General features: G+C 68.6%; 46 protein-coding genes. 25 read left to right on the forward strand and 21 right to left on the reverse strand.

Annotation, left to right across the window (positions count from 1 at the left end):
• Positions 1-118: 118 nt before the first annotated feature.
• The 8 genes from AC3WUT_RS27800 to AC3WUT_RS27835 all read right to left on the reverse strand — a co-directional run bounded on the left by AC3WUT_RS27800 (position 119) and on the right by AC3WUT_RS27835 (position 10,033).
• A complete protein-coding gene (locus AC3WUT_RS27800) occupies positions 119-3,196 on the reverse strand; it encodes an MdtB/MuxB family multidrug efflux RND transporter permease subunit (protein ID WP_492350305.1) in 3,078 nt (1,025 codons plus the stop codon).
• 53 nt (positions 3,197-3,249) lie between these two features.
• A complete protein-coding gene (locus AC3WUT_RS27805; protein ID WP_492350306.1) occupies positions 3,250-4,902 on the reverse strand; it encodes an MdtA/MuxA family multidrug efflux RND transporter periplasmic adaptor subunit in 1,653 nt (550 codons plus the stop codon).
• Positions 4,903-5,005: 103 nt separating this feature from the next.
• Positions 5,006-5,479, reverse strand: coding sequence for a MarR family winged helix-turn-helix transcriptional regulator (locus AC3WUT_RS27810; RefSeq protein ID WP_492350307.1), 474 nt, complete (start codon positions 5,477-5,479; stop codon positions 5,006-5,008).
• 175 nt (positions 5,480-5,654) lie between these two features.
• Positions 5,655-5,849, reverse strand: coding sequence for a DUF2905 domain-containing protein (locus tag AC3WUT_RS27815; protein WP_019575982.1), 195 nt, complete (start codon positions 5,847-5,849; stop codon positions 5,655-5,657).
• Entirely contained in the window at positions 5,846-6,670 is an 825-nt protein-coding gene (locus AC3WUT_RS27820; protein ID WP_492350308.1) for a sterol desaturase family protein, read from the reverse strand. Before AC3WUT_RS27820 ends, AC3WUT_RS27815 begins: the two co-directional genes overlap by 4 nt.
• A 110-nt stretch (positions 6,671-6,780) precedes the next feature.
• Entirely contained in the window at positions 6,781-8,202 is a 1,422-nt protein-coding gene (locus tag AC3WUT_RS27825) for an ATP-binding protein (protein ID WP_492350309.1), read from the reverse strand.
• 4 nt (positions 8,203-8,206) lie between these two features.
• Positions 8,207-8,863, reverse strand: coding sequence for a response regulator (locus tag AC3WUT_RS27830; RefSeq protein WP_492350310.1), 657 nt, complete (start codon positions 8,861-8,863; stop codon positions 8,207-8,209).
• Between the two features lie 45 nt (positions 8,864-8,908).
• Entirely contained in the window at positions 8,909-10,033 is a 1,125-nt protein-coding gene (locus AC3WUT_RS27835; protein ID WP_492350311.1) for a class I SAM-dependent methyltransferase, read from the reverse strand.
• A 109-nt stretch (positions 10,034-10,142) separates the two neighbouring features.
• On the opposite strand from AC3WUT_RS27835, the gene AC3WUT_RS27840 reads away from it, so the two are divergent.
• From AC3WUT_RS27840 to AC3WUT_RS27875, 8 genes are all read left to right on the forward strand, one after another.
• Entirely contained in the window at positions 10,143-10,925 is a 783-nt protein-coding gene (locus AC3WUT_RS27840) for an SDR family oxidoreductase (RefSeq protein ID WP_492350312.1), read from the forward strand.
• 26 nt (positions 10,926-10,951) lie between these two features.
• On the forward strand, positions 10,952-11,326 hold the full coding sequence (locus tag AC3WUT_RS27845; protein WP_492350313.1) for a dihydroneopterin aldolase: 375 nt from the start codon (positions 10,952-10,954) through the stop codon (positions 11,324-11,326).
• Positions 11,327-11,666: 340 nt separating this feature from the next.
• Positions 11,667-13,406 carry an LTA synthase family protein gene (locus AC3WUT_RS27850; RefSeq protein WP_492350314.1) on the forward strand — a complete coding sequence of 580 codons (1,740 nt, stop codon included), beginning with the start codon at positions 11,667-11,669 and terminating at the stop codon, positions 13,404-13,406.
• A 39-nt stretch (positions 13,407-13,445) separates the two neighbouring features.
• A complete protein-coding gene (gene ttcA, locus AC3WUT_RS27855; protein ID WP_492350315.1) occupies positions 13,446-14,378 on the forward strand; it encodes a tRNA 2-thiocytidine(32) synthetase TtcA in 933 nt (310 codons plus the stop codon).
• Positions 14,379-14,418: 40 nt separating this feature from the next.
• A complete protein-coding gene (locus tag AC3WUT_RS27860) occupies positions 14,419-15,069 on the forward strand; it encodes a DUF4136 domain-containing protein (RefSeq protein WP_492350316.1) in 651 nt (216 codons plus the stop codon).
• 53 nt (positions 15,070-15,122) lie between these two features.
• Positions 15,123-15,761, forward strand: coding sequence for a histidine phosphatase family protein (locus AC3WUT_RS27865; protein WP_492350317.1), 639 nt, complete (start codon positions 15,123-15,125; stop codon positions 15,759-15,761).
• Positions 15,745-16,908, forward strand: a complete 1,164-nt coding sequence (locus AC3WUT_RS27870; RefSeq protein ID WP_492350318.1) for a DSD1 family PLP-dependent enzyme — start codon at positions 15,745-15,747, stop codon at positions 16,906-16,908. The genes AC3WUT_RS27865 and AC3WUT_RS27870 overlap by 17 nt, the downstream gene beginning before the upstream one ends.
• A gap of 56 nt (positions 16,909-16,964) precedes the next feature.
• On the forward strand, positions 16,965-18,671 hold the full coding sequence (locus tag AC3WUT_RS27875; RefSeq protein ID WP_492350319.1) for a lysoplasmalogenase family protein: 1,707 nt from the start codon (positions 16,965-16,967) through the stop codon (positions 18,669-18,671).
• Here AC3WUT_RS27875 and ruvB read toward each other — a convergent pair whose 3' ends face one another.
• On the reverse strand, positions 18,672-19,736 hold the full coding sequence (gene ruvB / locus AC3WUT_RS27880; protein ID WP_492350320.1) for a Holliday junction branch migration DNA helicase RuvB: 1,065 nt from the start codon (positions 19,734-19,736) through the stop codon (positions 18,672-18,674). It lies immediately after the preceding gene.
• Between the two features lie 247 nt (positions 19,737-19,983).
• Here ruvB and AC3WUT_RS27885 point away from each other — a divergent pair, with 247 nt between their 5' ends.
• Positions 19,984-21,132, forward strand: a complete 1,149-nt coding sequence (locus AC3WUT_RS27885) for a carbonic anhydrase (protein ID WP_492350321.1) — start codon at positions 19,984-19,986, stop codon at positions 21,130-21,132.
• A 154-nt stretch (positions 21,133-21,286) separates the two neighbouring features.
• Here AC3WUT_RS27885 and AC3WUT_RS27890 read toward each other — a convergent pair whose 3' ends face one another.
• Together AC3WUT_RS27890 and AC3WUT_RS27895 are read right to left on the reverse strand one after the other, a co-directional pair.
• Positions 21,287-22,894, reverse strand: a complete 1,608-nt coding sequence (locus tag AC3WUT_RS27890; RefSeq protein WP_492350322.1) for a diguanylate cyclase domain-containing protein — start codon at positions 22,892-22,894, stop codon at positions 21,287-21,289.
• A gap of 135 nt (positions 22,895-23,029) precedes the next feature.
• On the reverse strand, positions 23,030-23,884 hold the full coding sequence (locus AC3WUT_RS27895) for a LysR substrate-binding domain-containing protein (protein WP_492350323.1): 855 nt from the start codon (positions 23,882-23,884) through the stop codon (positions 23,030-23,032).
• A gap of 175 nt (positions 23,885-24,059) precedes the next feature.
• Between AC3WUT_RS27895 and AC3WUT_RS27900 the strand changes: the two genes are divergently transcribed.
• The 5 genes from AC3WUT_RS27900 to phnX all read left to right on the forward strand — a co-directional run bounded on the left by AC3WUT_RS27900 (position 24,060) and on the right by phnX (position 30,097).
• Positions 24,060-25,100: a putative 2-aminoethylphosphonate ABC transporter substrate-binding protein gene (locus tag AC3WUT_RS27900; RefSeq protein ID WP_492350324.1), complete on the forward strand. Its 1,041-nt coding sequence runs from the start codon at positions 24,060-24,062 to the stop codon at positions 25,098-25,100.
• Positions 25,101-25,132: 32 nt separating this feature from the next.
• Positions 25,133-26,218, forward strand: a complete 1,086-nt coding sequence (locus tag AC3WUT_RS27905) for an ABC transporter ATP-binding protein (RefSeq protein WP_492350325.1) — start codon at positions 25,133-25,135, stop codon at positions 26,216-26,218.
• Complete coding sequence (locus tag AC3WUT_RS27910) at positions 26,215-27,948, forward strand: putative 2-aminoethylphosphonate ABC transporter permease subunit (protein ID WP_492350326.1); 1,734 nt, start codon at positions 26,215-26,217, stop codon at positions 27,946-27,948. The genes AC3WUT_RS27905 and AC3WUT_RS27910 overlap by 4 nt, the downstream gene beginning before the upstream one ends.
• A 177-nt stretch (positions 27,949-28,125) precedes the next feature.
• Positions 28,126-29,250 carry a TIGR03364 family FAD-dependent oxidoreductase gene (locus AC3WUT_RS27915; protein WP_492350327.1) on the forward strand — a complete coding sequence of 375 codons (1,125 nt, stop codon included), beginning with the start codon at positions 28,126-28,128 and terminating at the stop codon, positions 29,248-29,250.
• Positions 29,251-29,269: 19 nt separating this feature from the next.
• Positions 29,270-30,097, forward strand: a complete 828-nt coding sequence (gene phnX, locus AC3WUT_RS27920) for a phosphonoacetaldehyde hydrolase (protein WP_492350328.1) — start codon at positions 29,270-29,272, stop codon at positions 30,095-30,097.
• 61 nt (positions 30,098-30,158) lie between these two features.
• Here the strand turns inward: phnX and AC3WUT_RS27925 are convergent, their stop codons facing one another.
• From AC3WUT_RS27925 to AC3WUT_RS27935, 3 genes are read right to left on the reverse strand one after another with little or no spacing between them, the layout of a single operon-like run.
• The gene (locus AC3WUT_RS27925) at positions 30,159-31,061 is read right to left on the reverse strand and encodes an ABC transporter substrate-binding protein (RefSeq protein WP_492350329.1); all 903 of its coding nucleotides are present in this window, start codon (positions 31,059-31,061) and stop codon (positions 30,159-30,161) included.
• Between the two features lie 4 nt (positions 31,062-31,065).
• Positions 31,066-31,695: a c-type cytochrome gene (locus tag AC3WUT_RS27930; protein WP_492350330.1), complete on the reverse strand. Its 630-nt coding sequence runs from the start codon at positions 31,693-31,695 to the stop codon at positions 31,066-31,068.
• 15 nt (positions 31,696-31,710) lie between these two features.
• Positions 31,711-33,084, reverse strand: a complete 1,374-nt coding sequence (locus AC3WUT_RS27935; RefSeq protein WP_492350331.1) for a cytochrome C — start codon at positions 33,082-33,084, stop codon at positions 31,711-31,713.
• Between the two features lie 294 nt (positions 33,085-33,378).
• Here AC3WUT_RS27935 and AC3WUT_RS27940 point away from each other — a divergent pair, with 294 nt between their 5' ends.
• The 4 genes from AC3WUT_RS27940 (at position 33,379) to AC3WUT_RS27955 (ending at position 37,640) form a co-directional block, all read left to right on the forward strand.
• Positions 33,379-33,840, forward strand: coding sequence for a (2Fe-2S)-binding protein (locus tag AC3WUT_RS27940; protein ID WP_492350332.1), 462 nt, complete (start codon positions 33,379-33,381; stop codon positions 33,838-33,840).
• Positions 33,841-33,848: 8 nt separating this feature from the next.
• Entirely contained in the window at positions 33,849-36,110 is a 2,262-nt protein-coding gene (locus AC3WUT_RS27945) for a xanthine dehydrogenase family protein molybdopterin-binding subunit (RefSeq protein ID WP_492350333.1), read from the forward strand.
• Positions 36,111-36,155: 45 nt separating this feature from the next.
• Positions 36,156-36,587, forward strand: coding sequence for a MarR family transcriptional regulator (locus tag AC3WUT_RS27950; RefSeq protein WP_492350334.1), 432 nt, complete (start codon positions 36,156-36,158; stop codon positions 36,585-36,587).
• Positions 36,588-36,860: 273 nt separating this feature from the next.
• The gene (locus AC3WUT_RS27955) at positions 36,861-37,640 is read left to right on the forward strand and encodes a Crp/Fnr family transcriptional regulator (RefSeq protein WP_492350335.1); all 780 of its coding nucleotides are present in this window, start codon (positions 36,861-36,863) and stop codon (positions 37,638-37,640) included.
• A 435-nt stretch (positions 37,641-38,075) separates the two neighbouring features.
• On the opposite strand, the gene ruvA is transcribed toward AC3WUT_RS27955, so the two are convergent.
• Entirely contained in the window at positions 38,076-38,651 is a 576-nt protein-coding gene (ruvA, locus tag AC3WUT_RS27960) for a Holliday junction branch migration protein RuvA (RefSeq protein ID WP_492350336.1), read from the reverse strand.
• 49 nt (positions 38,652-38,700) lie between these two features.
• Here ruvA and AC3WUT_RS27965 point away from each other — a divergent pair, with 49 nt between their 5' ends.
• The 3 genes from AC3WUT_RS27965 (at position 38,701) to AC3WUT_RS27975 (ending at position 41,961) form a co-directional block, all read left to right on the forward strand.
• On the forward strand, positions 38,701-39,663 hold the full coding sequence (locus tag AC3WUT_RS27965) for a PhoH family protein (protein WP_492350337.1): 963 nt from the start codon (positions 38,701-38,703) through the stop codon (positions 39,661-39,663).
• A gap of 43 nt (positions 39,664-39,706) precedes the next feature.
• Complete coding sequence (ybeY, locus tag AC3WUT_RS27970) at positions 39,707-40,159, forward strand: rRNA maturation RNase YbeY (RefSeq protein ID WP_492350338.1); 453 nt, start codon at positions 39,707-39,709, stop codon at positions 40,157-40,159.
• Between the two features lie 116 nt (positions 40,160-40,275).
• Positions 40,276-41,961 carry a SulP family inorganic anion transporter gene (locus tag AC3WUT_RS27975; RefSeq protein WP_492350339.1) on the forward strand — a complete coding sequence of 562 codons (1,686 nt, stop codon included), beginning with the start codon at positions 40,276-40,278 and terminating at the stop codon, positions 41,959-41,961.
• Position 41,962: 1 nt separating this feature from the next.
• Here the strand turns inward: AC3WUT_RS27975 and dtd are convergent, their stop codons facing one another.
• The gene (gene dtd, locus AC3WUT_RS27980) at positions 41,963-42,418 is read right to left on the reverse strand and encodes a D-aminoacyl-tRNA deacylase (protein ID WP_492350340.1); all 456 of its coding nucleotides are present in this window, start codon (positions 42,416-42,418) and stop codon (positions 41,963-41,965) included.
• A 164-nt stretch (positions 42,419-42,582) separates the two neighbouring features.
• Here dtd and AC3WUT_RS27985 point away from each other — a divergent pair, with 164 nt between their 5' ends.
• Together AC3WUT_RS27985 and AC3WUT_RS27990 are read left to right on the forward strand one after the other, a co-directional pair.
• Positions 42,583-43,143, forward strand: a complete 561-nt coding sequence (locus AC3WUT_RS27985; protein WP_492350341.1) for a FecR family protein — start codon at positions 42,583-42,585, stop codon at positions 43,141-43,143.
• Complete coding sequence (locus tag AC3WUT_RS27990) at positions 43,140-43,763, forward strand: OmpA family protein (protein WP_492350342.1); 624 nt, start codon at positions 43,140-43,142, stop codon at positions 43,761-43,763. Before AC3WUT_RS27985 ends, AC3WUT_RS27990 begins: the two co-directional genes overlap by 4 nt.
• A gap of 12 nt (positions 43,764-43,775) precedes the next feature.
• Here AC3WUT_RS27990 and AC3WUT_RS27995 read toward each other — a convergent pair whose 3' ends face one another.
• Genes AC3WUT_RS27995 through AC3WUT_RS28005 form a run of 3 tightly spaced genes read right to left on the reverse strand, consistent with a single transcriptional unit; the run spans position 43,776 to position 46,446 of the window.
• The gene (locus tag AC3WUT_RS27995; RefSeq protein ID WP_492350343.1) at positions 43,776-44,633 is read right to left on the reverse strand and encodes an amidohydrolase family protein; all 858 of its coding nucleotides are present in this window, start codon (positions 44,631-44,633) and stop codon (positions 43,776-43,778) included.
• A 5-nt stretch (positions 44,634-44,638) separates the two neighbouring features.
• Positions 44,639-45,643: a tripartite tricarboxylate transporter substrate binding protein gene (locus AC3WUT_RS28000; protein ID WP_492350344.1), complete on the reverse strand. Its 1,005-nt coding sequence runs from the start codon at positions 45,641-45,643 to the stop codon at positions 44,639-44,641.
• A gap of 32 nt (positions 45,644-45,675) precedes the next feature.
• On the reverse strand, positions 45,676-46,446 hold the full coding sequence (locus tag AC3WUT_RS28005) for a GntR family transcriptional regulator (RefSeq protein WP_492350345.1): 771 nt from the start codon (positions 46,444-46,446) through the stop codon (positions 45,676-45,678).
• 158 nt (positions 46,447-46,604) lie between these two features.
• On the opposite strand from AC3WUT_RS28005, the gene AC3WUT_RS28010 reads away from it, so the two are divergent.
• Together AC3WUT_RS28010 and AC3WUT_RS28015 are read left to right on the forward strand one after the other, a co-directional pair.
• Positions 46,605-47,999, forward strand: a complete 1,395-nt coding sequence (locus AC3WUT_RS28010) for a CoA transferase (RefSeq protein WP_492350346.1) — start codon at positions 46,605-46,607, stop codon at positions 47,997-47,999.
• 23 nt (positions 48,000-48,022) lie between these two features.
• Positions 48,023-49,249 carry a citrate synthase gene (locus tag AC3WUT_RS28015; protein ID WP_492350347.1) on the forward strand — a complete coding sequence of 409 codons (1,227 nt, stop codon included), beginning with the start codon at positions 48,023-48,025 and terminating at the stop codon, positions 49,247-49,249.
• 46 nt (positions 49,250-49,295) lie between these two features.
• Here the strand turns inward: AC3WUT_RS28015 and AC3WUT_RS28020 are convergent, their stop codons facing one another.
• Positions 49,296-50,060: an SDR family NAD(P)-dependent oxidoreductase gene (locus tag AC3WUT_RS28020; RefSeq protein ID WP_492350348.1), complete on the reverse strand. Its 765-nt coding sequence runs from the start codon at positions 50,058-50,060 to the stop codon at positions 49,296-49,298.
• Positions 50,057-51,472, reverse strand: coding sequence for an ATP-dependent RNA helicase DbpA (gene dbpA, locus AC3WUT_RS28025; RefSeq protein ID WP_492350349.1), 1,416 nt, complete (start codon positions 51,470-51,472; stop codon positions 50,057-50,059). Before dbpA ends, AC3WUT_RS28020 begins: the two co-directional genes overlap by 4 nt.
• Positions 51,473-51,661 lie beyond the last annotated feature (189 nt).

A 51,661-nucleotide genomic window follows, 5' to 3' on the forward strand; every position in this document is an offset into this window, starting at 1 on the left:
TTGCTTACTTTCTTTGGCGAGACAAAGAAAGTGAGGCGCCCGCCGGGGCGCAATCCCGGCCTCCGCCCTGAAACAAGGCATGCAGCTAGAAAAGCGCCACGGCGATCACGAACGCCGTTCATGCTCGTGCCTCCCGCCACCGCCGAGCCAGCCCAGCAAAGCTCAAATAGATCACCGGCGTGGTGAACAAGGTCAGCATCTGACTGACGATCAGCCCCCCCACCATGGTGACCCCGAGCGGATGCCGCAACTCACTCCCCGTCCCGGTGCCCAGCATCAGCGGCAGGGCGCCCAATAAAGCCGCCAGCGTGGTCATCAGGATGGGCCGGAAGCGCAGCAGGCAGGCCTGGTAGATGGCATCGCGCGGGGCCAGGCCCTGCTCTCGCTCGGCCTCCAGCGCAAAGTCGATCATCATGATCGCGTTCTTCTTCACGATGCCGATCAGGAGCACGATGCCGATGATGGCGATGATGCCCAGGTCCAACCGGGCCGCCAGCAGGGCCAGCAACGCCCCCACCCCGGCCGAAGGCAGGGTGGAGAGGATGGTCACCGGGTGGATGTAGCTTTCATACAGCACGCCCAGCACGATGTACATCGTCACCACCGCGGCCAGGATCAGCAGCAGGGTGTTGGTCAGCGACGCCTGGAAGGCCAGGGCCGCGCCCTGGAAGCCGCTCTCCACGCTGGCCGGCAGGTCCATGGCCGCCTGCTCGGCCTTGATGGCCTCCACCGCCTCACCCAGCGAGGCCCCGGGCCCGGCGTTGAAAGAAATCGTCACCGAGGGGATCTGCCCCGCGTGGTTGACCGCCAGCGACACCGGGCGCTCGGTGACCCGGGCCACCGTGCTGAGTGGCACCACCCCGCCCGCGCTGGTGGGCACGTACAGGCGCGACAGGGCCTGCGGGCCCAGTTTGTCAGCGGGCTTGACCTCCAGCACCACCCGGTATTGCGTGGTCTGGGTGAAGATGGTCGAGATCAGGCGCTGGCCGTAGGCGTCGTACAGCACGGCGTCGATGCCGGCCACCGTGACGCCCAGGCGCCCCGCCGCATCGCGGTCAATGTCGACCCAGGCCTGCAGGCCTTGATCCTGCAGATCGGTGGCCACGTCGGCCAGCTCGGGGCGCTTCTTGAGTCGCTCCACCAGGTCACGGGCCACACGGCCGAGCTCATCGATGTTGGGCGAGGACAGCATGAACTGGTATTGCGTGCGCGCCACCCGGTCTTCGATGGTCAGGTCTTGCACCGGTTGCATGTACAGCGCGATGCCGGGCACGGCCTTGAGATTGGCCGTCAGGCGCCGGATCACCTCGCTGGCCGTCACGTCGCGCGCTTCACGCGGCTTCAGGTTGATCAGCATGCGGCCGGCATTGAGCGTGGCATTGGCGCCGTCCACCCCGATGAAGGACGACAGGCTGGCCACCGCCGGGTCTTGCAGCACCTGCTCGGCCAGGGCCTGCTGGCGCTCGGCCATGGCGGCGAACGAGGTGTCCTGCGAGGCCTCGGTGATGCCCTGGATGACCCCGGTGTCCTGCACCGGGAAAAAGCCCTTGGGCACCCAGAGGTAAAGCAAGGCCGTCAGCCCCAGCGTGGCCGCAAAGACCAGCAGGGTCAGGGCCTGACGATCCAGCACCCAGCCCAGCATGCGGCCATAGCCGGCAATCATGCGGTCGAAGAAGCGGCCCGTGGCCTGGTACAGGCGGCCGTGGCTTTCTTCGGGCGTGTGGCGCAGCACCCGTGCGCACAGCATGGGCGTGAGCGTGAGCGAGACCACGGCCGAGATCAGGATGGACACCGCCAGCGTGATGGCGAATTCGTGAAACAGGCGCCCCACCACATCGGCCATGAACAACAGCGGGATCAGCACCGCGATCAGCGAAATGGTCAGCGAGATGATGGTGAAGCCGATCTGCTTGCTGCCCTTGAGGGCCGCCTCCAGCGGGCTGTCGCCCTCTTCCACATAGCGCGCGATGTTCTCGATCATCACGATGGCATCGTCCACCACAAAGCCGGTGGCGATGGTGAGCGCCATCAGCGTGAGGTTGTTGATCGAGAAGCCGGCCAGGTACATCACCCCAAAGGTGCCGACCAGCGACAGCGGTACCGCCACCGCCGGGATCAACGTGGCCGAGACACTGCGCAGGAAGATGAAGATCACCATCACCACCAGGGCCACGGCCAGGGCCAGTTCGAACTGCACGTCCTCCACCGAGGCGCGGATGGTGGTGGTGCGGTCGGTCAGCACCTGCACCTCGACCGACGCGGGCAACGTGGCCTTGAGCTGGGGCAGCAGGGCCTTGATGCGGTCCACCGTCTCGATCACGTTGGCCCCAGGCTGGCGCTGCACATTGAGAATCACGCCGGGCTGCAGATCGGCCCAGGCCGCCAGCCGCAGGTTCTCGGCGTCGTCCACCACGGCAGCCATGTCCTTGAGGCGGATCGGGTTGCCATTCTTGTAGGCCAGGATCAACTGGGCGTACTCGCGCGCCGACTTGAGCTGGTCGTTGGCGTCCACGGTCGAGGCGCGGGAGTAGCCGTCGAAGCTGCCCTTGGCCTGGTTGACGTTGGCCGCCGTGATGGCGGTGCGCACGTCCTCCAGCGTGAGGCCGGCCGCAGCCAGCACCGCCGGGTCGGCCTGGATGCGCACAGCCGGGCGGCGCCCGCCTGCGATGCCCACCATGCCCACACCGGCCACCTGAGAGATCTTTTGCGCCACACGAGACTCGACCAAATCGTGCACCCGGATCACCGGCAGCGTGGGCGAGGTGATGGCCAGGGTCAGGATGGGGGCGTCGGCCGGGTTCACCTTGCTGTAGGTGGGCGGCATGGGCAGGTCACTGGGCAGCAGGTTGCTGCCGGCATTGATGGCGGCTTGCACCTGCTGCTCGGCCACGTCGAGCGTCACATCGAGCGTGAAGCGCAGGGTGATCACCGAGGCCCCCCCCGAACTGGTGGACGACATCTGCGACAAGCCCGGCATCTGGCCGAACTGTCGCTCCAGCGGCGCCGTGATGGACGAGGTGACCACGTCGGGGCTCGCGCCCGGGTACAGGGTGGTGACCTGGATGGTGGGGTAATCGACCTCAGGCAGGGCCGACAGGGGCAGCAGCCGGTAGGCCAGCAGGCCCACCAGCAACAAGGCCACCATCAGCAAGGAGGTGGCCACCGGCCGCAAGATGAAAAGGCGCGACAGGTTCATGCGGAGGTGCTCCACCGCAAAGCAGGCTTCGGTAGCACAGCGTGGCGCATGGCTCAGCCCCCGCTTTCGCGCTGCTGGCGACGCTCACGCAGCTTTTGCAAATAGGCGCGACGCTCCTCGGGCGGCATGGCCTTGAGCTTCTCCACCAGCTCGGGCGGCAGGGCGTCCATCCAGCGCGGGCGGGCTTCGCCCTCGGCACTGGTGCCCGGGGAGGGAGCGGCAGAGGGTGCGGATGCCGAGGCGTTGGCCGGGGCAGCAGCATTGCCCTTGGAAGATGCGGAAGATGCGGAAGATGCGGAAGGTGATGTGGGCGCGGCGGCCGCATCGCTCTGGCCCTGGGCCGGGGCTGCCGCGGGCTTTCCTGCACCCGCCTCAGGGCCCGCGGCGGCGCCTGCTGGGGCCCCAGAGGGGGCACCCGCACCGGGCCGGCTGCCGCGCTTGGCTTCGATCACCTCTACCTTGGCGCCTTCACGCAGGCGGTCGGCACCGTCGGTGACCAGGCGATCCCCCGGCTCGACCTCACCCTCGATGGCCACCCAGTCGCCATCGACCGCGCCGGTCGTGACCTTGCGCAGCGTGACGCTGCCATCGTCCTTCACCAGGTACACAAAGGTGCCCATGCTGCCCCGCTGGATGGCGTTGTTGGGGGCGACCAGGGCGTTGGGCAGGGTGTCGAGCTGCAGCCGGATGTTGACAAACTGGTTCGGGAACAGCGTGCCATCCGCGTTGGGAAACTCGGCCTTGAGCTTGATGGTGCCCGTGGTGGTGTCGATGGCGTTGTCGGTGGTCAACACCCGGCCCTGGGCCAGGCGCTTGCGCTGCTCGCGGTCCCAGGCCTCCACGGCCAGCACACTGCCCTTGGCCTGCAGGCGCCGCGTGATCTGCGGCAGGTGGGCCTCAGGCACGGCAAACACGACCGCGATCGGCTGCGTCTGGGTGATGGTGACCAGCCCGGTGGTGTCACTGGCGTGCACGATGTTGCCCAGGTCGACCTGGCGCAGGCCCAGGCGCCCGCTGATGGGCGCGGTCACCCGCGTGTAGGAGAGCTGCAGGCGCGCGTTGTCCACCTGGGCCTGATCGGACTGCACCGTGCCTTTGAGCTGGCCCACCAAGGCCTCCTGGGTGTCCACCTGCTGCTTGGCAATCGAGTCCTTGGCCAGCAGATCGCGGTAACGTGCCAGGTCCAGCTCGGCATTCTTCAATTGCGCGGCATCGCGCTGCAGCTGGCCCTGCATCTGGGCCAGCGCAACTTCGTAGGCACGGGGGTCGATCTCCGCCAGCAAATCACCCGCCTTCACCTGTTGGCCTTCCGTGAACAGGATTCGGCGCAACTCGCCATCCACGCGGGCTCGCACCGTGGCGGTATTGAGCGCCGTGATGGTGCCAATGGCATTGACTGACACCCGCAGGTCCTGGCGCTTGGCCGCCCGGGCCGACACCGGCTGGGGCCGGTTGCCGGCGCCGAAACGGCGCGCCCCGGCCGCGGCGCCAGCCCCTTCGGCCGCGCCCTCGGGGGGCGTGGCGCCCTGCTTCTTCCAGTACCAGGCACCACTGGCCCCCAGGCCCAGCAGCAGGATGAGCAAGCCGACCAGCCCCGCGCGGGAACGGCGCCGCGGCGGAGGCAAGCCCCCCGCCGGGGTCGGCAGGGGCGCAGCAGACACGGGAGACAAGGCGCTGGGTTCGGAGTGGGCGTTGGGGTCGGTCATGGAAGATCAGCCAAGGTTCGGGACAGGCCCGGGACAAAAGGGGACAACAGAAATGCCGCAGGCAGGGGGCGCAGACCCCAGCGGGCCGAGAGGGCACCGGGGCTCATTCGCTGAGTTGGGCACGAAAGCCTCCGGTCGTGCTGAGCGATTGCTCCAGACGATCCAGCAGACCGCAGGCCTGCTGCAGCAGGGCGAGCTCATCGGCGGGCAAGGCAGCCAAGTGGGCGGCCATGGCCTGCTCGGCCGCCTCCACCGCGGCGCGCAGGCCTGCCACTCCGGCTGGGGTAAGGGCCAGCAGCGAGCGACGTCCGTCAGCCGGGTCGTCAGAGCGACGCACCCAGCCCTCAGAGGCCAGCTCGGCGAGCAGGCGGGTGAGCGATTGCAATCGAACGCCTTCGCCGCGAGCCAGTTCGGTCGGGCTCATGGCGCCCTGCCGGCCCAGGCGACTGAGCACGCTGAGCTTGAGCGTGCCCATGCCCTCGGCCTCCAGGCCTGGGCGCAGACGGCGCGCCAACTGCAGCACACTTGCGCGCAGCTGCACGGCACATTGAAGAGGAGACAGGACAGGGGAACTCATGCCAACACCCGAAAACGCCCTAAATACCAAGCTTTGACTTGGCAATTATGGTAAGCGATTTCTTACAAACACAAGTCAGAGAAACCCCGCAGAAGCTGCAAGGCCGAGCGCATCTTAGGGAAGGGGCCCCGCACGGAGGGCCGGAGCCGCGTTCTTTTACGCGGAATTTACCTGCTCAAAGCCAGCGCGCCGCGACGCTGAGTGCCAGGCTCAGCACCACGGTGGAGGCCAGCGGAATCGACCATTCTCGGCCGAACAGGCGAAAGCGGAAGTCGCCCGGCAGGCGGCCAAAGCCCAGGCGCTGCAACCAGGGCGTGATGCCGCTGATGAGCACCAGCACCAGAAAGACGACGATGAACCAGCGGATCATGCCGCCGAGTGTAGAGCGTGTTCCGGGTCTCCCACGGGTCGCGCCGCGGTGGCCGCGTCAAAACGCGCCAGATACTGGGGCTGCTCGGTACCACACCAGCGGTCCCACCCCGTGAACCACAACCCGTAGTTGCCTCGGCCGTTCTCGTGGTGCAGGTGGTGGTGGGTGGTGGTGGTGAAGTGCCGCCCCAGCCAGTGACGGGCAAAACCGCGCGGCAGGGTCTCGATGGACAGGTGGCCATGGGCGTTGCGGATGATCTGATGCAGCGAAAACACCAGCAGCACCCCGCCATGCACCGGCACGGCCCACAGGATCAGGGGTGTGACCAGGCCATTGATCAAGGCCTCGACCGGGTGGAAGGCATAGGCCGCCCAAGGCGAAGGGTTGCGCGAGCGGTGGTGCACCCCATGAACGTGGCGAAACAGCCAGCGCGAGTGCAGCAGGCGGTGCGTCCAGTAAAAATAGGCGTCGTGAAACACCAGCATCAGTGGCAGGCTCAGCCAGAACCAGGCCCAGCCGTAGCGCCCGGCCTGGCGGTACACCACAAACTGGCCGTTCCAGATCAGGGCCACCACCCCCAGGCTGATGCCGGCAAACACTGCCATCGACATCAGGGAATAGACGATCTCGCGCTTCAGGTCGGCCTGGCGCGGCCAGCCCGAGATGACGCGATGCGCCAGCCGTCGGCGCAGCAGAACGTGAACCCCGCCCCACAGCAGCAGGGCCACGACCAGGTAGCGCCCGGCCTCCATCAGGTAGCTGCCCGTCCAGACCTGCAGCAGCAGGCGGCTGCTGTCGGCGTCCATCCCCGGAAAATTCATGTCAACTCCTTGTTCAGCGGGTCATGCGGTACTTTTCGAGGACGGGGCCTGGTCCCAAGGCCCCCGTCCATCTGCATTCTGACCAGCGCCACCTTGGGCACAGCTGAAGATCAGGCCCTGTGCTGCAGCCCCGGCAGCCGCACCTCGAAACCGATGCCTCGCCCCGCCAGCCCCGGCCCCAGGCAGACATCACCGCCAAGCGAGCGCGCCGCCTGACGCACGATGGCCAGGCCCAGGCCGGCGCCCCCGGCACCACCGGCCTGCTGCCCCCGACCCCGCACAAAGCGCTCAAAAATGTGGGCCTGCTCCGCCTGGGCAATGCCAGGCCCGTCATCGCGCACGCCCAGGCACAAGGCCCCATCGTCCTGCCGGGCCAGCGTGACCTGCACCCGCCCCCCTTGACGGGGGCCATAGCGCAAGGCGTTGTCCAGCAGGTTGTCGAGCATTGATTGCCAGGCACTGGCCGGCAGGGGCCAGGCCAGGCTGTCCGGGCTGTCCAGGTCCAGGTCCACCCCGGCGGCCAGGGCGCGTGCGCTGAAGGCGGCCAGGCTCTGCCGACACAGCTCGGCCACGTCCACCGGCCGGGCATCGGGGGCCGGCCGGGCCTCGTCCAGGGCCGCCAGCACCAACAGTTGCTGGGTCAGGTGCGAGGCGCGCTCGATGGCCTGCTGCAAACCGGCGTGGGCGGCCTGCCGATCCGTCTCGCTGTCGGCCTGCAGCAGCCAGTGCGCCTGGGCGGCCATCACGGCCATCGGGGTGCGCAATTCATGGGCGGTATCCTGCAATCGGGCGCGCTCCAGGGCCAGGCGCTCCCGCAGGCGGCCCAGCACCGCATTGAATGCCACGCCCACGGTGCGGATCTCGGTGTAGCGTTCGTCCACCACCAGCGGCGACAGGTCGTCGCCCCGGGCCTGCTGAAGCTGGGCGCTGAGCTGGCTCAAGGGCCGCAGGCCACGCCACACCACCAGCACCACCGGCAGCAGCGCAAACGGAAAGGCGATCAGCAGGTTGGGCAACAGGTCGCTGGCAATCCAGGTCAGCGCCGTGCTGTCGGCCACGCCCACCGTGGCCAGGCGCAGCGACCAACGCGCGTCATCGACCTGCGCCACCCAAACCAGGCGGCCCTGCAAGGTCTGCGACTGCACCTGATCGGGCTGCCCCAGCAAAGGCTGATCGCCCAGCGTTGCGCTGGCGTAAAGGCGTTGCCCCCCCTCGCGGGCCCGCAGCTCCAGCCACAGAGGCGCCAGCGCGTGGCCCTGGTTGCTGCTCGGGTCGGCACGTGAGGCATTGAGCATGATGTCGGCCGTGGCCGCCACGGTGGCGGCGTCGGCCGGCTGTTCGATGATGCGCAGGCCTTGCACCATCACCCGAGCCAGTTGGAGCAAGGCCGCATGGTCGCTGACCGAATGCTTGAAACGAGCGTAGTTGTAGCCGGTGAGCACCAGTTGCACCAGCACAAAGGCCAAGCCCAAGGCCAGCATCAGGCGGCGCATCAGGGAGACCGGGGCGGCAGGAGGTCGGTGCAGGCTCACAAACTCAGGCCCTCAGCAGGTAGCCCACGCCGCGCACAGTGTGAATGCGCTCGGGCCCCAGCTTGCGGCGCAGGTTGAACACATGCACCTCCAATGCATTGAAGTCGATGGCCTCGCCCAGCGGCTCCAGGCGCTGGGCCAGAAAGCCCTTGGGCACCACGGCGCCGGGCTCGCGGGCGAGTTCGAGCAGCAGCTTGAATTCGCGCGGGGTGAGGTCCATCGCCTGCCCGTGCAGCCGGGCCACATGGGCGCGTGGCTCGATCGACAGTTCCCCCAGGTTCCAGACCTCGCTGGCCTGCCGGGCATATCGGCGCAGCACGGCACGGATGCGCGACACCAGCTCGGCCGGGGCAAAGGGCTTGACCAGAAAGTCGTCGGCGCCGCCGTCCAGGCCCTCCAGGCGGTCCTGCAGGGCCGAGCGCGCCGTGATCACGATCACCGGCACCGCACTGGCCTGGCGCCGCCACTGCGCCAGCAGTTGCAGACCGTCGCCATCGGGCAGGCTGAGGTCCAGCAGCACACAGTCGACCCAGGCATGGTCGACCACTGCCGGCGCATCGGCCACACGGCGCAACCACTCGCAGCTGAAGCCCTCCAGCTGGAGCGCAGCCTGCAGGGCACGCCCCAGGTCCAGGTCATCTTCGATCAGCAGCAGGTGCATGGCGACCAGGATGGCACAGACAAGCTTGGCGCCGGCTTAAGACACTCAGAGCCGGTGCGTGCGGTCGCCGTGGGCAAAGCCCAGGGGCGCCCACTCGGCGCCGCGGCCCAGCGCGATGACCTTGAAGAACTCGCCCATCTCATGCTCGGTGATGAGCTTGAGCGTCATGCTGCGCAGGGCCAGGTCATCGGTCGGCATCAGCTCCACCAGGCCGCAGTTGATCAGGAAGTGCGCCTGGGTGGTGTAGCCCAGCACATCCAGCCCCGACTCCTGCGCCGCGAGCGCAATGCCCGTGAAATTGACGTGGGCCGTGATGTCCTTCAGCCCCGGGTCGGCCAGCGGGTCGCTGTCGGCCCGGTGGCCGCGGTGGCACATCACCGTGCCCATGTGGCGCTGCGGGTGGTAGTACTCGCTCTCGCCAAAACCGTAGTCGATCAAGAAAATCGCACCGCGCTCCAGGTGGTCCGACAGGGTGCGCACAAAGGCCTCGCCCTGGGGGTGGATCTCGGTCAGGTAGTCATGCGGGCCCTCGATGTCCAGCGGCGGGCGCAGCTCGGTGGGGCGGTCGGCCCACACCAGTTGGCCTTGCTGCACGGCCACGCCGCGCTCGTGCCAGACGCCGCCGACGCGGGCCAGCAGTTGCACCGGCATGGCGTCGAGCACCTCGTTGCCCACCACCACGCCGCTGAAGCGTTCGGGCAGCTCGAAGGCCCATTGCACCCGGTCGCCAAAAGCCGCCAGGGTCTGCTGCTGGCGCTCGCGCAGGCTGCCCGACAGGTCGACGATGGTGTAGCGGCGCACCCGATCGCCCAAAGCAGTCAGCAGTTGCCCTGCCAGGGCGCCCGAGCCGGCACCGAACTCCCACAACTCGTCGGTGCCGGTGGCCTCCAGCGCCTGCGCCAGTTGGGCGGCCAGGGCCTGCCCGAACAGCGGCGACATCTCGGGTGCCGTGACAAAGTCGCTGCCCGAGCCGGGCAAGGTGCCGAATTTGCGGCTGTCGTTGGCGTAGTAACCCAGGCCGGGGGTGTAGAGGGCCGCGGCCATGTAGACGTCAAAGCCCAACCAGCCGCCAGCGGCCTCGATGTCGCGCTGCAGGCGGCTCAGCAAGGGGTTGTCGGTCGGCGAATCGCTCGAATTTTCGGCCGTCAGGGGGGAATCAGGGGGGGACATGGGGTTCGTGCTCACCCGCATATTGTCCATGTTCAGGGTCCGTGATGGCTCAGCCCCCAATGCCCCTGAACCGTGCACGGTGCGACGGCGGCGTGGACAATCGCCCTCCATGACCGAAGCAAGTGTTGAATCCGTCGAACTTCCGCGCACCGTGCTGATCACGGGTGCAGCCCGGCGCCTGGGGCGAGAGATGGCGCTGGACCTGGCCCGCCATGGCTGGCGCGTGGCCGTGCATTACCGCCATTCCCGCACCGATGCCGAGGCCACCGCCCTGGACTGCGCCGCGCTGACCCCGGGGTCGGCCGCCTTCGCCGCCGACCTGCAGGACGAAGCCGCCGTGCGCCAACTCGTGCCACGCGTGGCGGCGACGCTGGGACGGCTCGACGCCGTGGTCAACAGCGCCTCGCTGTTCGAGCACGACGACGTGGGCACCTTCAGTTTCACGGCCCTGGAGCAGCACCTGCGCAGCAACGTCGGCGCGCCCATCCTGCTGGCCCAGGCCCTGCACCAACACCTGCAACAGCGCCAGGCCCAGGGGGTGGTCGTCAACCTGTTGGACCAGAAGCTCTGGAACCAGAACCCCGACTTCCTCAGCTACACCTTGTCAAAAGCGGCCCTGGAAGCCGCCAACACCATGCTGGCCCACGCGTTGGCGCCGCGCCTGCGCCTGGTCGGCGTGGCCCCCGGGCTGACCCTGACCAGCCACATGCTGAGCGACGAGAAATTTCAGCAACTGCACAGGCTGTCGCCGCTGGGGCGCTCGTCGTCCAGTGCCGACGTGGCCGCCACGGTACGATTCGCGCTGGAAAACCAATCCATCACCGGCACCACCCTGCTGGTGGACGGCGGCCAGCACCTGATGCGCTTCGAGCGCGACTTTTCGCTCATGTGAATGAGCCCTTACATCGCCCCTTCACCATGAGCTACAACACCAAAGGCACCCAGATCCTGACCCTGAACGGCCTGCGCTTCGACGCCAACCTGGGCATTCTGGAGCACGAGAAAACCAGCCCACAGCCGATCCAGGTCGATGCCGAACTCAACCTCGGCACCCAGCCCCTGCTGCCCACCGACGATGACATCCACCATGTGCTCGACTACCGCAAGGTGCGACAGATCATCATCAACGAATGCACCGCCGAGCACGTCAACCTGCTGGAAAGCCTGATCGGCAAGCTGGCCCACCGCCTGATGCAACTGCCCGGCGTGCTGGGCGTGCGCGTGAAAATCGCCAAGCTGGAAATCTTCGAAGACTGCGAAGTGGCGATCCGGGTGGAGACGGGGCATTGGTGAGCCACCGGCGGCCCTTAAGGCACTGAAATATTTGGTAAACATTTATTACCAAAAAATGACATTCGACACCTAAGTTGCTAAAAACCATCTCCTAGACTCGATTTCATCCGAGCATTCGTCGACAGGGAACGCCCCGGCTCAACGAATCGCTCGTGCGAAACAAGAGCCGTCAGGGAGAAAAATGTTCTTAGGTCTTCAAGCCACCCGCCTGAAACGTGGGGGGTTGTGTTTGCTGTTCCTGCTTCCCAAGCTGGTGATGGCGGGGTGGCGGGGTCTGCGTGTCAGAGCACGGGGACTGGCCTGGGCTCTGCTTTTCGGAAGCTTCTGGGCCCTGTCCTGGATGCGCCTGCAACTGGTCAACCGGACGATTGGCGACTACTCGGGCTGCCCAAGCCATTGCTTTGATGGCGTGGTTTTTGGCAGCGACGCCTTGATCTTCGCGATCCTGCTGGCCCTGGTGGGGCTGTCCTGGCTGATGCCCCGTGTGATCCGTCTCCTGCTGGCGTTGGGGGGCCTGCTGCTGATCATTTGTTTCGCCGTCGACATTGCGGTCTTCGACCTGCTCAACAACCGACTCAACCTGTCCGACATCCTGCGTTATGCCGGCGATGTCCGACTCAACAGCACAGTGGCCCTGCCGACGTTCAGCTCAGCCCGCTCTGTCGCCCTGTTGGGCCTGACGGCCCTGACAGGCTTCTCCTTGGTCGCGCTCACCTGGAGACGCCCGCCCGGCGCCTCACGGGTGTCAGGTCTGTGGCCCATTTTGGTGGTACCCGTGCTGCTGGGGATGCACGAGGAGGCAGACGAGGTTGGACACATCGCGGCCAACAACTACCGCGATCTGATCACCATCAACCTGCCCAGCGGGGAAGACCAACCTTACTCCGCGGCGCTGCAAGCGGCCCTCGAACATACCGCCGCCCCGCCAAGGACCTGCTTGGCCCCGACCCGGCCCCCACACCCCCGCCCCGTGATCCTGCTGGTGGTTGAATCACTGTCGCTGTACCACAGTCAAGCCATGTCTGGGCTGGGCCACGAATTGCCGCAACTCGATGAACTGGCCCAGAAATACAGCTACATCGAATCGTTCTACGCCAACGGGTTCACCACTGACGGCGGACTGATCTCCTTGCTGACGGGGCACGTGCCGCTGCCCACCGTTCACCGATATCAGAGCTTCAACGCCTATGAAGGCTTCGAGAATGACCGGCATCAGGCCTTCAAGCAACTGCGTGCCGCCGACATCTCGACCTGGTACTTCAGAACCGCCGACCTCGGCTTTCTGAACACGGGTGCCTGGCTCCGCTACCTGGGGTTTGACCACGTCGAGGGTCCCGAGAACCCTTTCTATCAAGGTTTGCCACGCGGGTCTTTCAACGAACCCGGAGACCATGCCCTGTATCAACGATTTCTGCATTGGTACTCGCACGAACGGGCCAACGACCGTTTCTTCGCCGTACTCCAAACCACCACCACCCACCCGCCATTCCGAATTCCGGGCCGGTCCGGCCACAATGAGAACAACGCTTTTCGCTACGCCGATCAGGAGATCGGGCAATTTGTGCAGGCACTGGAACAGCAGCACTTTTTTGACCGGGGGCTGCTGGTCATCACCGGGGACCATCGCAGCATGACGGTACGCCGCCCGGGCGAACAGGCTCTGCTGGGCATGGAGGCACCGGCACGCATCCCAGCGGTGCTGCTGGGGGCTGAATTCCGGCAGGGCGGCCCGTTGCCGGGCCGATGGCAGCAAACCGATTTCCTGCCTTCGCTGCTGGCAGCCAACGGACTTCGCTCCTGCACCGACGCCTTCACCGGGCGCTTCCTGGGCCCTCAGATCGAACCCGAGGTGATTTTGCATGCCCAGGGCCTGGCCCGCGATCGGGTGCTGGTCAGGCTGCGTGGCCAGGATGAACCGCTGGAAATCGAGCTCGACGGCGATCAGACCCACTGGGTCACGCCGCCAGCCAGTGCCCCCCTGGACGTGGTCCATGAAATCAACCGTCAGCGAGCGATGCGCCCCGAGGCTCCGGAGAATTTCACCGAAAACCTTTTGCGGTGGTATGGACTGAAATCATGAGCCAGACCGCCAGAGCCTTGCCAATGAGACAATACGGCCATGAGTGCAACATGGACCGATGACGTCAGCACCAGCGTGCTGGACGTCAAAAATGAGCTGAAGATCGAGCGCGAAACCCACAAGCTGGAAAAGCGCCTGTGCCGCCAGGTGGGCCAGGCCATTGTCGACTTCAACATGATCGAAGCCGGCGACCGCATCATGGTGTGCATGTCGGGCGGCAAGGACAGCTACGGCATGCTCGACATCCTGCTCAAGCTCAAGGCGCGTGCGCCCATCAGCTTCGAGCTGGTGGCCGTCAACCTCGACCAGAAGCAGCCAGGCTTTCCCGACCACATCCTGCCCGAGTACCTGGCCGGCCTGGGCATTCCCTTCCACATCGAGACGCAGGACACCTATTCCATCGTCAAGGAGAAGGTGCCCGAGGGCAAGACCATGTGCAGCCTGTGCAGCCGGCTTCGCCGCGGCATCCTGTACCGCGTGGCCCGCGAGCTCAAGTGCAACAAGCTGGCGTTGGGCCACCACCGCGACGACATGCTTCAGACCTTTTTCCTGAACATGTTCTTTGGCGGCAAGCTCAAGGGCATGCCCCCGAAGCTGGTCAGCGACAACGGCGAGTTCACCGTGATCCGCCCGCTGGCCAATGTGGCCGAAAAAGACCTGATCCGCTGGGCCGAGCACCGCCAGTTCCCCATCATCCCCTGCACGCTGTGTGGCAGCCAGGAGAACCTGCAGCGCAAGCAGGTCGGCAACATGATCCGCGACTGGGAGAAAAAGCACCCCGGCCGCATCGAGAACATGTTCACTGCGCTGCAGAACGTGGTGCCCTCGCACCTGATGGACGCCAAACTGCACGACTTCAAGAACCTGCGCCCCACCGGCATCGCCGACGACGAGGGCGACAAGGCCTTTGACCATGAAGAGTTTCCCGCCAGCAGCCCGGCCTTGAACGGCCTGCAGGTGGTGCAGCTCTGACCTTTCTGCGTGTCACCCCCATCGGGGTCAGGAGATTCGCATGATGAGCAAACGCGCGACAACACGATGGCCCCTGCTGCTCTGGCTGGGCCTGCTGGGCCTGCTGCTGAGTGGCTGCGCCAGCACCCACTGGCAGGTCGAGAGCGATGTCGAAACCTATGCCAGCACCCCGGTGGTGAGCCCTGGCAGCCGTTTCCGTTTCGAGCGCCTGCCCTCGCAGGAACAGGCCACACCGCCTGAAGCCCAGGCCCGCATCGAGGCCCTGGCCCAAAAGGCACTTGAGAAGGTCGGCCTGCAGCGCGACGACGCCAACGCCCAGTTCAGCGTGCAGGTCGGTGTGCGCACCACCACGGTCACCGACCCCTTTGCCCCCTACCCCTTCGGGGGCTGGCCAGGCTACGGCTGGTCGGGCCGGGTGTGGGCCGGACGAGGCATGTACTACGGCTCGGGCACGCGCGGCCTCTGGGGTGGCATGCCCTATGCGCCGCCGCGGGTGCTGCGCGAGGTGGCCCTGCTGATCCGCAGCCACACCGATGGCAAGGCGGTGTACGAGACCCATGCTGCCAGCGACGGCCTCACGCGCAGCGAAGAAGTCACCCTGGGTGCACTCTTCGAGGCCTCGCTGCAAGGCTTTCCGACCCCGCCCACCGGGCTGCGGCGCGTCAACATCGACGTGATGATGCCGCCCTGAGCGCTGCCGCGCACAAGCACTCGCCGCATCGTCGGGCGCCTAGAATGGTCGCCATGGACGTCACCCGAATCATTGCCATCCGACATGGCGAAACCGCCTGGAACGTGGACACCCGCATCCAGGGCCAGCTCGACATCCCCCTCAACGATCAGGGCCTGTGGCAGGCGCGCCGAGTGGGCGCCGCACTGGCCTCCGAGGCGCTGCACGCCATCTATGCCAGCGATCTGGCCCGGGCCTGGCAGACCGCCGGCCAGATCAGCGAGCACACCGGCCTCAGCATCACCCCACACACCGGTCTGCGCGAACGCGGCTTTGGCAGTTTCGAAGGCCGCACCTTTGCCCAGATTGAAACCGAGTTGCCCGACCAGGCGCACAAATGGCGCACCCGCGACCCCGAGTTCGCCCCAGAAGGCGGCGAATCGCTGCTGAGCTTTCGCCAGCGTGTGGTCAGCACCGCGGCCGAACTGGCCGCCCGCCACGCCGGCGAACAGATCGTGCTGGTCGCCCACGGCGGTGTGATGGATGTGCTGTACCGCGCCGCCACCGGCCAGGAGCTTCAGGCCCCGCGCACCTGGGCACTGGGCAATGCCGCCATCAACCGCCTGCTCTGGACACCGCAGGGCTTCACCCTGGTGGGCTGGTCCGACACCCAACACCTTCAAGACGAGTCCCTGGATGAAAACACCACCTGAGGCGCTGCTGGCCCTGCGCGGCCAAGGCACCGACGCCATCGACACCCCGGCCCTGGTGATCGACCTCGACGCCATGGACCGCAACATCCAGCGCATGGTCGACTTCAGTGCCAAGCACCAGATCCAGTGGCGCCCGCACGCCAAGATGCACAAGAGTGCCGAGCTGGCCCGCTTGTTGATCAGTGCCGGCGCCACCGGCTGCTGCGTGCAGAAGACCAGCGAGGCCGAGGCCCTGGCTGCGGGCGGCGTGAACGACATCTACATCAGCAACCAGGTGATCGCACCGGCCAAGCTGGCCCGTGTGGCCGGGTTGGCGCAAACCCTGGCCACCCGCGGCGGCTGGCTCACGCTGGCGGTGGACAGTGTGCTTGGCATCGAGCGCCTGGACCAGGCCCTGGCGCACAGCAGCGCCCGGGTGCGCGTGCTGGTCGAAATCGATGTCGGCCAGGGCCGCTGCGGCGTGGCGCCCGGCGAGGCTGCCGTGGCCTTGGTGCGCGACATCAAAGGCCGGCCGCGTCTGCAGTTTGGTGGCCTGCACGCCTACCATGGCGGGGCCCAGCACCTGCGCAGCGCCAGCGAACGTCGCCAGGCCATTGCCAATGCCGTGCAGGCCGTGAACCGCAGCTGCGAAGCGCTGCAGAGTGCCGGTTTCCAGATTCCCCTGATCACCGGCGCGGGCACCGGCACCCTGGTGCTGGAGGCTGCCAGCGGGGTGTACGGCGAGTTGCAAGCCGGCTCCTTTCTGTTCATGGACGCCGACTACTCGCTCAATGAGCGCGATCCGGCGCAACCCCAGTTCGAACACGCCTTGTTCGTCAAGACCCAGGTCATCAGCGCCCGCCACGGCCATGCGGTGTGCGATGCCGGCCACAAAAGCCACGCCGTCGACAGCGGCATGCCCCGCGTGCACACCCTGCCCGGCGCAGAACCACTGGTGTTCAGCAATGGCGGCGACGAGCATGGCCTGCTGACCACCGTGCGCCCTGCCGCGCCGCTGCCTGAGCTGGGCGCGACCCTGTGGCTGATCCCAGGCCATTGCGACCCCACCGTCAACCTGCATGACCACCTGGTCGGCGTGCGCGGCGGGCTGGAGCACGGCGTGGTCGAACGCATCATCAGCGTGGATGCGCGCGGCGCACTGACCTGATCCCTCCGGGTTGATGCGGAGGCGGCCGACGGACGGCAGCCCCAACAATGGCGGGCATGAGCGCCACCCAGATCATCGTCCTGGCCACCCCCGTGTTTTTCGCCCTGATGGCGCTGGAGTACGCCTGGGGTCGCCGCACCGGCCGCAACACCTATAGTCTGCCCGACACCTTGAGCAGCCTGGCGCTGGGCGTGCTCAGCCAATTGAGCGCCGTGTTCATGGTGGCCCTGTCGCTGGGCCTGTACACCCAGGTGTGGCGGCATGCCGCCCTGTGGCGGGCGAATGACTTCTGGTTCAGCCTGCCCGGCTGGTGGCTGGCCTTGCTGTTCTATGACTTCTGCTACTACTGGCTGCACCGCATGGGCCATGAGGTGGCCCTGCTGTGGGCGGCCCACGTGGTACACCACCAGAGTCAGCACTACAACCTGTCGACCGCCCTGCGCCAGACCAGCAGCGGCCCCCTGCTGGCCTGGCTGTTCTATCTGCCGATGGCGCTCGCCGGCGTGCCGCCCCAGCAGTTTGCCGTGGTGGCACTGATCGACCTGCTCTACCAGTTCTGGATCCACACCGAGCACGTGCCGCGCCTGGGCTGGTTCGACCGGGTCTTTGCCTCGCCCTCGAACCACCGCGTGCACCACGCCGTGAACGACGCTTACCTGGATCGCAACTACGGCGGCATCCTGATCCTCTGGGACCGCCTGTTCGGCACCTTCCGCGAGGAATCAGAACCCTGCGTGTACGGCACGCGCAAGCCCCTGAACAGCTGCAACCCGCTGTGGGCCAATGCCGAGGTCTATGCCGACCTGCTGCACACCAGTCGGCGCACCCCACGCTGGGGCGACCGACTGCGGGTGTGGTTCAAGCCGCCAGGCTGGCAGCCGCCCGGCCTGGGCGCCGTGAAACCGGCCTTCGACCCGGCCACCGTGCCCCGCTTCGACCCGCCTTTATCGGGCCCCCAGGTCCTGTTCTGCGGCGCGCAGTTTCTGGCCCTGCTGGGCGCCTCGGCCAGCTTTTTATGGCTGGCCGAAGGCCACGCGCTGCCGCAGCTGCTGCCCTGGGCCGCGGCCCTGGGGCTGGGCTGGTGGTGTCTGGGCGCCGCCCTGCAAGGGCGCCTGGCCTGGTTGGAGGTGGGCATGCTCGAAGCCGCGGCCCTTGCCACGCTCACAGGGGCCGAAGGTCTGCAGGGCTGGCACCACCTGTTCAAGCCGCTGGCCATGGTCTTGGCCTGGCTGTGGGTGCTGCGCCGCGCCCCGCCGGGCCAACCCGAGGGGCGGCTACTCCTGGCCCTGGGCGCCTGCCTGGTGGGCGATGTGATGCTGATGCTGCCCGGCCTGTTCCTGCCCGGCCTGGCCGCCTTTCTGATCGGCCACCTGGCCTACCTGGCGCGCTGGCGCCAGGACGCCCCCTGGCTGGCCAGCCGCCGGGCCCTGCTGGGCTGCACCAGCGCCGGGGCCTTGATGCTGGCCGTGCTGTGGCCCCACCTGGACCCGGTGCTGCGCATCGCCGTGCCCGCCTATGTGGGCGTGATCGTGCTGATGGCCGCCCAGGCCCTGGGCCGCGCCACGGTGCTGCGCACCCCCGCCGCCTGGGGCGTGGCCGCCGGCAGCCTGTGCTTCATGGTCAGCGATTCGCTGCTGGCCCTGAACCGCTTTGTGGCCCCCCTGCCCCAGGCCACGCTGTGGGTGCTGGGCAGCTACTACCTGGCGCAGTGGCTGCTGGTGAGAAACTCAGCCCAAGCCCAAGCCCACGCCGAGCCAAGCTGATCAACCGCCCGACAAATCACTCGCGTTCTTCGACGGCGTCACCCCCAGGTGGCGGTAGGCGGCCAGGGTGGCGATGCGCCCGCGCGGCGTGCGCTGCAGGTAGCCCTGCTGGATCAGGTAGGGCTCGATCACGTCTTCGATGGTGCCCGACTCTTCGCCGATGCTGGCGGCGATGTTGTCCAGCCCGACCGGGCCGCCATCGAAGCGGTGGATCACGGCCTCCAGCAGCTTGCGGTCCATCACGTCAAAGCCCTGCGGGTCGACATCGAGCATGGTCAGGGCACGTTCGGCGATGGCGCGGGTGATGCGGCCGTCGCCCTTGACTTCGGCGTAGTCGCGCACCCGGCGCAGCAGGCGGTTGGCGATGCGGGGGGTACCGCGTGAGCGGCGGGCAATCTCGAAGGCGCCGTCGTCATCGATCGGTGTGTTGAGCAGGCCGGCGCTGCGGCGCACGATGCGGGTCAACTCTTCGGCGGTGTAGAACTCCAGGCGCGCCACGATGCCAAAACGGTCGCGCAGCGGGTTGGTCAGCATGCCGGCCCGGGTGGTGGCCCCCACCAGGGTGAAGGGCTGCAGGTCGAGCTTGATGCTGCGCGCGGCCGGTCCCTCGCCGATCATGATGTCGATCTGGTAGTCCTCGAGCGCGGGGTAGAGGATTTCCTCCACCACGGGTGAAAGCCGGTGGATCTCGTCGATGAACAACACATCGTTCTTCTCGAGGTTGGTCAGCAGCGCGGCCAGGTCCTTGGGTTTTTCGAGCACCGGGCCGCTGGTCTGGCGCAGGTTGACGCCCAGTTCGGCCGCGATGATGTGGCTCAAGGTGGTCTTGCCCAGCCCGGGCGGGCCGAACAGCAGCACATGGTCCAGCGCCTCGGCACGCTTGCGCGCGGCGCCAATGAAGATGTCGAGCTGCTCGCGCACCTTGGCCTGGCCCACGTACTCGTCAAGCAGCTTGGGGCGCAGGGCGCGCTCGATGGCCTCTTCATGGGGCGAGGTCGGCGCCGCCGACACCACGCGCCGGTCGGGGGCGGGAACAGGGGCGAAATCGTCGGTCTGGATGGTCACGGCGGCTCAGGACAGGTCAGGGCTTCAGAAAAAACCGGGCGAGACGTCAAGCCGGCTCACCCGGGTCAAGACTATATAGCGCCGCCCTGGCAAAGACAGCGTGGCCGGCTCAAGTGAGGGCCTCGGATGCCGATAAAGCAAGTAACCTTTACTGACATTCAAATCAGAACGGTCACAAACCACGGGTCCGATGATGACGAAGAACCAAGAACACACCAGAACCCTCCTGCCGACGGACCGACCCGGCATGAATCGACCCTTGACCCTGTCTCTGCTCTTGCTGACCTGCGCCCTGGGGTTGGGCCTGGCGGGCACCGCCCGCGGGGCAGACGACCATGGCGATGCCCATGGCAAGCCCCCAGCCAAAGCCACTGAGAAGGCTGAAAAAGCCGAAAAAGCCAGCCCGGCCGCCAGCCCAGCCGACGTGGCAGCCCGGATCCGCGAAGGCGTGGAGCGCAACAACCAGGCCGGCCGCGGTGCCAAGGGCGAAGGCGCCACCGTGATCGAGGTGCGCATGCCCAAGGCCACGCCCACCAAACCCTCCGGGGCCCTGGCCAATCCGATCGATGCGCGCAGACTCGCCGCCGCCGACAAGGAAAGCAACAGCCGCGAGTACATCCGGGCCAAGGCCGCGGCCATGGCCGGGGGCGAGGACGCGCATGGCAAGGCCGAAGGGGCCGCCGCCGAGGTCCACGGCCAGCACGGCAGCGCCCACTGGGAGTACGAAGGCGAGAACGGTCCGGCGGCCTGGGGCAAGATGCAGCCCGAGTTCAGCACCTGTGGCCTGGGCCGGCGCCAATCGCCGGTGCACATCACCGATGCCGACACCCTGGTGGGGCCTGCCGAACCGCTGCAACTGCGCTACATGCCCAGCACGGCGTCGGTGGTGAACAACGGCCACACCATCCAGGTCGACCTCGACCCGGCCAGCCCCAACACGCTGACCGTGCGCGGCTCGACCTACAAGCTGGTGCAATTCCACTTCCACCACCCGGCCGAAGAGCGCATCAACTACAAGGGCTATTCGATGGTGGCCCACCTGGTGCACAAGAACGACCAGAACCAGCTGGCCGTGGTGGCCGTGCTGATGGACCCAGGGCCGGCCAGCGCCTTCATCAACAAGGTCTGGACCTACATGCCGCTGGACAACCAGGACCGCGTGCAGATGCCCCCGGGCGCCCTGAACGTGGCCGACTTGCTGCCCCCCGATCTGCGCTATTACCAGTTCCTGGGCTCGCTGACCACGCCCCCCTGCACCGAAGGCGTGCTGTGGCTGGTGCTGAAAACCCCCGTCACCCTGAGCCCGGAGCAACTGCGCCTGTTCTCCAAACTGTTCCCCAACAACGCCCGCCCCACCCAACCCCTGAACAACCGCGTGGTGCGAGAAGTGCAATGACCGGCGATGCGTGAACGTTGAGGGCCGCCAGCCCCCCTTCACCGTCCAGCCGGCCTGCAACGAAGGGGTCAGGCCGGCGCCGGGCCGCCCCAAGGCGGCCTGCGGCCCCCTCGGGGGGCAGCGACCACACGCAGTGAGGGAGCGTGGGGGCCAGTCACCCTCCAGCAAAGCGAATCTGATTGCTGCCGGCGCGCTTGGCCGCGTACATGGCGGTGTCGGCCCGAGCCAGCAGGTGGTCACGGTCGCGGGCATGTTCAGGGAACAAGGCCAGACCGGCACTGGCGCTGATGCGGATCTCCTGGTCGCCCAGCGAGTAAGGCTGGGCCAGCAGGTCGATCAGCTTGCGGGCCAGCTCGGCCGCCACGTCACGGCTCGCGACATCGAACATCACCAGCACAAATTCATCGCCCCCGATGCGGGCCAGGATGTCGGCCTGGCGCACGCCACTGCGCAGGCGGGTGGCAATGGCCTGCAGCAGGCGGTCCCCCATCTCATGACCCAGGTGGTCGTTGACGGGCTTGAATCCATCCAGATCGAGAAACATCACGGCCAGGCGCCGATCCTGACGCTGGGCCAGGGCCAGCAACTGAGCCAGGCGATCCATCAGGCTGCGCCGGTTGGGCAGGCCAGTGAGTGCATCGTGATGAGCCAGGTGCTCCATGCGGCGCTCGCTTTCCTGCAGCTTGTCCAGCAGGTAATTGAAGCCCACCACCATTTCGCCCACCTCGTCCCGGCGCACCACAGGCAGCGGGGCCAGGGGCTCCAGCCGATCGGCCATGCGGTGCATGCGCCGGGCGCTGTCGATCAGGGGCAGAAACTGGCGGCGCAGTACAAAAGCCAGCCCCACCACCACCACCGAGGCAATCACCAGGCTGGAGCGCAAAGCCAGCTTCTGCACGGCCCCCATCGCCTCAAAGGCCACTTCGGCCGGAATGCCTGCCACCACGAACCAACCGGCCGAGGGCACGCTGGCCACACCAACAATCTCTTCGCCGCCGCGGGCGTTGGTGGTCACGCCTGCGCCACGCCAGCCCGTCATGGCCCGGTCGTGCAGCGGATCGACGCCTGCCGTGGGGGTGCGTTGCAGGCGCCACTCGGGCGCCGAGGCCGCCACAACCATCTGCTCAGCCGGAGAAATCAACCAGAAATCAGCCCCTTTGTCGGTCCGGGGGCGCTGCAGCAGGTCCAGGAACCCCGGGGCGTCCAATTCCGTGACGCCGGCCAGTACGGCCAGCAGGTGCCCGCGCGGGTCTTGCACCGACACGGCCATCAACAGTTCGGCCACGCCGGAGGCCTCCGAGACCCGGGGCCGCGCCATGACAAAGCCAGGTTGTTGCACCAGGCGCTTGAACCACTCGGTTTCATGGAAGGAACTGGAGCGCTGCCGCGGGCGCGGCGGAAAATCGGCCCAGGCGCCATGCCCATCAGGGCGCACCAGAATGAACCCATGTGAGAACAGGGGCGCCAGCGTCTGGCGCTGCGCCAGCCAGGCCTGCAAAGCCTCGGGCTGCCCGAGCAGGGCCGGCGGCAACTCGATGGCCACCCGCTCCAGCAAGGCACGCCGGGCGCGCACCTTGGCATCGACGTCTTCGGCCACGTAGTTGGCCAACGTGGTCTGCTGGCCCATCACCACGTCTTGCAGACTGCCACGCACCACCATGGGCAGCAAGGTCATGCGCATGATCAGGCCCAAGGCCACGGTGGCGATGCTGATGCCAATCAAACGGGTGGCCAGGCTATTGGCAAATCGGCGAAAAGCCATCCAGAGGTTCCTGCTGCGGATTAACGGCGGTGCAATCCCGTCGCGTGTCCAAAATCTCGCAGGGGCCGGGGAAGACCTTGAACACGTTCTGAGTGAGTGGCTGTCAGTATACGGAGTCACGACCGCTCGTCGGCCTCAAGCGCAGCTTTCCAGGAAGGCGGCAATCAAGCGCGCACCGCGTCTGTCGCGCAGGCAATACAGATACTCGACCAAGCTGGGCACCTCGTCCTCAAACGGCAGCACCACCAGTTCGGGATGGGCGCTGGCCTCGTGGCGAGCAAACACACTCACCCCCATGCGCCGGATCACGGCCTCGCGGATGGCTTCGCGGCTGGCGATCTCCAGGCTGCGGCCCACCGCCACCCCGGCCCGGGCCAGGGTGGCCTCGGTGAGCTGGCGGGTGGTCGAGCCGCGCTCGCGCACGATCAGCTCGCAGCCGGCCAGGTCGCTCAGGCGCAGGGCCCGCCGCGCCGCCAGCGGGTGGCTGCGGTGCAGCAGCAGCACCAGGGGGTCGGTGCCCAGGGTGAGCCGATGCAGGCGAGCATCGGTTTCCAGGTGGGACGAGGTGGCCAGGTCCACCTGGAAAGCCAGCAGGGCATCCACCATCTGGCGCGAATTGCCCGCCCCCAGGCTCAGATCGACCAGGGGGTAGCGTTGGCGAAAGCGCTGCACGATGTCCAGCACGTAGTACGGTGCCGTGGCCCCCAGGCGCAGGTGGCCGCGCGGCTGATCACCCGAATTTCGCAGCGCGAACTCCACCTGGATCTCTTGTTGCAGCAACTGATCCACATGGGGCAGCAGTTGCACGCCCTCGTCGCTCAGGCTCAGGCGCCCACCCTGGCGGCGGAACAGCTCCACCCCGTAATGCGCCTCCAGGGCCTTGATCTGGCTGGTGACAGTGGGCTGGCTCAGGCCCAGCTGGCGCGCCGCCTGGGTCACGCTGCCCAGGCGGGCCACGGTGAAAAAGGATTTGAGTTGGCTGACGAACATGACCCAAATCCGCCAATGGTGGCTTCAGGATTTTGCGGCTTCGTGACACCGGCGTTTCACACAGGCTGCCTAAATTAGCGGCCAGAGCCCCGGCTGGCGGGCTCCACCCCCGGTCAGGCGACGTTCGCGCCGCCCCCTCGCAACGACTCTGCAACGACTTTTCAGGACACACACCATGCGCACCACCTTCTCCACCTGGGCTCGCCGACTGGGCCTGTTCGGCACCGTGCTGGCCACCGCCTTGGCCGCTTCCCAGGCATTGGCCAAGACCGAGTTGCTGGTCTACACCGCTCTGGAAGCCGACCAGATCAAGGCCTACAAGAGCGCCTTCGAGCAGGACCACCCCGAGATCGAACTGAAGTTCGTGCGCGACAGCACCGGCATCGTGACCGCCCGCCTGCTGGCCGAAAAGGCCAACCCGCAGGCCGACGTGGTGTGGGGCCTGGCCGCCACCTCGCTGATGCTGCTGGACAAAGAGAACATGCTGCAGCCCTACGCCCCCAAGGGCCTGGAGGCCGTGCGCGCCAACATGCGTGACCCGCGCGCCACCCCCACCTGGGTGGGCATGGACCTGTGGTCCTCGGCCGTGTGCTTCAACACCGTGGAAGCCGCCAAGCGCAAGCTGCCCACCCCCACCAGCTGGGCCGATCTGACCAAGCCCGAGTTCAAGGGCACGCTGACCATGCCGCATCCGGCCTCCAGCGGCACCGGCTTTCTGATGGTGTCGGCCTGGCTGCAGATGATGGGCGAGGACAAGGGCTGGGCCTTCATGGATGCGTTGCACCAGAACATGGGCGTGTACACCCACAGCGGCTCCAAGCCCTGCCGCCAGGCCGGTGCCGGCGAGTTCCCGGTGGGCCTGAGCTTCGAATACCGCGCCAACAAGACCAAGAAGGACGGGGCCCCGATCGACATCATCTTCCCCAAGGAAGGCCTGGGTTGGGACGTGGAAGCCACCGGCGTGATGAAGACCACCAAGAAGCTCGAAGCCGCCAAGGCCCTGGCCGACTGGTCGGTGACCAAGAAGGCCAACGAGCTGTACGCCGCCAACTTCGCCGTGCTGGCCCTGCCGCAGGTGCAGGAGCGCCTGGAGTTCGTGCCCTCTGACCTGGAAAAGATGCTGGCCAAGAACGATTTCGTCTGGGCCGCCGCCAACCGCGACCGCATCCTGACCGAATGGGCCCGCCGCTACGAAGCCAAGGCCGAGAAGAAATAAGCCCCCCTGCCTGTCAGCGATCCGAGCCCCGCATGCTGTCCATCCAACACATCACCAAGCGCTACCGCGCCCAACCCGTGCTGCGCGGCATCGCGCTGGACGTGGCCGCCGGTGAGTTCATCAGCCTGCTGGGGCCTTCGGGTTGCGGCAAGACCACCCTGCTGCGCATCCTGTGCGGCATCGAGACGCCCGACACCGGCAACCTGACCCTGCGTGGGCAGGACATCACGGCGTGGTCGGCCGCGCAGCGCCGCTTTGGGGTGGTGTTCCAGAGCTACGCCCTGTTTCCCAACCTGACGGCGGCCCAGAACGTGGCCTTCGGGTTGCAACACACCCCGCGCGCCCAGCAGGTCGAGCGGGTGGCCGAGATGCTGGCCCTGGTCGGCCTGGGCGAACAGGGCCACAAGGTCCCGGCTCAGCTCTCAGGTGGGCAGCAGCAACGTGTGGCCCTGGCCCGTGCCCTGGCGCCACGGCCCGAACTGCTGCTGCTCGACGAACCCCTGAGCGCACTCGACGCCCAGGTGCGCGGCAGCCTGCAGGCCGAGATCCGCCGCCTGCAACAACAGCTGGGCATCACCACCGTGATGGTCACGCACGACCAGGACGAGGCCCTGTCGATGGCCGACCGCGTGGTGGTGATGCACGAGGGCCGGATTGAACAGCAAGGCTCGCCCCGGCAGCTGTACGCCCGCCCCGAAACCCGCTTTGTGGCAGGCTTTGTCGGCCGCATGAACCTGCTGCCGGCCCGCGTCGTGGCCGCAGGCTGGCTGGAGGCCGGCAGCACCCGCCTGGCCTGCGACACCAGCGCCTACCGCACCGGCAGCCCGGTGCTGCTGGGCCTGCGCCCCGAAGCCGTGGTGCTGCAGGCGGCCCCCGACGCCGACCCAGCCCTGCCCGCCAACGGCGTGCGGGCCCGCGTGCTGGAAACCCAGTTCCATGGGCCCACCGCCTTGCTGCGCCTGCACTGCGACAGCCTGCAGGCCACACTGGACGCCCAATGGCCCACCGGGGCCGATGCCCGCCTGCCCGACTGGCTGCAGGGCGAGCTGCTGCTGAGCCTGCCCGCCCCCGCCCTGCACCTGCTGCCGCTGCCCGAATCGGTGAGGCGCGCGGCATGAGCACCCTGCCTCTGCCGCCCCCCGTGACGACGCCCCTGCCAATGGCCCCGGCATCGCCCCCACCCCCCGCCATGGCCACGCCCGAACGGCCCTGGCTCGCCGCCTTGCTGGGCGGGGCCCTGCTGTTGCTGGCCGTGGGCATCGCCCTGCCCGTGCTGGCCTTGCTGGGCATGAGCCTGTGGGGCAGCTCGGGCGAATTCGTCGGCCTGGCGCACTTTGCCGCCTATGCCCGCAGCCCCAATGTGCTGACCTCGCTGTTCAACAGCCTGTGGCTGTCGGCCCTGAGCGCCAGCGTGTGCGTGCTGCTGGCCTATGGCTATGCCTACGCCTTGACCCAGTCCTGCGTGCGCGGGGCCCGCCTGTTCCGTGCCGTGGCCCTGATCCCGCTGCTGGCCCCCTCGCTGCTGATGGCCATCAGCCTGATCTACCTGTTCGGCAACCAGGGCCTGCTCAAGGGCGCACTGCTGGGGCTGCCGGCCTATGGGCCCTTTGGGATCGTCACAGGCTCGGTGCTGTGGACTTTTCCGCACGCCCTGCTGATTCTCAGCACCGCCCTGGCCACCAGCGATGGGCGGCTGATCGAGGCCGCCACCACCCTGGGCGCCAACCGCTGGCGCGTGTTCTGCCAGGTCACCCTGCCGGGCAGCCGCTATGGTCTGATGATTTCGTGGATCGTGGTGTTCGTGCTGGTGATCACCGACTTCGGCGTGCCCAAGGTCATCGGGGGCAACACCCAGGTGCTGGCCACCGACATCTACAAGCAGGTGATCGGCCAGCAGAACCTGCCCATGGGGGCGGTGGTGGCGCTGATCCTGCTGCTGCCGGCGGCCCTGGCCTTTGCCGCCGAACACCACCTGCGCGCACGCCAGAACGCCAGCCTGGGGGTGCGCTCAGTGCCCTACCAGCCTCAACCCCAGCCGGGCTTGGACCGCGCCCTGTTCGCCTACTGCAGCCTGATCGCCCTGGCCTTGCTGGGCGTTCTGGCGGTGGCCGTGTTTGCCTCGCTGGCCAATTACTGGCCCTACAACCTCACACCTTCGTTCAAGAACTATGACTTTGACATGATGGACGGCGGTGGCTGGGCCAGCTATGGCAACTCGCTGCGCATGGCTGCCGGCACGGCCGTGCTGGGCAGCGCGCTGAGCTTTCTGACCGCCTACCTGGTCGAGAAACCACGCAGCTTTGCCGGGGCCCGCCAGGTGCTCAACGCCATCGCCTCGGTGCCCATGGCCGTGCCTGGCCTTGCATTGGGCCTGGGCTACATCCTGTTCTTCAACGCCGGCTGGAACCCCTTGCATGGCCTGTATGGCAGCCTGACGCTGATGAGCCTCTGCACCGTGGCGCATTGCTTCTCGGTGGCCCACATCACGCAGCTGACCGCCTTGCGCCAACTCGACCGCGAGTACGAACTGGTGGCCGAATCTCTGGGCGTGCCGTTCTGGAAAACGCTGTGGCGCGTGCACCTGCCGGTGTGCCTGCCGGCCCTGCTGCAGGTGGCGGGCTACTTTTTCGTGAGTGCCATGACCACCGTGTCGGCGGTGGTCTTCATCTACTCGCCCGAAACCACCCTGGCCTCGCTGGCCGTGCTGGCCATGGACGACGCGGGCGACATCGCCCCGGCCGCGGCCATGGCCACGCTGATCTTCATCAGCGCCGCGATGGGCCGCGCGCTGCTGGGGGCACTGGAGCGCCTGCTGGTGACGCGAACGCAGCGCTGGAGAAGCCGCTGATGACAGCTTGCCATCCCCCCGGCAGCCGCTGCAGGGCCACCGGCCCGCCCCAGACCTGACGCCCCGCTGAGCCCCCCGATGCCCGCCAAGGCCCGTCAAGGCCTGTCGAAGTGGCCGGCAGGGGCGCGCTCGCCCCTGCCCCTTGTCGCCCCCCTCCCTCAACCTTCCCAATCCCCAATGAACAACAACGAACCCTGTGATCTGCTCGTGGTGGGCGCCGGCATTGTCGGCCTGGCCCACGCCTACTGGGCCGCGCGGCGCGGCCTCAAGGTGGTGGTGGTGGAGCGCGATGCCCAGTGCATCGGCGCCTCCATCCGCAACTTCGGCTTTGTCACGGTCACCGGCCAGAAAGCCGGCGCCCATTGGCGCCGCGCCCTGCGCTCGCGGCAGGTGTGGGCCGAAGTGGCCCCCCAGGCGGGCATCGAGGTGCTGCACCAGGGCCTGTGGCTGCGCGCCCAGCGGCCCGCCTCGCAGGCGGTGCTGGAGGCCTTCATGCGCACCGAGATGGGCGAGCACTGTGAGCTGCTGAGCCCCGCCGAAGCCGCGCGGCGCCACCCGGCGCTGCAGACCGACGGCCTGCAGTCGGTGCTGTACAGCCCGCACGAGCTGCGCGTGGAGTCGCGCAGCGCGATCCCGCAGCTCACGCAGTGGCTGGCCGAGGTGCTGGGGGTTCAGTTCCGCTTCGGCGAAACCGTGCAAGCGGTGGAGACGCCCGTGGTCGAGACCTCGCGCGGCCGCTACCGGGCCGAGCGCGTGGTGGTGTGCACCAATGCCGAACTCAACGGCCTGTTCGCGCCGCAATGGACGCCGCACCAGATCCGCCTGTGCCAGTTGCAGATGCTGCGCGTGCGGCCCCAGCCCGGCTTCAGGCTGCAGGGCTCGGTGATGGGCGATCTGAGCCTGGTGCGCTACGAGGGTTACTCCGAACTGCCTGAAGCCCAGGCCGTGCGAGAGCAACTGCTGCACGAAGAGGCCCTGAGCCTGCAGCACGGCATCCACCTGATCGTGGTGCAGAGCGCCGACGGCTCGCTGGTGGTGGGCGACTCGCACCATTACGGGCCGGTGCTGCCGCCGTTCGCGCTCGAAGAGGTGGACCAGCTGATCCTGCGCCACCTGCGCGAAGCCCTGCACCTGAGCCAGGCCGAGGTGAGCGAACGCTGGGTGGGCACCTACCCATCGTCGGCCACCGAGCCCTGCATCGTGCAGGCGCCCGACGCCCAGACCCGCCTGGTGACCGTGACCGGCGGCACCGGCGCCAGCACCGCCTTCGGCCTGGCCGAGGAAGTCTTCAACGCCTGGTGAAACCCAGCGGAACTCACAGATGAACCCCACCCCCCTCTCCCCCCTGTCCTTGCAGGCCGTCGTGTTCGACTGGGCCGGCACCGTGATCGACTTCGGCAGCCTGGCCCCCATGGACGCCTTTGTGCAACTGTTTGCGCGCTACGGCGTGCGCATCGACGTGGCCGAAGCCCGGGTGCCCATGGGCCTGGCCAAGTGGGACCACATCCACGCCCTGGGCCATGCCCCCCGCATTGCGGCCGAGTGGCTGCGCGTGCACGGCCGCCCTTTTGACGACGCCGACTGCGACACGCTGTACGAGGTCTTCACGCCCATGAACGCAGCCAGCGTGCGCGACCATGCGCAACTGATCCCGGGCGCCCTGGCCACCGTGCAGGCCCTGCGCGAACGCGGCCTGAAGATTGGCTCAACCACCGGTTACAACCGCCCCATCATGGAGGTGGTGCAGCCCCTGGCCGCCGCCCAGGGCTACATGCCCGACAACCTGGTCTGTGCGGGCGACATGGACAGTGCCCGCCCCGGCCCGCTGATGATGGTGCGCACCCTGTCCGACCTGCAGGTGTGGCCCCCGGCCGCGGTGGTCAAGGTGGACGACACCGTGCCCGGCCTGCAGGAGGGCCGGGCCATCGGTTGCTGGGTGGTGGGCCTGGCCGTCAGCGGCAACACCCTGGGTCTGACAGAAGCCCAGTGGCGCGCCACGCCCGAGCCCGAGCAGCACCGGCTGCGCGCCCAGGCCAGGGCCGAGCTGCTGGCCGGCGGGGCACACGAGGTGATCGACAGCGTCGCCGACCTGCTGCCGGTGCTGGCGACCATCGAGGCCCGGCTGGCCCGGGGCGAGCGACCCGACTGACACCCACTCGCTTGACAGCGCCCTGGCCGCCAGCGGCCCGGAGGCCCGACGGCCAGCGCCGTCACCAGCTGGCGCGGTACTGCATGCGCTCCTGCCGCCCCAGGGTGGCCGGCAGGTAGCGCCGGCGCAGGGCGGCCACCGCCTGCATGCCCTGGCGGTCCACCGCCAGATCCGGGGTCAGGCCATGAACCGGGTCCAGCAGCAGGCCATAGGCGGCGCGGGCCAGCACCAGGTCCAGGCCTGGCACATGGGCCTGCAGCAACGCACAGGCGGCGGCCGGCTCGCGGCGACACCAGGCCAGGCCCTGCCGGTAGGCCTGCAAAAAGGCCTTGAGCTCAGCCGGATGCCGTTCGGCCCAGACCTGGCGGGTGGCCCCCACCGTGCCTTGGTAGTGCGGCAAGGCATCGGCCGAACGGGCCAGCACCCGGCAGCCCTGCCGGGCCGCCAGCAGCTCGTATGGGGTGCGCAGCAGGGTGGCGGCACAACGCCCCCCCAGCAAGGCCTGGTAGCGCTGCTCGGTGCTGCCCTGCGGCTCGATGCGCAGCGAAGCCTGCGGCAGGCCGGCCCGGGCCAGCAGCTCGTACAACACCAAGGCAAAGCCGGTGTCGGGGGCGTCCACCGCCAGCACCCGGCCCCGCAGATCGTCCAGCGTGCGGATGCCGGGCGCCGCCACCAGGCTCAGAAAGCCGGCGTCGCCCCCCAGCACGATGACCGCATCGGGCTCGCCGGGCACCGGCACCTCAGCCAGGTTCTGCTGGTAGGCCACCACGTTGTCGGCACTGACCAGGATCAGGGGGTAATGGCCCGCCGCAAAGCCCTCCATCATGGCCCGCGAATTGGGCGTGAGCGTGAGCTCGATCGCCAGGCCCCGAAGCTCGAAAAAGCCTTGCTCGATGGCCGCCCAAAGGGGCAGGTTCCAGCCGCCATCAAACACGCACACCGGCAAGTGCAGAACCGTGCTCATGGGCTCAGAGGGACTGCAGGTACAAGGCCAGGTCGTGCACCTGGTCCGGCGTCAGGGGGCCGGCCTCAGCCGCCATGGCGGCGCCATCGGCCCGGTCGTGGCCTTTGAACACCGCCAGTTGCAGGGCCAGGTAGCGGGCGTTCTGCCCGGCCAGCCGCGGAATGGTGCCCAGGCCCTGGGCTTGGGCACCATGGCAGGCCGCGCAGGCCAGCACACCACGGGCCGGCTCACCGCCCAGGAACAAGGCCTGCCCCCGGGCCTGTGCGGCCAGTTGGGCCGGCGAGCGGGCCTCGGCGCGGGGCGGCGCCGGTGGCTGGGCCGCGTAATAAGCCGCCAGCGCCTGCAGATCCGACTCGCGGAGCCAGGACACCACGCCCCACATGAAGCGCTGGGCGTTCAGGTTGGCACGGCTGTGATCGCGGTAGGCCTTGAGCTGCCCCAGCAGGTAGGACTCGCTCTGCCCCGCCAGGCTGGGAAACTGGCCCGAATCCGTGCGCCCCCCGGGTCCATGGCAGGTCACGCAGACCTGGCTCGCCAAAGCCGGGGCTTGCGGGGCCGGCACCGATTGCGCGCCGGCCAGGGCGCCCCAGCAGGACATGGCCAGCACACCAGCGGCCAGAAAATGCTTTTTCATGCGATGTCCTTCGATTCAGTACAAAAACCACAGCCCGAGAAACAGGGTGTTGTTGTCGGAGGGCTTGCGGCCCCGGCCGTCGATGTTGGCGCTGGCACCGTTCCACTTCAGGTACCCGGTGTACTGCAGCATCAGGCGCATCTGCGGGTTCAGGTTGTAGTCCAGCTCGGCGATGAGACTGCGGGTGTCGGGGCGATCACTGACCAACGCCCCCGTGGCACCATCGCGCACCCGGCCATACAGGCCGGCATCACGGCTGCCACGCACGTCCACATAGGCCAGTGAGGCGCCGTAGGTGCGCTCATACAGATACGAAGCCTTGAGCCGCAGGGCCTGCAGGTGGTTGTCGGAATGACTGGCCCCACCCCGGCCAAAGGTGGCCTTCAGGTTTTGCTTCTCATGCCCCAGCGAGCCCTGCAGCGAGAAGATCGACGGGTCGGAGAGGTACTGGTACTGCGCATCCAGGCCCAGATCGGTGAAGCGGTCCGTGCTGCCGTGCGGCGTGCCAGGATCGGGGTACTTGTCGACCACCAAGCCGTAGTGGCCCAGCATCAGCGAATGAGCCCCCCATTCTCGGTTCCAGGCCAGGCGCCAGTAGGGGTTGTTGTAGCCGCGCAGGCGGTTCAGGGTGTCCAGCGCCACCCCAGTGCTCAGCACCCGCCAGGTGTTCACCGCGCTGCCATAGCTGCTGAATTCGCCATACCACTGGCGGTCCCACCAGGCATAGGCCCCCAGGCCCACCACTTTCTGACCCAGGCCGCCGTCCAGCACCATGCTGCCCATGGCCTGGGGCCGAGGCAGGTTCGAGCCCGTGAAAGGGATTCCCCGCCACACCGGCGTGCTGTTCCACACATCCTGCAGGGTCGGGTTGTTGTTCAGGTTGAAGCCCAGCACCAGGTCTTTGCCCGCGAGCCTGAGGCGCTGGATGGCGCGCAGGTCGAAGTCATGGATGCCGGCATGCCCCACCGTGCCGCCATCCTGGCCGGGCACCCGGTTGTTGTTGTAGGCCCACTGGGTGTAGCCCCCCAGATGGTCGTTGATCTTGCCGGCCGCAAACACCGAGAGTCGGTCGAACTGCAGATCCTCCTGGTGCGGCATCAGCGTGCGGCCGCCCGCATCCTGCGACTGGGCCATCTGGGTCAGCGAGGCCTGCATCATCACCGCCAGCGGCACCGCCGCCCGCTCGCCCCAGGTGTAGCCATTGAGTTTGAACTCGCGCCCGAAGGGGGTCAACTCGGGGAATGCGGTGTGGCAGGCCACGCAGTTCTCGCCGGTCTGGCGGGCAAAGGCGGGTACGGCCTGGGCAGGCGCCGCGAACAGGGCGCACAGCAGCAGGCCCCAGGTCACAACGAGAGGACGGATCAAGGCTAGGGGGCGTCTGTTTGACATGGCGGTGCTCCTGGTTGCTGCGCCGACAGCGAGACGCAAGGGCAGAGGATGCAAGCGGCGACACGGCCGCGGGCCCGCCATTTGCAATCAACCGTTTCATCGTCCCGGGCGGTGCCCGCCCCCCCACGCAGGCCAAGCGAGGGGTCACCGCCCCCTGGCCCGTGCTGAATTGGAGCGGGCGGTGACCCGCAAAGCGCACACAACGGTTTCGTGAATGGGGCCAAAAGCACAAAATGTGACTTTGCGACCGGCCTCGCCAGCACCACACAGCGCCCCAAGAAGGCAGGAGACACCATGAAGTTGAGGGTCAATGAGCAGGAGACGGAATTCGAAGCGCCACCCGACATGCCTCTGCTGTGGGTGCTGCGCGATGAGCTGGGCCTGGTCGGTACCAAGTTCGGCTGCGGCGTGGCGTCCTGCGGGGCCTGCACGGTGGAGGTCGATGGCGTGGCCATGCGTTCGTGCGTGGTTCCGGCCAGTGCGCTGGTCGGGCGCTCGGTGCGCACCATCGAGGCGCCGCCCGACCGCATCGTGGCGGCGCTGCAGGCGGCCTGGGTGCGGCACCAGACCCCCCAGTGCGGCTACTGCCAGGGCGGCATGATCCTGGCGGCGGCCTCGCTGCTGCGCCAGAACCCGGCCCCCAGCGATGCCGACATCGACCAATCCATCACCAACCTGTGCCGCTGCGGCACCTACCAACGCATCCGCGCAGCCATCCACGATGCAGCGCAAGCCCTGCAGGGAGCCCGCGCATGAGCCCCGCCATGAGCCCCACACTGAACCGCCGCCGTTTCCTGCTCACCGGCGCGGCGCTCGGTGGCGGCCTGCTGGTGGGCTGCAGCGCCCAGCGCCTGGGCGAAGGCGCCACCTTCGAGCCGGTGGACGGCCAGGTGGCCCTGAATGCCTGGGTCAAGATCACGCCCGATGACCGGGTGATCGTGGCCGCACCGCGCTCCGAGATGGGCCAGGGTGTGCACACCGGCCTGGCCCAGTTGCTGGCCGACGAACTGGACGCCCGTTGGGAGCAGGTCAGCGTCGAAGCCGCCCCGCTGGCCCGCGTGTACGCCAACACCGCCTTGCTGCTGAACGTGTCGCCCCTGCTGCCCGACGATGACGGCCTGCTGGCCCGCCTGACCCGGGCCTCGTTGCAGACGGTGGGCTATGCGCTGGCCCTGCAGGTGACCGGGGGCTCATCCAGCATCCGTGATGCCTGGGAGCCCCTGCGCCTGGCTGGCGCCACGGCGCGCCAGCAACTGATGGGCGCCGCGGCCCAGCGCTGGCAGGTGCCGCTGGCCGAGCTGACGGTGCAAGAAGGCGTGGTGCGGCATGCCGCCAGCGGCCGGGCCCTGCGCTTCGGCGAACTGGCCCAGGCTGCCGCGGCCCTGCCGGCCCCCGAAGACGTGGCGATGAAGCCCTCCGCGGCGCGCCGCCTGATCGGCCAGCCCGTGCCCCGCACCGACATCCCGGCCAAGGTCAACGGCCAGGCGCGCTTCGGCATCGACACCCGCCTGCCCGGCCTGCTGTATGGCGCGATCCGGCAGTGCCCGGTGTTCGGCGGTCGTCTGCACCCCTTCGACCTGCAGGCCGCACGGGCCCTGCCCGGTGTGAAAGACGTGATCACCGTGAACGAGCAGGCCGTGGTGGTGCTGGCCGGCAACACCTGGACCGCGCAGCAGGCCGTCAACGCCCTGCCGCTGCAATGGGACGAAGGCCCCCATGCCCAGCTCGATTCGGCCGCCGTGTCGGCCCAGCTGCGAGCGGCCCTGCAGACCCCCGGCACCCGCTTTCGCCACCAAGGCGACGCCGCTGCAGTGCTGGCCCAGACCCCGGCGCCGCAACGTCTGCAGGCCGAGTACGAGGTGCCCTTCCTGGCCCACGCTGCGCTGGAGCCCGTGAACTGCACCGCCCAGGTCAAGGGCGGGCGGGTCACGGTGTGGTGCGGCACCCAGGCGCCCTCGCTGGCCCAATGGCTGGCCGCCCGGGTGGCCGATGTCGATACCGATCAGGTCACCGTGCATGTGCCTTACCTGGGCGGCGGTTTCGGCCGCCGGCTCGAATCCGACATGGTGGAGCAAGCCGTGGCCGTGGCCCTGCGCACGCAGGGCGCGCCGGTCAAACTGACCTGGTCGCGCGAGGAAGACCTGCAACACGACATGTACCGCCCCGCGGCCATGGCCCGCTTCGAGGCTGCCCTGGATGAACAGGGCCACCCCCTGGCCTGGCGCAACAGCGTGGCCGCCCCCTCGATCGGCCTGTCGACCATGCAACGCCTGCTGCCCAGCCTGGCCATGGACATGCCCGACAAGAACCAGATCGAGGGCGCCTTCGAACTGCCCTACGCGGTGCCCAACCTGGAGGTGCGCCAGATGCGCTGCGCCACGCCGGTGCCGGTGGGCAGCTGGCGCAGCGTCGGCCACAGCTACAACGCCTTCTTCACCGAGTGCTTTCTCGACGAACTGGCCCATGCGGCCCGGCAGGATCCGGTGGCCTATCGACTCAGCCTGCTGGCCCGGCAGCCGCGACATCAGGCGGTGCTGAAGGCCGCGGCGGAACGCGCGGGCTGGGGCCAGCCCCGGCCGGCGGGACGGGCGCTCGGCGTGGCCCTGCATGAATCCTTCGGTTCGGTCTGCGCCCAGGTGGCCGAGGTGGCTGCCGAGGGCGGCCGGCTGCGCGTGCACCGCGTGGTGGCGGCGCTCGACTGTGGCACCGTGGTCAACCCCGACACGGTGGCTGCGCAACTGCAAAGCGCCATCGTCTACGGCCTGAGCGCGGCCCTGATGGGCGAAATCACCCTGCAGGCCGGGCGCGTGCAGCAGCGCAACTTCCCCGACTACGACGCGATCCGCCTGGCCGACATGCCGCACATCGACACCGTGCTGCTGCCCAGCCAGGCACCGCCCGGCGGCGTGGGTGAACCCGGTACGCCGCCCCTGGCGCCAGCGGTGGCCAATGCCTGGTTTGCACTGAGCGGTGAACGCCTGCGCAGGCTGCCGCTGAGACCGGCCCAACAAGTCAAGACCACCTGACAAACCCGGAGCAGCAAAGCCAGCGAACCGGGTCACAATCGCGCCATGAAAGCGCACAAGACCCTGCTGCGGCACCTGCTGCTGACCCGCTACGAATGGATCGAGCAGCGCATGCTGGCCCGCGCGGCGCGCAATGGGTATGGCGAGGTCACGGCCGCCATGAGTCGGCTGTTCACCCACCTGGGCGGGCGGCCGGTCGGGCTGTCCGAGTTGGCCCGCAGGCTCGGGGTGTCGCGCCAAGCCGTGCACCAACTGGCCCGCGAAGCAGCGGCCCTGAATCTGGTTGAATTCGTGGCCAGCGAGACCGATGGCCGGGTCAAGCTGCTGCGCTTCACCCAGCGCGGCTGGGCCATGTCGGACAGCGCGGCCGAAGAGATCGAGGCCATCGAAGCCGAGATCGCCCAGCAGATCGGCGCCCCGGCGGTGCAAACCCTGCGCGAACTGCTGGCCCAGCCCTGGAGCCCCGACGAGCGCTGACGGGCCAACCCCGGGTAAACACCCAGCGCCGATCAGGTCCGATCCATTGACAGCCCTCGGTTGAGGCTGAAGAATCGAACGTTCGTCAACAAGATTGACATTTAAAGCCCATCCACGGAGATGTCGGGCCTTGGACGGCAACGCCACGCCCCCCACCGAGCGTTGCCGCAGGCCTAGGCAGTGACGCCGCCGATCCGGCCGCCGGCGCACGGAGCACCGCTGTGCGGGTTCAATCGGCCGGCTTGTCAGCCATGACCTCAAGGAGATAACGCCGTGTCCAGTAACGCCATGCGGGTGGCACACTTCCAGCTGCCCGACGACCCCCCGCGGCTGCACCGCGACGAACGAGAGGCCCTGGAGCGCGATGCCTGGTTTGCCTCGCTGACCCCGCTGCTGCGCCACGACATCCTGCGGGTGCTGCAGATCGACCGCTACCGCGACGGCCAACCCCTGGCCGACCCGCTGGGCGGACAGCACCACCCTTGGATGGGCTGCGTGCGAGGCGCCGTTCGCATCTGCAGCGAGGCCTTCAGCGACCTGCCCCACACGCTCGACTTTGCCGGCCCGGGCCAATGGTTCAGCCTGGGGCCCGCGGGTGATGCGGCCGGCGATGACCTGGGCCCCGACGAGCCTGGGGTGTATGCCGTGGCCCACCGCGACACCACCGTGGTGCGCATCCCGCGTACCGCCATGGCCGGCCTGCTGCAGCGCCACCCCAGCTTCGGCCCTTCGCTGCTGAGCCAGTCGGCCTTGCAGACCCGGCGCCTGATGGAGCGCACCGACGACCTCAAATCACTCAGCCTGGGCCAGCGCCTGGCCAAGCAACTGGCGCTGATGGCCGGCCAGGCGGGCCCGCTCGGCGAAGGGGGCCCGGCCCGGGTGGTACTGGACATGGCGCAGCACGAGCTGGCCAGCCTGCTCGGGGCCTCACGCCAGCGCATCAACCAGCAGCTCAAGCGGCTGGAGCAGCTCAATGCCATCCAGGTGGCCACCGGGCGCCTGCTGGTGCGGGATCATCGGATGCTGCAGCGGATCGGGGAACAAGGCTGTTGATGTGGCCCCCACGGTCGTGCACTGCGTGTCACTCCCTGCCCCCCGAGGGGGGCCGCAGCCCGCCTTGGGGCGGCCCGGCGGCGGGCTGATGTGGCCCCCACGGTCGTGCACTGCGTGTCACTCCCACGTGCGGCCGCGAGACGCGGACGCTCTTCGCCCTGTCCAGCCCTGCGCAGGCAGGCCTGGAGCCGCAGGGCTCAGCCCCCCGAGGGGGCCCAGCCCGCCTTGGGGCGGCCCGGCGGCGGGCTGATGTGGCCCCCACGCTCCCTCACTTCGTGTGGTCGCTGCCCCCCAAGGGGGCCCAGCCCGCCTTGGGACGGCCCGGCGGCGGCCTGACCTCTCCGCTTTAGGCCTGCTGGAGGCCTGGCGACCTCAACACCCAGACGCTCGCTGACGCATCGCTGCCGTCAGCCCAAAGGGCTTCTGGCCAATGCCTTACCTTGCCAGAGCCTTGAGGGCCAGTTTGATGCCTTCGCTGACGCCGACGTCGGGGGGCAGGGCCTTGAGGGCGGCGGCGGCCTCCTTGTCGTTGTAGCCGAGCGCCAGCAGGGCTTGCTGGATGTCGGCCTGGGCGTCGCTGGCGGCGGCGGGGCGCAGCAGGTCGATTTCGGCGCCGAGTTTGCCCTTGAGCTCGAGCAGCAGGCGTTCGGCCGTCTTTTTGCCGATGCCGGGCACCTTGACCAGGCGCCCCGACTCCTGCTGGGTGATGGCCTGGGCCAGCTCGTTCACGCTCATGCCCGAGAGCACGCTCAGGGCCGTGCGCGGGCCCACGCCGCTGATCTTGATCAGCTGGCGAAATGCATCGCGCTCGCCGGGCGTGCCGAAGCCATACAGAATCTGCGCGTCCTCACGCACCACGAAGTGCGTCAGCAGCGACACTTTCTCGCCCAGGCCGGGCAGGTTGTAGAAGGTGCTCATGGGCACGTCCACTTCATAACCCACGCCATGACAGTCCACCAACAGCTGCGGTGGGTTCTTGTCTGCGAGGGTTCCGGTCAATTTGCCTATCATTGCAGTCCTTGCGGCCCCGTCTCGGGGCCCTTCGGCCGGAATTATCAGCTTGATCGTCAGACACACCTTCACTCCCCACAACAACCTGCGCCTGGGCCACCTGTGCGGCGCGATGGACGAGCACCTGCGCAGCATCGAGGCGGGGTTGCAGGTCAGCATCGCGCACCGGCACGAGCAGTTCAAGGTGGACGGCCCCAAGGCCCGCGCCACCCAGGCCATGGAAGTGCTGCAGGCCTTGTATGAGATCGCCGAGCGGCCGATCCCAGCCGAGACCGTGCAGCTGATGCTGGCCGGCGACACCGCCCTGCCCGAGGCCCCGGGCGGCCAGGTGGTGCTGAGCACCCGGCGCGCCGACCTGCGTGCCCGCACCCCCACCCAGGCCATGTACCTGGACAACATCGCCACCCACGACATCACCTTCGGCATCGGCCCGGCCGGCACCGGCAAGACCTACCTGGCCGTGGCCTGCGCGGTGGACGCACTGGAGCGCAGCGCCGTGCAGCGCATCGTGCTGACCCGCCCGGCCGTGGAAGCCGGCGAGCGTCTGGGCTTTCTGCCCGGCGATCTGACGCAGAAGGTCGACCCCTACCTGCGTCCGCTGTACGACGCGCTGTACGAACTGATGGGCTACGACAAGGTACAAAAGGCCTTTGAGCGCAACGCGCTCGAAATCGCCCCGCTGGCCTTCATGCGTGGGCGCACGCTGAACAACGCCTTCGTGATCCTCGACGAGGCGCAGAACACCACGCCCGAGCAGATGAAGATGTTCCTCACCCGCATTGGCTTCGGCGCCAAGGCCGTGGTGACCGGCGACGTGAGCCAGATCGACCTGCCCAAGGGGGCGCCCAGCGGGCTGATCGATGCCGAGCGCGTGCTCAAGCGCGTCAAGGGCATTGCGGTGAGCCGCTTCACCAGTGCCGACGTGGTGCGCCACCCGCTGGTGGCCCGCATCGTGGACGCCTACGACGCTGCGGGCCGCCCCGGTACCGCCGCGCGGCGCAACGCCGATTGAGCCTGCCCTGCCCTCTCCGATGACACCCCATCCGCCCACGTCCATGTCCTTGCCTGAACTCTCGCTGTCGCTGCAATTCGCCCGCTTCCCCGACGCCGCGGCCCACCGCGCCGCCCTGCCCCGCGCCCAGGTGACGCGCTGGATCCGCCATGCCCTGCCTCAGCCGGGCGAGATCACGGTGCGCATCGTGGGCAGTGAGGAAGGGCGCGAGCTCAACCTGGCCTACCGGGGCAAGGACTACGCCACCAATGTGCTCACCTTCGACTACGCGCAAAGCCCGGTGGTGATGGCCGACCTGGTGCTGTGTGCCCCGGTGGTCGAGCGCGAGGCCCAGGAACAGAACAAGCCGCTGCAGGCCCACTACGCCCACCTGCTGGTGCATGGCACCCTGCATGCCTGCGGCTACGACCACGAAACCAACGAACGCGATGCGCTCGAGATGGAAACGCTCGAGATCCTGTTGCTGGGCGCGCTGGGCTTCCCAAACCCTTATTGACGCCCAAGGCGCATCAGGCCATCCTGAACCCGCCGCCCGCACGCCCGCGCTGGGGTCGGGTCGGCCCCGCCCCGTCCCATCCGCCCCTGGCCCACGCCGGTGCGGCTCTTTCCGCCATGTCCACCTCTGATCCCGCCAGCACCCCCCTGCCCCCGCCAGACCCGGTCACCGAGGCGGCCCCCCCGGGGCTGCTGCGCCGCCACGGTGCCGACCTGCTGGCCGGCCTGTCGGTGGCCGGCGTGCTGCTGCCCGAGGCCGTGGCCTATGCCGCCATTGCCGGGGTCGAGCCCCTTCACGCCCTGATCGCCGCGCTGGTGGGGCTTTGCGTCTACCCCTTGCTGGGCAGCAGCCGCTTCGCCATCGTGGCGCCCACCTCGTCCGCTGCCGCGGTCTTTGCCTCGGCCGTGGCCATCGGTGGTCCGGCCATGGGCTACGCCCTGGTGGGGCTGACCGGACTGATGTTCCTCACCGCCGGGCTGCTGCGCGCCGGCTTCCTGGGGGCCTTCATTTCGCGGCCGGTGTTGCGTGGCTTTGCCTGGGCCCTGGCCGTGACCATCGTGATCAAGCAGTTGCCCCACATGGCCGGCGTGGCCGGGCATGGCAGCCTGCCGCTGCCCCTGCTGTGGCAGCTGATGCAAGCCCGTGCCGAGTGGCACCAGGCCAGCCTGGCCCTGGGTTTTGGTGCGCTGGCGCTGTGGCTGACGCTGCGCCAGGTGGCCCAGCGCTGGGTCTTTGTGCCGCCGTCGCTGCTGGTGCTGGGCCTGGGCATCGCGCTGTCGGCGGGTCTGGGTCTGGGCGATCAGGGGGTGAAGCTGGTCGGCGACATCGACTGGCAGGGCCTGGGCTGGCAATGGCCCGAGCTGCGCACCGAACAATGGCTGCGGGCGGCTGAAATCGCCCCGGCGCTGCTGCTGATCCTGTTCGCCGAATCCTGGGGTTCGGTGCGTTCGCTGGCCCTGCAGCACGGCCACACAGTGCGCGCCAACCGTGAACTGATGGCGCTGGGCGCAGCCAATCTGGTGAGCGGCCTGGTGCAGGGGCTGCCCGTCGGTGCGGGCTTCTCGGCCGCCATGGCCAGCCATTCGGCCGGCGGACGCAGCCAATGGGCGGGCCTGGGCGCCGCGCTGGCACTGGCCTTGTTGCTTTGGCTGGCCCGGCCCTGGCTGGCCCTGATGCCAGTGCCGGTGCTGGCTGCGGTGGTGGCGGGCATTCTTTCGCACAACCTGTGGCCCAAGGCCATGATCGCCACCCTGCGCCTGGGCAGCGATGCCTGGCTGGCCTTGGTGGCAGGGGCTGGGGTGCTGGGTTTCGGCGTGCTGTTCGGCATGCTGTTGGCGGTGGCCCTGTCGCTGCTGCTGGCGCTGCGGCGCTTTGCCCAGCCGCTGGTGTCCGAGTTGGGCCTGCTGCCCGGCACGCGCGACTACCTGGACTGCGAACGGCACCCCGAAACCCGGGTGCAGGCCGGCATTCTGGTGATGCGGCCCGAAGAGCCGCTGTTTTTTGCCAATGCCGAGCAGGTCTTCAGCGTGGTGCGCCAGCGGGCCGAACAGCGCAACGCCCGCGTGGTGGTGCTGAGTCTGGAGATGAGCGACGATTTCGACACCACGGTGATGGAGGCCCTGGCCGAATTCGCCGCCGCCCTGCATCAGGCAGAGCGGGTGCTGCTGCTGGCCCGGGTCAAGGACAAGCCCCGCGAGGCCCTGCTGCGCCAGGGCCTGGCCGATGGTCACAACGGCCACCTGACGCTGTACTGGAGCGTGGACGACGCCATGCGTGCCGCCCAGCGCCTGCAGCCCGCCTGAATCAACTCATGCGCAAAGGGATGGTGATGGGGCCGTCGTTGACCAGGTGCACCTTCATGTCCGCCGCAAAGATGCCCGTGGCCACCTCCGTGTGCTGGGTGCGCGCTTGCTGCACCAGGTGCTCATAAAGCCGGCGGCCGTCATCGGGGGCCGCCGCCTGGGTGAAGCTGGGGCGGTTGCCACCGGTGCAATCGGCCGCCAGGGTGAACTGGCTCACGACCAGCAGCCCACCCGGCCGGCCCTGACCGTCCAGGTCCTGCACCGAACGGTTCATCTTGCCGGCCTCGTCGCTGAAGATGCGCAGCTTGAGGATTTTCTGCAGCAGGCGCTCGGCCACCGCCTCGGTGTCCCCCCGCTCGGCGCACACCAGCACCAGCAGGCCCGGCCCAATCCGGCCCACCGTCTGGCCATCCACCACCACCCAGGCCTCGCTGACACGTTGAATCACGCTGATCAAAAGCTCACCCTTTCAAGTTCATAGCTGACAAAAATTGAAAAAAGACGCGCTGTTAACATACCGTTCGTCTGAAATGTTACTGTTCGCTCTAATATTCAACACTTTCACAAGGCAGTGCCGCAGTGTGCCATTGCATGCACGGGCCTTTCTCAACGATTGAATCGATGACCAAGCCCCTCCACTCCCACGCCAGACCCCGATGGTCCGCCTTGTCGCCTTTATGGCCTGCGCTGCTGCCTTTGGCGCTGCTGATGGGCCAGGCCCGGGCACAAAACACCCCGGCGCCCGCGAGCACGACCACGCCAGCCACCAGCGCGACCGCGGCCACCGCGGCGCGCGAGCGCGCAGCCACCGTCAAGCTGGTCAATGGCCAGGTACTGGCCCGAGGCCCGCAAGGTGAACGCCCACTGAACTCGGGCGACGAAGTGGCGGCCAGCGAGCGGGTGCAGACCGGCAAGGGGGCCTCGGTCAGCCTGGTGCTGCGCGACGGCAGCACCTTGATGCTGGGCCCCGACAGTGCCCTGGACCTGAAAGAGTTCCGCTTCAACTCAACCACCAACGAAGGCAACATGGTGCTTTCGGTGGTCAAAGGCACACTGCGCATGATCACCGGCCTGATTGGCAAGACCCGCCCTGAGTCGGTGCGCATCACCACGCCGACCTCCACCATTGGCGTGCTGGGCACCGACTTCATTGTCGAAGTGAGCGAGGAGGTACAGCCATGATCGCCCGTCGCCTTGCCCTGTGCTCGCTGCTGGCCTTGACCGCGCTGGCCGGTTGCTCTACGCCGCCGCCCCCCAAGCCCCTGGTGCCACGCGTGCAGGTGGTGCTGCTGCCCCAAGAGGATGGCCGCCCCACTGGGGTGGTCGTGCAATCGGGCAACGCCAGCCAGACGCTGGTCGAGCCCTTCCAGCGCGCCAGCAGCCGGGCCAACCAGGCCCCGGTGGTCGACCGGGCCGACCCCGAACAGGTGCGCCAGACCTATGACCCCTTGTTCAAGATCGCGCCCCCGAAGCCCGTGCGCTACGTGCTGTTCTTCCAGCCTGGCGGCACGCGACTGACGGGCGAATCGCAAGCCGAGTTGCCACGCATCCAGGCCGAAACGGCCCGCTTCCCCGGGGTTGAGATCCTGGTGGTGGGTCACACCGACACCAAGGGCAACGGCGACGGCAACGACGCCCTGTCGCTGCGCCGCGCCCAGCAGGTGCGCGAACTGCTGGTGCAGCAAGGCCTGCCCGCCAACCGCATCGAAGCCGTGGGCCGCGGCGAGCGCGAGCTGGCCGTGCAGACCGGCGACGAAATGGACGAGCCACGCAACCGCCGGGTGGAGATTCAGCTGCGCTGATGCCCGGGGGCCTCAGGCGTACAGCCGGGGCCCAGCCTCACGCACGGCCTGGGCCATGACCGGCCCCACGGACTGCAGCACTGGCTGCCACACGCTGTCGTAGGCCGGCAAGGCCTCCGGCGCGAATGAGGTGTGCGGCCAGTCAGACCCCCAGACCAGGCGGGGCGCCTGGCCCGGCCCGGCATGGCGTGCCGCCAGTTCGACCACCCGCTGGATCGACGCCGACAGTGCGGCATAAGGGGCTTGCGCCCCCAAGCGGTACCAGCCGGACAACTTGACCCAGGCCCCCAGGGTCAGCAGAAGCGCCAGCGTCTGCCATGCAGGATCATCGTCCGGCAGACCTGCCTGCAGGCCGGCCAGGTGATCGAGCACGCAAGGCAGCCCGGTGCGCTTGTGCCAGGCCAGGATGGCGGGCAGATCGCTCGCCCGCGCATACCACTGCACGTGCCAGCCCAGGGCGCTCAGCCGGGGCGCCAGGGCGACCAGATCGTCCGCCCCGTTGCCCACCGGCGACACCAGATTGAAGCGCACGCCACGCACACCCAGTTGCTGCATCTGCGCCAGTTCGGCGTCGGTGACCGAGGCGTCGACCACCACCACGCCCCGGTGCCGGCCCGGCTCGTGGGCCAGGGCCTGCAGCAGCACCTGGTTGTCGCAGGCATACACGCTGGGCTGTACCAGCACCAGGTGCCCCACGCCGTGGGCCTGGGCCAGGGCTTCGATGTCTGACAAGGGCCGATGCACGGGCTGGTAATGCCCGGCGGCCACCGGCACCTCGGCATCGAACACATGGACATGGCAATCCCAGCCCGGGGCGGGCAAGCCTGCGGGCGGCGCTTGTGCCGTGGGCGGGGCAATGACCAGGCTCATCGTGCTCACCCCACCGAGATCTTGCGCTCGCGCACCACCTGGGCCCACAACGCCTGCTGTTCACGGATGAAGCGGCCGGCGCTGGCCTGAGAGGCATCGGCAAACACGTCGCCGCCCAGCTGGCGCACGCGGCCCAGCACCTCGGGATCGGCCAGGGCGCGTCGGATGCCGGCCACCAGGGCCAGGCGCGTGGGGTCGGGCAGGCCGGCGGGGGCCAGCACCGGGTTCCACTCCAGCACCTCGTAGCCGGCCACGCCGGCCTGCTCCATGGTGGGCACCTCGGGCAAAGACCGCGTGCGCACGCGGCTGGTCACAGCCAGGGCGCGCAGCTTGCCGGCCTGGATGTGGCCCAGTGACGAGGCCACATTGGCAAAGAACAGCGGCACCTGCCCTCCCATCACGTCGTTCAGGGCCGGGCCACCGCCCCGGTAGGGCACATGCGCCAGTTGCACCCCGCCACGGGCCTCGAACAGAGCACCCGCCAGGTGCTGGGCCGACCCGTTGCCCGAAGACGCATAGGCCAGTTCACCGGGTTTGGCCCGGGCCAGCCGCAGCACATCGCGCACCGACTGGGCCTCGAAGCCCGGCGTGCACACCAGCACATTGGGGAAGGTGGCCAGCACCGCCAGCGGCGTGAAGGCCTTGGCGCTGTCGTAGGGCAGGCGCGGGTACAGCGAAGGGTTGACGGCAAAGGACGAGGCGTCGAGCAGCAGGGTACTGCCGTCGGGCGTGGCGCGCGCCACCTGGCTGGCCGCCAGTTGGCCGCTGGCCCCGGGCTTGTTGTCGACCACCACGGTCTGGCCCAGCGCCTCGGCCAGGCGCGGCGCCACGATGCGCGCCATCAGATCGGCGCCGCCACCGGCCGGGTAGGACACCACCAGGGTGATGTTGCGGCCGCCGGCAATGGTTTGACCCGCTTGTGCGCCCAGCCAGGGGGCGGCCAGCGTGGCAGCAGCGCCCAGACACAGGCGTCGGCGGGGTTGATCGATGCGGGAAATGGCTTTGTTCATGGTCTTGTCTCCTGGGTGAATGCGGGGCTGGCTCAGGTCAGGGTCACGGTGTAGTGAAAGGCATGGGCATCGCCGCGGGTGGTGCGCCACTCGACGCAGCGGCCGCTGAGGTCGTAGGCCTGGCGGGTCACGACCGCCGCAGGGTGGCCCGCGGGCAAGGCCAGCAGGCGCGCCTGGGCAGCAGCCAGCAGGCCGAAGCCGATGTCGTCCACGGCGCGCTGCACATGCACGCCGCACACCCGGGCGTACATGGGGTAGAGCAAAGCGTCCCAGTCGGCGCTGTCACCCTGGGCCAGGGGGGCAAACAGGTCCATGGGCAGCCACAGGTCTTCCAGCAGGCAGGGCTGGGCGTCGATCAGGCGCAGGCGTTGCAGGCGCAGCACCGGCTCGCCCGGAGCCAACCCCAGGGCCCGCGCGGCCGCTGCCGAGGCCGCCACCCGCTGACGCGACACGATGCGCGAGGCCGGCACCACGCCCGCGTGCTCACCAAAGCGGAAGAAGCGCAGCATCGAGGCCCCCGCAATGCCCTGGCGCACAAAAGTGCCTTTGCCATGCACGCGCTCGATCAGGCCCTGCTCGGCCAGCAGCTCCAGGGCCCGGCGCAGGGTCCCCAGAGCCACGCCATGTTCTGCCGCCAGCAGTTGCTCGGCCGGCAAGGCGCTGCCGGGTGGCCATTCGCCCGCCACCACGCGGCTGCGCAAGGCTGCGGCCAGGGCGCCATAGCGACTCTGCCCCGGCACCGGCGCCGTGGCGGCGTTGGCCACGCCCCCCTGGGGCACCACTGTCAAGTGCTGTTTGTTCAATTCGGCCTCCAACTCATCTAGAGGACCAGAAGTCTAACCGAGTTTGAAAAATGGCCTCTTGCGGGTTTCGCTCATCTATTGAGGATTGCCATCAATCTGTTCAAACCCGCCGGACTCGGGCTCAATGGCCAGTCATCGCCCCTCTGCTGAACCCCCTCATGGAACACCACGCCGACACCTTCTTTCTGCAACAGATCTGGCAGGCGGTCGAAGGCGACCCCGCGGCCCTGGCGCACGTCCGCTTCCAGGGCCAGGGCGCCCTGGCCTCGGTCTTCGAGGTCACGCCCTTGGCGGCAGCCTCGATGGCGGCGGCCGGCCTGGCCGCGGCCACCCTCGAACAGGCCTTGCACGGGCTGGACCTCACGCCGACCGTGACGGTGGACCGGCGCCTGGCCTCGATGTGGTTTGCACTGTCGGTGCGCCCCCAGGGCTGGGCCCTGCCCCCGGCCTGGGACGCCGTGGCCGGCGACTACCGCTGCGCCGACGGCTGGATCAGGCTGCACACCAATGCGCCGGCGCACCGGGCCGCAGCCTTGTCCGTGCTGGGCGTCCCCGCCGAACGCGCCGCCGTGGCCGCAGCCGTGCGGGCCTGGCCCGCCGAAGCGCTGGAAAGCGCCGTGGTGGCGCAAGGCGGCTGCGCCGCCGCCCTGCGCAGCGCCCGCCAGTGGCAGGCCCACCCGCAGGGGCAGGCCGTGCAGAGCACGCCGTTGCTGGAGCGGCAGGCCGGCCTGCCTGCGGCCACCCCGGGCTGGCAGCCGGTGCGCAGCCGCCCCTTGCAAGGCCTGCGGGTGCTCGATTTGACCCGCATCCTGGCCGGGCCGGTGGCCACCCGGCTGCTGGCGGCCCTGGGCGCCGAGGTGCTGCGCATCGACCCGCCCGGCTGGGACGAGCCCTCGCTGGCCCCCGAAGTGACGCTGGGCAAGCGCTGCGCCCGGCTGGACCTGAAAAGCCCTGACGGCCTGGCCCGATTCCACGACCTGTTGAGGGGGGCCGATGTGTTGGTGCATGGCTACCGCAGCGATGCGCTGGAGGCCCTGGGGCTGGGGGCGGCACAGCGCCAGGCCTGTCGCCCCGGACTGGTCGACGTCTCGCTCGATGCCTATGGCTTCACCGGGCCCTGGGCCCGCCGGCGCGGCTTTGACAGCCTGGTGCAGATGAGCATCGGGGTGGCCGACGCGGGACGCCCCACGCGCGACGACGACACGCCGCCGGTGCCGCTGCCGGTGCAGGCCCTGGACCATGCCACCGGCTACCTGCTGGCCTGCGCCGCCTTGCGCGGCCTCACCCGGCGCCTGCAGCAGGGCCAGGGCAGCCAATGGCGGGCCAGCCTGGCGCGCACCGGGCAATTGCTGCAGGAGCGCCCCAGCGCAAACCCGGCCGCGGCCCTGGCCCCCGAAACCGAAGCCGACCTCCTGCCCACGCCCGAGGCCACCGCCTGGGGCCCGGCCCGCCGCCTGCGGCCGGCCCTGAGCATCGACGGACTGACCTTGCAACAGGCCCTGCCCGCGGGCCCGCTGGGCAGTTCGCCCGCCCGCTGGCACGATGGCGGCTGACACCATCGACACATGAGGAGCCCATGGGCTGGATCACCGCCGAACAAGCCCTGCACGTGCTGCAGGTGCGTCCGCAAACCCTGTATGCCCAGGTCAGCCGCCACGCCATCCGCAGCCGCCCCGACCCGGCCGACCCGCGGCGCAGCCTGTACCACGCGCAGGACGTGCAACAGCAGGCGGCCCGACGGGCAGGACGCCGTCGCGACCAGGCGATTGCCGCCGCCACCATCCGCTGGGGCGACCCGGTGTTGGACACCCGCTTGTCCACCGTGAACCAGGGGCGCCTTTGCTTTCGGGGGCGCGATGCGGTGGCGTGGTCAAAAAGCGCCACGCTCGAAGAGGTGGCCGAGCTGCTGTGGCAGGCCCGCCCGGCGTGGCCCCTGGCCAACGCCCCCCACCGCCCCAGCCCGGCGGCGCCCGCCCTGACCCGGGCCCTGCAGGCCCTGGCCGAACGCGCAGCCCACGACCCGGCCACCCTGGGCGCCCAAGCCGACAGCCTGGCGCCCCAGGCCGCCTCGGTGCTGATGACGGTGGCCGCAGCCCTGATCGACGATGCGCCGGCCCAAGCCCAGGGTCGCCCCCTGCATCAACGCCTGGCCCAGCAATGGGGCTGCCCCCAGGCGGCCGAGCTCATCCGTCAGGCCCTGGTGCTGCTGGCCGACCACGAGCTGAATGCCTCCACCTTTGCCACCCGGGTCACCGCCTCGACCGGGGCGGCACTGAGCGCCTGCGTGCTGAGTGGCCTGGCCACCCTGTCGGGCCCGCTGCATGGCGGCGCCGTGGCGCAGGTGCAGGCCCTGGTGGACACCACCCTGGCGCAAGGGGCCGAGGCGGCTCTGGCGCCCGCGCTGCAAAGCGGCCGCCTGTACCCGGCCTTCGGCCACCCGCTGTACCCTGACGGCGATGTACGTGCCCAGACCTTGCTGGCGAGCCTGATGGCCTCAGGCGGGCGGCTGCCACCGGGCTTTGCCGAGTTGCAGACCCTGGCCCTGCAACGCGCCGGCGAACACCCCACGGTCGACTTCGCCCTGGCCGCCCTGGCCCGGCAACACGGCTGGCCGGCCGACGGCCCCTTCACCGTGTTCGCGCTGAGCCGTTGCGTGGGCTGGCTGGCCCACGCCATCGAACAAGTGCAGCAGGGCGCGCTGATCCGCCCCCGGGCCCGCTATGTGGGGCCGGCCCTGGCCGAAGCGACCGAAGCGTCAGCTCCCCGACCTGAGGCGCGAACCATCAGCCGCTGGCATCCTTGATGGAGCCGGGCTCCGGCGTCCTAGGCTTCTACCCAGGCACCTACCCCTACCAGGGCACCGTGCTGCCGTCGTAAGCCCGAAAGCCGCCGTTGTCGGCCGGCCCCAGCGTCGCCAGGGTGTCCAGCATCTCGGCGGCGGCCAGTTCGGGCGGACGCACGCGCAGGCCCTGCTTGGCAAAGGGCTGCGACAGGCCCGTGTCCACTGTGCCGGGGTGCAAGGCCACGCACACGGCCTCGCGGTTGTGGCGTCGCAGCTCGATGGCGGCGGTGCGCATCAGTTGGTTGAGGGCCGCCTTCGAGGCCCGGTAGCCGTACCAGCCGCCCAGGGCGTTGTCTTCGATGCTGCCCACGCGGGCCGACAGAAAGGCCGCCAGCACCGGGCCGCTGCGCGCCAGCAGCGGAAAGAAATGCTTGATCAGCAGGGCCGGGCCGATGGCGTTGACCGCAAAGGCCTGCTGCAGGTAGGCCGCGTCGAGCTGGCGCCAGCTGCGCTCGGGCCCGGCGCCCTGCTGGTGCAGAAACCCGCTGGCCACCACCAGGGTGCGCAGGCTCTGGCCCTGCTCGGCGCACTGGGCAGCCAGGGTATGGGCCGCGGCCGCGAGGCTGGCCTCGTCCTGCAGGTCGATCAGCAGATCGTCTGCAGGGGCCCCATCGCCGCTGGAGCGGCGCACCGACACCCTGACGCCGGCCTGCGGATGGCGCACGCGCAGGCCCGCAGCCAGGGCCGCGCCCACGCCGCCTTGCCCACCCACCACCAGGGCAACAGCGCCCGGCAGGCCCAGCGCAGGCAAGGTGGGGGCGGGAGGGCTCAAGCCTCGTCGCCTTCGACCAGGCGCACCTTCACCACCTTGCCCTTGATGCGGCCGGCCGAAAGACGGCGCACCGCCTCGCGCGCAATGGCGGTATCGACCGCCACATAGGTGCTGAACTCGTTGACGTTGATCTTGCCGATCTGCTCCTTGGCAAAGCCGGCCTCGCCGGTCATGGCGCCCAGCACGTCGCCCGCGCGGATCTTCTCCTTGCGCCCGCCCACGATCTGCAGGGTGGCCATGGGGGCCTTGAGCGGGCCCTTGCCGGTGGGGGTCAGGCTGTCCAGCGGCTGCCATTCGGATTCGCGGCCCTGCATCTGCTCGATGCGGCCGACATAGCCCATCTCGTCCATGCTGACCAGCGTGAGCGCCAGGCCCTCGGCGCCGGCACGCCCGGTGCGGCCGATGCGGTGCACATGCACCTCGGGATCGGGGCTGACATCGACATTGATCACGGCCTGCAGGTTGGCCACATCCAGGCCGCGGGCCGCCACGTCGGTGGCCACCAGCACCGAGCAACTGCGGTTGGCAAACTGGATCATCACCTGGTCGCGCTCACGTTGCTCCAACTCGCCATACAGGGCCAGGGCGCTGAAGCCCTGGCTTTGCAGCAGGCTGACCAGGTTGCGGCACTGCTGCTTGGTGTTGCAGAAGGCCAAGGTGGATTCAGGGCGAAAGTGGTTCAGCAGTTGGGCCACGGCCGGCAGGCGCTGGGCATTGGTGGCCTCGAAGTACAGCTGGCGGATGGTGTTGCTGTCGTGCTGGGCCTGCACCTTGACCTGTTTGGGGGCTCGCATGAATTGCGCGGCCAACTGGTCGATGCCCTCTGGATAAGTGGCCGAGAACAGCAGGGTCTGGCGCTGCGGCGGGCAGCGGCGCACCACCGAGGCGATGTCCTCAAAAAAGCCCATGTCGAGCATGCGGTCGGCTTCGTCCAGCACCAGGGTGTTGACGCTGTTGAGCTGCAAGCTGCCCCGGTCCAGGTGGTCCATGATGCGGCCGGGCGTACCGACCACCACATGGGCGCCGTGCTGCAGGCTGAGCGTCTGGCCGCGCAAGGCCACGCCACCGCACAGGGTGACCACCTTGATGTTGTCGACCGAGCGCGCCAGGCGCCGGATCTCCTGCGTGACCTGGTCGGCCAGCTCACGCGTGGGGCACAGCACCAGGGCCTGCACATCAAGCCGGCCGGCTTCCAGCTTCTGCACCAGGGGCAGACCGAAGGCGGCCGTCTTGCCGCTGCCCGTGCTGGCCTGGGCGATCAGGTCGTGGCCAGCCAGGGTCAGGGGCAGGCTGGCGGCCTGGATGGGCGTCATGGCGGTGTAGCCGAGCTGCACCAGGTTTTGCAGGGCGGCGTGGGGGAGGCCCAGGGCCTCGAAGCCCTGGGTGACCGGGGCGGAGTTCGAACTGTTCATTGGGGGATTATCCTGGCTATGGGGTTGGGGGGGGTGACTTGGCGGTCATTGCGCCCTGGCTGGGGGCTCGAATGGGGCTTGTGCTTTGTTGCACTCAACATGAGGTGGGTCTGCCGCTGCGCTCTGTTCCATCTGCTGCTTGTTTCAGGGCGGAGGCCGGGATTGCGCCCCGGCGGGCGCCTCACTTTC

The organism is Curvibacter sp. EU05-FHT14A10, assembly GCF_058791075.1.

What these genes read in the sequence shown, in the direction of transcription:
- AC3WUT_RS27800 (WP_492350305.1), bottom strand. Translation starts at nt 3,196, where the DNA reads ATGAACCTGTCGCGCCTTTTCATCTTGCGGCCGGTGGCCACCTCCTTG.
- AC3WUT_RS27805 (WP_492350306.1), bottom strand. Translation starts at nt 4,902, where the DNA reads ATGACCGACCCCAACGCCCACTCCGAACCCAGCGCCTTGTCTCCCGTG.
- AC3WUT_RS27810 (WP_492350307.1), bottom strand. Translation starts at nt 5,479, where the DNA reads ATGAGTTCCCCTGTCCTGTCTCCTCTTCAATGTGCCGTGCAGCTGCGC.
- AC3WUT_RS27815 (WP_019575982.1), bottom strand. Translation starts at nt 5,849, where the DNA reads ATGATCCGCTGGTTCATCGTCGTCTTTCTGGTGCTGGTGCTCATCAGC.
- AC3WUT_RS27820 (WP_492350308.1), bottom strand. Translation starts at nt 6,670, where the DNA reads ATGAATTTTCCGGGGATGGACGCCGACAGCAGCCGCCTGCTGCTGCAG.
- AC3WUT_RS27830 (WP_492350310.1), bottom strand. Translation starts at nt 8,863, where the DNA reads ATGCACCTGCTGCTGATCGAAGATGACCTGGACCTGGGGCGTGCCCTG.
- AC3WUT_RS27835 (WP_492350311.1), bottom strand. Translation starts at nt 10,033, where the DNA reads ATGTCCCCCCCTGATTCCCCCCTGACGGCCGAAAATTCGAGCGATTCG.
- AC3WUT_RS27840 (WP_492350312.1), top strand. Translation starts at nt 10,143, where the DNA reads ATGACCGAAGCAAGTGTTGAATCCGTCGAACTTCCGCGCACCGTGCTG.
- AC3WUT_RS27845 (WP_492350313.1), top strand. Translation starts at nt 10,952, where the DNA reads ATGAGCTACAACACCAAAGGCACCCAGATCCTGACCCTGAACGGCCTG.
- AC3WUT_RS27850 (WP_492350314.1), top strand. Translation starts at nt 11,667, where the DNA reads ATGCGCCTGCAACTGGTCAACCGGACGATTGGCGACTACTCGGGCTGC.
- ttcA (WP_492350315.1), top strand. Translation starts at nt 13,446, where the DNA reads ATGAGTGCAACATGGACCGATGACGTCAGCACCAGCGTGCTGGACGTC.
- AC3WUT_RS27860 (WP_492350316.1), top strand. Translation starts at nt 14,419, where the DNA reads ATGATGAGCAAACGCGCGACAACACGATGGCCCCTGCTGCTCTGGCTG.
- AC3WUT_RS27865 (WP_492350317.1), top strand. Translation starts at nt 15,123, where the DNA reads ATGGACGTCACCCGAATCATTGCCATCCGACATGGCGAAACCGCCTGG.
- AC3WUT_RS27870 (WP_492350318.1), top strand. Translation starts at nt 15,745, where the DNA reads ATGAAAACACCACCTGAGGCGCTGCTGGCCCTGCGCGGCCAAGGCACC.
- AC3WUT_RS27875 (WP_492350319.1), top strand. Translation starts at nt 16,965, where the DNA reads ATGAGCGCCACCCAGATCATCGTCCTGGCCACCCCCGTGTTTTTCGCC.
- AC3WUT_RS27885 (WP_492350321.1), top strand. Translation starts at nt 19,984, where the DNA reads ATGAATCGACCCTTGACCCTGTCTCTGCTCTTGCTGACCTGCGCCCTG.
- AC3WUT_RS27890 (WP_492350322.1), bottom strand. Translation starts at nt 22,894, where the DNA reads ATGGCTTTTCGCCGATTTGCCAATAGCCTGGCCACCCGTTTGATTGGC.
- AC3WUT_RS27895 (WP_492350323.1), bottom strand. Translation starts at nt 23,884, where the DNA reads ATGTTCGTCAGCCAACTCAAATCCTTTTTCACCGTGGCCCGCCTGGGC.
- AC3WUT_RS27900 (WP_492350324.1), top strand. Translation starts at nt 24,060, where the DNA reads ATGCGCACCACCTTCTCCACCTGGGCTCGCCGACTGGGCCTGTTCGGC.
- AC3WUT_RS27905 (WP_492350325.1), top strand. Translation starts at nt 25,133, where the DNA reads ATGCTGTCCATCCAACACATCACCAAGCGCTACCGCGCCCAACCCGTG.
- AC3WUT_RS27910 (WP_492350326.1), top strand. Translation starts at nt 26,215, where the DNA reads ATGAGCACCCTGCCTCTGCCGCCCCCCGTGACGACGCCCCTGCCAATG.
- AC3WUT_RS27915 (WP_492350327.1), top strand. Translation starts at nt 28,126, where the DNA reads ATGAACAACAACGAACCCTGTGATCTGCTCGTGGTGGGCGCCGGCATT.
- phnX (WP_492350328.1), top strand. Translation starts at nt 29,270, where the DNA reads ATGAACCCCACCCCCCTCTCCCCCCTGTCCTTGCAGGCCGTCGTGTTC.
- AC3WUT_RS27925 (WP_492350329.1), bottom strand. Translation starts at nt 31,061, where the DNA reads ATGAGCACGGTTCTGCACTTGCCGGTGTGCGTGTTTGATGGCGGCTGG.
- AC3WUT_RS27930 (WP_492350330.1), bottom strand. Translation starts at nt 31,695, where the DNA reads ATGAAAAAGCATTTTCTGGCCGCTGGTGTGCTGGCCATGTCCTGCTGG.
- AC3WUT_RS27935 (WP_492350331.1), bottom strand. Translation starts at nt 33,084, where the DNA reads ATGTCAAACAGACGCCCCCTAGCCTTGATCCGTCCTCTCGTTGTGACC.
- AC3WUT_RS27940 (WP_492350332.1), top strand. Translation starts at nt 33,379, where the DNA reads ATGAAGTTGAGGGTCAATGAGCAGGAGACGGAATTCGAAGCGCCACCC.
- AC3WUT_RS27945 (WP_492350333.1), top strand. Translation starts at nt 33,849, where the DNA reads ATGAGCCCCACACTGAACCGCCGCCGTTTCCTGCTCACCGGCGCGGCG.
- AC3WUT_RS27950 (WP_492350334.1), top strand. Translation starts at nt 36,156, where the DNA reads ATGAAAGCGCACAAGACCCTGCTGCGGCACCTGCTGCTGACCCGCTAC.
- ruvA (WP_492350336.1), bottom strand. Translation starts at nt 38,651, where the DNA reads ATGATAGGCAAATTGACCGGAACCCTCGCAGACAAGAACCCACCGCAG.
- ybeY (WP_492350338.1), top strand. Translation starts at nt 39,707, where the DNA reads ATGTCCTTGCCTGAACTCTCGCTGTCGCTGCAATTCGCCCGCTTCCCC.
- AC3WUT_RS27975 (WP_492350339.1), top strand. Translation starts at nt 40,276, where the DNA reads ATGTCCACCTCTGATCCCGCCAGCACCCCCCTGCCCCCGCCAGACCCG.
- AC3WUT_RS27985 (WP_492350341.1), top strand. Translation starts at nt 42,583, where the DNA reads ATGACCAAGCCCCTCCACTCCCACGCCAGACCCCGATGGTCCGCCTTG.
- AC3WUT_RS27990 (WP_492350342.1), top strand. Translation starts at nt 43,140, where the DNA reads ATGATCGCCCGTCGCCTTGCCCTGTGCTCGCTGCTGGCCTTGACCGCG.
- AC3WUT_RS27995 (WP_492350343.1), bottom strand. Translation starts at nt 44,633, where the DNA reads ATGAGCCTGGTCATTGCCCCGCCCACGGCACAAGCGCCGCCCGCAGGC.
- AC3WUT_RS28000 (WP_492350344.1), bottom strand. Translation starts at nt 45,643, where the DNA reads ATGAACAAAGCCATTTCCCGCATCGATCAACCCCGCCGACGCCTGTGT.
- AC3WUT_RS28010 (WP_492350346.1), top strand. Translation starts at nt 46,605, where the DNA reads ATGGAACACCACGCCGACACCTTCTTTCTGCAACAGATCTGGCAGGCG.
- AC3WUT_RS28015 (WP_492350347.1), top strand. Translation starts at nt 48,023, where the DNA reads ATGGGCTGGATCACCGCCGAACAAGCCCTGCACGTGCTGCAGGTGCGT.
- dbpA (WP_492350349.1), bottom strand. Translation starts at nt 51,472, where the DNA reads ATGAACAGTTCGAACTCCGCCCCGGTCACCCAGGGCTTCGAGGCCCTG.